Annotated in this window: 49 protein-coding genes (1 of these 49 running past the window's edge); 21 read left to right on the top strand and 28 right to left on the bottom strand. The window is 68.6% G+C overall.

The features are described 5' to 3' along the window. Window positions 1-472, bottom strand: partial view of an ABC transporter ATP-binding protein gene (locus GC106_RS35385; RefSeq protein WP_217281381.1) — the beginning only. The gene continues 506 nt to the left of window position 1, outside the view; the window shows 472 of its 978 coding nt (coding positions 1-472); the start codon lies at window positions 470-472; the stop codon falls past the left edge of the window. A 147-nt stretch (window positions 473-619) separates the two neighbouring features. On the opposite strand from GC106_RS35385, the gene GC106_RS35380 reads away from it, so the two are divergent. Next, window positions 620-1,474 carry a phytanoyl-CoA dioxygenase family protein gene (locus GC106_RS35380; RefSeq protein ID WP_173139604.1) on the top strand — a complete coding sequence of 285 codons (855 nt, stop codon included), beginning with the start codon at window positions 620-622 and terminating at the stop codon, window positions 1,472-1,474. Here GC106_RS35380 and GC106_RS35375 read toward each other — a convergent pair. The 6 genes from GC106_RS35375 to GC106_RS35350 are packed head-to-tail and all read right to left on the bottom strand — an operon-like array spanning window position 1,459 to window position 10,962. Then, window positions 1,459-2,550, bottom strand: a complete 1,092-nt coding sequence (locus GC106_RS35375) for a winged helix DNA-binding domain-containing protein (protein ID WP_173139602.1) — start codon at window positions 2,548-2,550, stop codon at window positions 1,459-1,461. The genes GC106_RS35380 and GC106_RS35375 overlap by 16 nt on opposite strands. A 20-nt stretch (window positions 2,551-2,570) precedes the next feature. Further along, window positions 2,571-3,587: a hypothetical protein gene (locus tag GC106_RS35370; protein ID WP_173139600.1), complete on the bottom strand. Its 1,017-nt coding sequence runs from the start codon at window positions 3,585-3,587 to the stop codon at window positions 2,571-2,573. Next, a complete protein-coding gene (locus tag GC106_RS35365) occupies window positions 3,584-5,005 on the bottom strand; it encodes a condensation domain-containing protein (RefSeq protein ID WP_173139598.1) in 1,422 nt (473 codons plus the stop codon). The genes GC106_RS35370 and GC106_RS35365 overlap by 4 nt, the downstream gene beginning before the upstream one ends. Further along, window positions 5,002-6,009, bottom strand: coding sequence for a biotin synthase BioB (locus GC106_RS35360; RefSeq protein ID WP_173139596.1), 1,008 nt, complete (start codon window positions 6,007-6,009; stop codon window positions 5,002-5,004). The genes GC106_RS35365 and GC106_RS35360 overlap by 4 nt, the downstream gene beginning before the upstream one ends. Next, on the bottom strand, window positions 5,999-8,851 hold the full coding sequence (locus tag GC106_RS35355) for a TrpB-like pyridoxal phosphate-dependent enzyme (protein ID WP_246367521.1): 2,853 nt from the start codon (window positions 8,849-8,851) through the stop codon (window positions 5,999-6,001). Before GC106_RS35355 ends, GC106_RS35360 begins: the two co-directional genes overlap by 11 nt. A gap of 2 nt (window positions 8,852-8,853) precedes the next feature. After that, window positions 8,854-10,962, bottom strand: coding sequence for a BTAD domain-containing putative transcriptional regulator (locus GC106_RS35350; RefSeq protein ID WP_173139592.1), 2,109 nt, complete (start codon window positions 10,960-10,962; stop codon window positions 8,854-8,856). Window positions 10,963-11,287: 325 nt separating this feature from the next. Between GC106_RS35350 and GC106_RS35345 the strand changes: the two genes are divergently transcribed. Next, window positions 11,288-11,668, top strand: coding sequence for a VOC family protein (locus tag GC106_RS35345; RefSeq protein WP_246367519.1), 381 nt, complete (start codon window positions 11,288-11,290; stop codon window positions 11,666-11,668). 7 nt (window positions 11,669-11,675) lie between these two features. Here GC106_RS35345 and GC106_RS35340 read toward each other — a convergent pair whose 3' ends face one another. The 9 genes from GC106_RS35340 to GC106_RS35300 are packed head-to-tail and all read right to left on the bottom strand — an operon-like array spanning window position 11,676 to window position 21,099. Further along, window positions 11,676-13,130, bottom strand: coding sequence for an AMP-binding protein (locus GC106_RS35340; protein WP_173139692.1), 1,455 nt, complete (start codon window positions 13,128-13,130; stop codon window positions 11,676-11,678). A gap of 2 nt (window positions 13,131-13,132) precedes the next feature. Beyond that, entirely contained in the window at window positions 13,133-14,050 is a 918-nt protein-coding gene (locus tag GC106_RS35335) for a hypothetical protein (RefSeq protein WP_173139590.1), read from the bottom strand. Beyond that, the gene (locus GC106_RS35330) at window positions 14,038-14,673 is read right to left on the bottom strand and encodes a 4'-phosphopantetheinyl transferase family protein (RefSeq protein ID WP_217281380.1); all 636 of its coding nucleotides are present in this window, start codon (window positions 14,671-14,673) and stop codon (window positions 14,038-14,040) included. The genes GC106_RS35335 and GC106_RS35330 overlap by 13 nt, the downstream gene beginning before the upstream one ends. Beyond that, entirely contained in the window at window positions 14,670-15,722 is a 1,053-nt protein-coding gene (locus tag GC106_RS35325) for an acyl-CoA dehydrogenase family protein (protein WP_173139588.1), read from the bottom strand. The genes GC106_RS35330 and GC106_RS35325 overlap by 4 nt, the downstream gene beginning before the upstream one ends. Beyond that, entirely contained in the window at window positions 15,715-16,872 is a 1,158-nt protein-coding gene (locus tag GC106_RS35320; RefSeq protein ID WP_173139586.1) for an acyl-CoA dehydrogenase family protein, read from the bottom strand. Before GC106_RS35320 ends, GC106_RS35325 begins: the two co-directional genes overlap by 8 nt. Beyond that, a complete protein-coding gene (locus tag GC106_RS35315) occupies window positions 16,869-17,102 on the bottom strand; it encodes a phosphopantetheine-binding protein (protein ID WP_173139584.1) in 234 nt (77 codons plus the stop codon). Before GC106_RS35315 ends, GC106_RS35320 begins: the two co-directional genes overlap by 4 nt. A 6-nt stretch (window positions 17,103-17,108) precedes the next feature. Next, a complete protein-coding gene (locus GC106_RS35310; RefSeq protein WP_376777799.1) occupies window positions 17,109-18,305 on the bottom strand; it encodes a type III PLP-dependent enzyme domain-containing protein in 1,197 nt (398 codons plus the stop codon). Between the two features lie 2 nt (window positions 18,306-18,307). After that, on the bottom strand, window positions 18,308-19,777 hold the full coding sequence (locus GC106_RS35305; protein WP_173139580.1) for a class I adenylate-forming enzyme family protein: 1,470 nt from the start codon (window positions 19,775-19,777) through the stop codon (window positions 18,308-18,310). Continuing rightward, window positions 19,774-21,099, bottom strand: a complete 1,326-nt coding sequence (locus GC106_RS35300; protein WP_173139578.1) for a phosphopantetheine-binding protein — start codon at window positions 21,097-21,099, stop codon at window positions 19,774-19,776. Before GC106_RS35300 ends, GC106_RS35305 begins: the two co-directional genes overlap by 4 nt. Here GC106_RS35300 and GC106_RS35295 point away from each other — a divergent pair. The 4 genes from GC106_RS35295 to GC106_RS35280 are packed head-to-tail and all read left to right on the top strand — an operon-like array spanning window position 21,098 to window position 24,925. Beyond that, window positions 21,098-22,354, top strand: coding sequence for an ATP-grasp domain-containing protein (locus GC106_RS35295; protein ID WP_173139576.1), 1,257 nt, complete (start codon window positions 21,098-21,100; stop codon window positions 22,352-22,354). The two genes, GC106_RS35300 and GC106_RS35295, sit on opposite strands and share 2 nt — an antisense overlap. 11 nt (window positions 22,355-22,365) lie before the next feature. After that, window positions 22,366-22,998: an LmbU family transcriptional regulator gene (locus tag GC106_RS35290; RefSeq protein ID WP_246367518.1), complete on the top strand. Its 633-nt coding sequence runs from the start codon at window positions 22,366-22,368 to the stop codon at window positions 22,996-22,998. Then, on the top strand, window positions 22,991-24,037 hold the full coding sequence (locus tag GC106_RS35285) for an SAM-dependent methyltransferase (RefSeq protein ID WP_312873139.1): 1,047 nt from the start codon (window positions 22,991-22,993) through the stop codon (window positions 24,035-24,037). The genes GC106_RS35290 and GC106_RS35285 overlap by 8 nt, the downstream gene beginning before the upstream one ends. A 3-nt stretch (window positions 24,038-24,040) precedes the next feature. Beyond that, window positions 24,041-24,925 carry an LLM class flavin-dependent oxidoreductase gene (locus GC106_RS35280; protein ID WP_173139572.1) on the top strand — a complete coding sequence of 295 codons (885 nt, stop codon included), beginning with the start codon at window positions 24,041-24,043 and terminating at the stop codon, window positions 24,923-24,925. 14 nt (window positions 24,926-24,939) lie between these two features. On the opposite strand, the gene GC106_RS35275 is transcribed toward GC106_RS35280, so the two are convergent. Genes GC106_RS35275 through GC106_RS35260 form a run of 4 tightly spaced genes read right to left on the bottom strand, consistent with a single transcriptional unit; the run spans window position 24,940 to window position 29,889 of the window. Further along, window positions 24,940-26,055: a glycosyltransferase gene (locus GC106_RS35275; protein ID WP_173139570.1), complete on the bottom strand. Its 1,116-nt coding sequence runs from the start codon at window positions 26,053-26,055 to the stop codon at window positions 24,940-24,942. Beyond that, window positions 26,052-27,284, bottom strand: coding sequence for a cytochrome P450 family protein (locus GC106_RS35270; protein ID WP_173139568.1), 1,233 nt, complete (start codon window positions 27,282-27,284; stop codon window positions 26,052-26,054). The genes GC106_RS35275 and GC106_RS35270 overlap by 4 nt, the downstream gene beginning before the upstream one ends. A gap of 32 nt (window positions 27,285-27,316) precedes the next feature. Beyond that, window positions 27,317-29,128: a gamma-glutamyltransferase family protein gene (locus GC106_RS35265; RefSeq protein WP_173139566.1), complete on the bottom strand. Its 1,812-nt coding sequence runs from the start codon at window positions 29,126-29,128 to the stop codon at window positions 27,317-27,319. A 14-nt stretch (window positions 29,129-29,142) separates the two neighbouring features. Beyond that, window positions 29,143-29,889 (bottom strand): class I SAM-dependent methyltransferase, encoded by a 747-nt coding sequence (locus GC106_RS35260; RefSeq protein ID WP_217281379.1) that lies wholly within the window; start codon window positions 29,887-29,889, stop codon window positions 29,143-29,145. 112 nt (window positions 29,890-30,001) lie between these two features. Between GC106_RS35260 and GC106_RS35255 the strand changes: the two genes are divergently transcribed. Further along, the gene (locus tag GC106_RS35255) at window positions 30,002-30,394 is read left to right on the top strand and encodes a RidA family protein (RefSeq protein WP_173139562.1); all 393 of its coding nucleotides are present in this window, start codon (window positions 30,002-30,004) and stop codon (window positions 30,392-30,394) included. Here GC106_RS35255 and GC106_RS35250 read toward each other — a convergent pair. From GC106_RS35250 to GC106_RS35240, 3 genes are read right to left on the bottom strand one after another with little or no spacing between them, the layout of a single operon-like run. After that, window positions 30,381-31,325: a 3-methyl-L-tyrosine peroxygenase-related protein gene (locus GC106_RS35250; protein ID WP_173139560.1), complete on the bottom strand. Its 945-nt coding sequence runs from the start codon at window positions 31,323-31,325 to the stop codon at window positions 30,381-30,383. The two genes, GC106_RS35255 and GC106_RS35250, sit on opposite strands and share 14 nt — an antisense overlap. After that, window positions 31,325-31,810: a VOC family protein gene (locus GC106_RS35245; protein WP_312873138.1), complete on the bottom strand. Its 486-nt coding sequence runs from the start codon at window positions 31,808-31,810 to the stop codon at window positions 31,325-31,327. Before GC106_RS35245 ends, GC106_RS35250 begins: the two co-directional genes overlap by 1 nt. A 2-nt stretch (window positions 31,811-31,812) precedes the next feature. Further along, window positions 31,813-32,667 (bottom strand): aspartyl/asparaginyl beta-hydroxylase domain-containing protein, encoded by an 855-nt coding sequence (locus GC106_RS35240; protein WP_173139558.1) that lies wholly within the window; start codon window positions 32,665-32,667, stop codon window positions 31,813-31,815. Window positions 32,668-32,835: 168 nt separating this feature from the next. Here GC106_RS35240 and GC106_RS35235 point away from each other — a divergent pair, with 168 nt between their 5' ends. Both GC106_RS35235 and GC106_RS35230 read left to right on the top strand, forming a co-directional pair. Continuing rightward, the gene (locus GC106_RS35235) at window positions 32,836-34,116 is read left to right on the top strand and encodes a DegT/DnrJ/EryC1/StrS family aminotransferase (RefSeq protein WP_173139556.1); all 1,281 of its coding nucleotides are present in this window, start codon (window positions 32,836-32,838) and stop codon (window positions 34,114-34,116) included. Further along, complete coding sequence (locus GC106_RS35230; RefSeq protein ID WP_173139554.1) at window positions 34,103-35,497, top strand: condensation domain-containing protein; 1,395 nt, start codon at window positions 34,103-34,105, stop codon at window positions 35,495-35,497. Before GC106_RS35235 ends, GC106_RS35230 begins: the two co-directional genes overlap by 14 nt. On the opposite strand, the gene GC106_RS35225 is transcribed toward GC106_RS35230, so the two are convergent. From GC106_RS35225 to GC106_RS35210, 4 genes are read right to left on the bottom strand one after another with little or no spacing between them, the layout of a single operon-like run. Next, window positions 35,494-36,801, bottom strand: a complete 1,308-nt coding sequence (locus GC106_RS35225; RefSeq protein WP_173139552.1) for a DegT/DnrJ/EryC1/StrS family aminotransferase — start codon at window positions 36,799-36,801, stop codon at window positions 35,494-35,496. The genes GC106_RS35230 and GC106_RS35225 overlap by 4 nt on opposite strands. 1 nt (window position 36,802) lies before the next feature. Then, a complete protein-coding gene (locus GC106_RS35220; RefSeq protein ID WP_173139550.1) occupies window positions 36,803-38,056 on the bottom strand; it encodes a sedoheptulose 7-phosphate cyclase in 1,254 nt (417 codons plus the stop codon). Continuing rightward, entirely contained in the window at window positions 38,029-38,445 is a 417-nt protein-coding gene (locus GC106_RS35215; protein ID WP_173139548.1) for a cupin domain-containing protein, read from the bottom strand. Before GC106_RS35215 ends, GC106_RS35220 begins: the two co-directional genes overlap by 28 nt. Next, window positions 38,442-39,236, bottom strand: coding sequence for a radical SAM/SPASM domain-containing protein (locus tag GC106_RS35210; RefSeq protein WP_173139684.1), 795 nt, complete (start codon window positions 39,234-39,236; stop codon window positions 38,442-38,444). The genes GC106_RS35215 and GC106_RS35210 overlap by 4 nt, the downstream gene beginning before the upstream one ends. A gap of 263 nt (window positions 39,237-39,499) precedes the next feature. Between GC106_RS35210 and GC106_RS35205 the strand changes: the two genes are divergently transcribed. Further along, window positions 39,500-41,842, top strand: a complete 2,343-nt coding sequence (locus GC106_RS35205) for a lantibiotic dehydratase (protein ID WP_173139546.1) — start codon at window positions 39,500-39,502, stop codon at window positions 41,840-41,842. On the opposite strand, the gene GC106_RS35200 is transcribed toward GC106_RS35205, so the two are convergent. After that, on the bottom strand, window positions 41,833-42,582 hold the full coding sequence (locus GC106_RS35200; protein WP_173139538.1) for a response regulator transcription factor: 750 nt from the start codon (window positions 42,580-42,582) through the stop codon (window positions 41,833-41,835). The genes GC106_RS35205 and GC106_RS35200 overlap by 10 nt on opposite strands. Before the next feature lie 674 nt (window positions 42,583-43,256). Here GC106_RS35200 and lgt point away from each other — a divergent pair. From lgt to GC106_RS35145, 11 genes are all read left to right on the top strand, one after another. Then, window positions 43,257-44,165, top strand: coding sequence for a prolipoprotein diacylglyceryl transferase (gene lgt / locus GC106_RS35195; RefSeq protein WP_173139536.1), 909 nt, complete (start codon window positions 43,257-43,259; stop codon window positions 44,163-44,165). A gap of 54 nt (window positions 44,166-44,219) precedes the next feature. Beyond that, window positions 44,220-46,370 (top strand): MMPL family transporter, encoded by a 2,151-nt coding sequence (locus tag GC106_RS35190; protein WP_173139534.1) that lies wholly within the window; start codon window positions 44,220-44,222, stop codon window positions 46,368-46,370. A gap of 357 nt (window positions 46,371-46,727) precedes the next feature. Beyond that, the gene (locus GC106_RS35185) at window positions 46,728-47,879 is read left to right on the top strand and encodes a tetratricopeptide repeat protein (protein WP_173139532.1); all 1,152 of its coding nucleotides are present in this window, start codon (window positions 46,728-46,730) and stop codon (window positions 47,877-47,879) included. Next, on the top strand, window positions 47,872-49,812 hold the full coding sequence (locus GC106_RS49020) for a CHAT domain-containing protein (protein WP_173139530.1): 1,941 nt from the start codon (window positions 47,872-47,874) through the stop codon (window positions 49,810-49,812). The genes GC106_RS35185 and GC106_RS49020 overlap by 8 nt, the downstream gene beginning before the upstream one ends. Window positions 49,813-49,816: 4 nt before the next feature. Further along, window positions 49,817-50,050: a CHAT domain-containing protein gene (locus tag GC106_RS49795; protein WP_376777801.1), complete on the top strand. Its 234-nt coding sequence runs from the start codon at window positions 49,817-49,819 to the stop codon at window positions 50,048-50,050. Next, window positions 50,047-51,171, top strand: a complete 1,125-nt coding sequence (locus GC106_RS35170; RefSeq protein ID WP_173139526.1) for a CBS domain-containing protein — start codon at window positions 50,047-50,049, stop codon at window positions 51,169-51,171. The genes GC106_RS49795 and GC106_RS35170 overlap by 4 nt, the downstream gene beginning before the upstream one ends. Further along, the gene (locus GC106_RS35165) at window positions 51,168-52,169 is read left to right on the top strand and encodes a hypothetical protein (protein WP_173139524.1); all 1,002 of its coding nucleotides are present in this window, start codon (window positions 51,168-51,170) and stop codon (window positions 52,167-52,169) included. The genes GC106_RS35170 and GC106_RS35165 overlap by 4 nt, the downstream gene beginning before the upstream one ends. Before the next feature lie 131 nt (window positions 52,170-52,300). After that, a complete protein-coding gene (locus tag GC106_RS35160; RefSeq protein WP_173139522.1) occupies window positions 52,301-52,822 on the top strand; it encodes a 2Fe-2S iron-sulfur cluster-binding protein in 522 nt (173 codons plus the stop codon). Next, window positions 52,819-53,805 (top strand): FAD binding domain-containing protein, encoded by a 987-nt coding sequence (locus tag GC106_RS35155; protein WP_173139520.1) that lies wholly within the window; start codon window positions 52,819-52,821, stop codon window positions 53,803-53,805. The genes GC106_RS35160 and GC106_RS35155 overlap by 4 nt, the downstream gene beginning before the upstream one ends. Continuing rightward, window positions 53,802-56,114 carry a xanthine dehydrogenase family protein molybdopterin-binding subunit gene (locus GC106_RS35150; protein WP_173139518.1) on the top strand — a complete coding sequence of 771 codons (2,313 nt, stop codon included), beginning with the start codon at window positions 53,802-53,804 and terminating at the stop codon, window positions 56,112-56,114. The genes GC106_RS35155 and GC106_RS35150 overlap by 4 nt, the downstream gene beginning before the upstream one ends. 155 nt (window positions 56,115-56,269) lie before the next feature. Beyond that, window positions 56,270-57,652 (top strand): IS1380 family transposase, encoded by a 1,383-nt coding sequence (locus GC106_RS35145; RefSeq protein ID WP_312872492.1) that lies wholly within the window; start codon window positions 56,270-56,272, stop codon window positions 57,650-57,652. Window positions 57,653-57,671: the final 19 nt, after the last annotated feature.

Below are 57,671 nucleotides of genomic sequence, written 5' to 3'. Positions count from 1 at the left end.
TCATCCCGCCGGACAACGGTTCCACCTTGCTGGCGGCGCGATCGTCAAGCTGCACGAACCGCAGCAGGTCATCCGCCCGCCGCCGGGCTTCGGCACGGGTGATCCGGAAGTAACGCGCGTACGTGGTCAGGTTCTGCCGCGCGGTGAGCTCCAGGTCGAGGTTGTCCTCCTGGGGACACACACCCAGTCGTGCCCGGACCGAAGCGCCTTCTCGTACAGGATCCATGCCGAGTACGGTCAGCCGGCCATCACTCGGCGGCGACACGCAGCCGATCATCCGCATCGTGGACGTCTTGCCCGCGCCGTTGCGGCCGAGGAAACCGAAGGCCTCCCCTGACCGGATCGTGAAGTCGACACCGTCCACGGCGGTGATGTCGCCGAACCGCTTGACCAGGCTCCTGGCACGGACGACCGGCTCGCCCGTGGCCAGGCCGTGTCCGTGGACGGCCGGTGTCGCCGAGATTCCGGTCATGCCACGACGATCGCGCGACGCCATACATCGGCCGTACAGGATACCTACTCTGTAGGTGGACTGTATGCCTTAGCGACATTGTCGTGGTCATGACGCACACGCGTGTCCCTCAGTGATCGGCGCACAACACAGGTTGGGAGAGCGGCCATGCGCGACGAGCTGACCGACGAACAGATCGAGTTCTACCAGGAGAACGGTTACCTCGTCATCGAGGACTTCCTCGACGGCGCCGAAGTCGACAGGTTGCACCTGAATCTCACGGCGGCGGTGGAGAACCGTGGTGAGGCGCGGATGGCGAACGAGACCACCACCGGTGGTGGTGAGAGCCTGAACGTGTCCCAGCCGGCCGATCGCAAACGGCTGCGTGACGCGTTTCTCAAGCACCGTCGATCGTGGACGCGGGTGCTGTCGCAGCACGTCAACCTCTGGCAGACCGACGAGCAGGTGCGCAAGTTCAGCCTGGACCCCCGGCTTGGCCGGATCGCGGCCGTGCTCGGCGACGTCGACGGCGTCCGGCTGTGGCACGACCAGACGATGTTCAAACCGGCATGGGGCGAGCCGACCGGCTGGCACATGGACACCCCCGCGTTCTCCTTCACCCACTCGTCCGCGTCCACGTTCTGGTTCGCACTGGTGGACTGCGACCTGAGCAACGGCTGCATGCACTACATCCCCGGCAGCCACAAGGCCCGGATGCGCACCAAGGGCGGCATGCGGATAGACAGCCTCAAGCACCTGAACCCGAAATGGGAGAACGCCGAACCGGCGGCCTGCCCGGTGCGCGCCGGTGCCATGATCGTCCACAACGGAGACACCGCGCACGCCTCGTGCGCGAACATGACGCCGCGGCCACGCCCCGCCTTCGCCATCTCGTGGATGCCGTGTGGCGCGACGTACAACGGCACGCCCAACATCCTGCCCAACGAGATCCTGGCCACGATCAAGGTCGGCGACCCGATCGACTTCGACGACTACTTCCCGGTGGTCTACAGCCGATCCTGAGCGCCCGCGAGGAAATCACGCACCTGTTCCGCTCGCGCCCGCAGTCGCCGGCCTGCCCAGGCCGGCAAGCGGCCGAACGGGCGCAGCTCCACGCTCACCCGGTCGCCGGTCCCCTCGTGCCGCCACACGCCGGCGATCCGTCCGTTGACCACCAGCACCGGCGAGATCCAGCCCTGCTTGCGGAACACCTCGTCCCGATGTCTCGGGTCCAGCAACGGCGGCCGGCGGCTCATCCCGATCACCCACGGGTCGAACGCCGGAAGCAGGCAGGCGGTGCCCGGAGCTGCCGCGGCGCGGATGTCGGCCAGATCCGAAGCGAGCACCCACGCCCGGTGACCCTCCACATCGACTTCCACCGCGTCCTTTCCCAACGCCGCGATCAACTTGTGACCGCGCGTCGGCACCGGCGGCCCCAGCCACCACCGCGTGAGGTCCTCCGGCGTCGCGGGCGCGTAGGCGGCGAGGAACTTCCGGGTGATCTCGCGGAGCGCGTCCTGCGCGGGCGGACGGCGAATCGGCTCGCGCAGCCACGTATCCGGCGCGGCGAACCTGACCTGAGTGCCGTCGCCCTTCGCGAAGCAGATCTTTCCCCGGAACGACGCGGCTTTCAGGTACGAACCCCAGCTGGACCCGATCCATTCGGCGTGCGCCGGATCGCCGCTGATCCGCTCGGCAGCCGAGGCCAGTTCGGTGCGTGTCAGCACCTTGTCGTCGAGCGCCGCACTGATCACGTCGACCAGCTTGTCGATCTTCGCATTGCCCACGTTGCCGAACTTCGTCTGCGTGCCGAGTGCGGCCAGCCACAGGCCCAATTCCGACGACGGCAGAATGTGGAGCGTGCCACGCGCGGCCCAGAGCTTCACGAGCGTGCGGCGTTCCCACAAGGCGTCGGCCAACGCGTTGCGCGGCAATGTGTCGGTTCGTGCCCACAAGCTCAGCTCGGCGGACGACATCACCTGCGCGTGCAGCCCGCAGAGCGTGCTCGCGACCGTGACCGCGTCACGCGCCGGTTCCACCAAATGGTGCCTGCGCATGCGCCAGGCAAGCGCCTGTCGCCAGGACAGTTTCTCGCTCACCACTCGAACCATACCGTTTCTCAGGAAGCGCGCACGGTGACCGACTCCGGACATCTGCCGATGCTGGAGTTGAAGTGCCACATGGACAACGCGTCCAATCGCCGCCACAACCAGGCGCTGCTGTGCGTAGTGTCGTCGTCGCCCTCACCAGGGCTGGCCGCCCGCCACATCGCTTCCAGTCGCACGGCAAGCGACTCGATGTCGCCGAGACACAAGTCGTACGGCGCGATCGGTTTGTAGCGGTGCAGCGCGAAGAGCAACAAGCTGATCTTCTTCGCGGTCGCGGCCGTCTGGTAGCCCAGCGCCGCCAGGTCCGAATGGCCATATCGCTCACACAACGCCGCGAACAGGTACACCTGCGGCTGAACGTCGCCCAGTGCGAACAAGTCGACCGCGTGCGCCAACCGACGGGTAGGACCCGCTGCCCACCACTGGGCGAGATCGGCTGTGGCCCTGGCGAGCCGGCCAAGCGGCCTGGCGGACGCCGTGATGGTTCTGCGGACGTCGACCGGCCGTAGTGGTCGACGAGGTCTTGACAGGTCCAGGTCGAGCACCCGCGTGCAGGCCCGTCTGGTCTGCTCGGTCACCGGTACCTCGCCACGGAAGCCGCCCGCTTCGTCCGCGTCGACGTCGAGAAACCGCAACGTGCCTCCGTCGATTCCGGTCGCCAGCACCGCGTGGTGGTGGATGTGCCGACGGCCTTCGTACGGGTCGCCGGGCCAGAAGTACCCGTCCGGCCAGATCAGGATCGGACGACCGGCCGCCAGCCGTGTTTCGACCACATCCCAGCGGCTGCCGCCGTTCGGCGCGCTCATCCAGCGTGCGGTGGCGGTGCGCATGCGCAGTTGTGGCCTGCCGTCGCGATGGAAGCGAGTGGTGATCGGGCCGCTCATCTCGGCGACGATCTCGTCCGCTGACATGCCGCCGCCTCGCAGAACGGCTTCGACGCCGCGGTGGTAGCAGGTCATGCCGTCCAACGGGATGTCGCGCCAGCCCACCGCGCCCTCACGGGTCATCACCGGGGCGAGGCCCGTCATGTTCCCAGCCTTCGATCACGTTCGTACTCCTCACGCAGATCGCCCACCTTGGTCTGCGGAGACCACGCGAGTGCCTCGACGATCCACAGGTAGGTGTCCACGAGTCCGCGCATCACCTCGGTCGGGTAGACCTGATCGTTGTAGAGCAACACACCACCGTTGCGAGGATTGCCCATCGCCACACTGGGACCGCACCATGCGTCCCACGCCTCGAACAAATCCGCGGGCAGCGCACCGGCCACCAGGTCCGACGACTGTTCGGCGGGCGGACGCCCCGGGATGTAGGCATGACGCAGCCGCAACCGGGAATCCTCGGACGCTGGACGGTAGGACGCGCCGGAGTAGAAGTGTCCGTCACACAGGTGGTAGTCGGCCCACGGCCGGGCCGAGTCGAACCGTGGATTCACCGCCCGGGCGATCGTCTTGTAGGACAACAGGTTCTCGACACCCTCGGACATCGACCGGTGCGCGTTGCCGACCACATCCCGCAAGGCCGCGCCATCCGGTGTGTCGACGCAGACGTACGTGTCGGTCACGAACTGCATGACCGAGCGCCTCTCCGCCTTCGTCGGCCGCGCCAACGTCCCGCTCGCGATCACCGTCCGTTCCTTGTGCCCCAACAGGGACAACAGGACGTGGTACGCGGTGAGCACCACGACGAACGGCGTTGTGGAAGCACGCCAAGCGATCCGCCGGAGTTCGGTCGCGGTCGGCGTCGGCAGTTCGAACCCGACCCGCGCACGGCCGAGCAGGTCCGCGTCCGGTGGTGCGGAACGGGTGAAGACGGGATTCTGCGGCACCGGAGCCAGGTTCGCCCGCCAATGGGCCACGCGATCGGCCCGTGCCTCGAACCGGCGCGACTGGATGGTGTGGATCTCGGCGAACGACGGGGCATCGCTTGTCCATCCTGGACCGTCCCCGGTGCGCGCCTGGTACGCCGTCAACAGGTCGTGCATGAACACGTCGCACGCCGCACCGTCGGCGATCACGTGCGAGAACGACACGTTCACCAGGCAGGTCACCTCGCTGAGCCGGACCACCCACGCGTGCCACAACGGCCCGCCGAGGTCGAACCGGCGCCGGTTCTCCTGGTACGCGAGTTCCTGTACCCGGTCGGACTGGGCGGTTTCCGTCCAGCCGGACAGGTCAAGGAACTCCACCGGCGGGTCGATCCGGTCGTTGACGACGACGGCCGGGTCCGGTGCCACCGTGGTGAAGGTGAGCCTGAGCGCGTCCTGACGAGCGATCACGTCGTCGAACGCGGCCGTCATCGCCTTGCGGTCAAGTGGGCCGTCGAGATACCGGTTGTCCACGATCAGCACCCGGGACGCGCCAGGATCTGACGGGGACAGCGCGTACATCAACTCCCACTGCATCTCCTGGGTGGGCACTATCGATGCCGGCGAGTCGACGGTCACGGAATGAACTCCTTGCGGCGCGCGGGTGTCCGGCCCGCGAAGACCGACTTGCGCGGCCTGAGGCCGGTACTGGCGATCAGGCCCGTCGCGTAGTCGCGGCGCACGACGAACCGATCCTTGCCGTAGATCAGGTAACGGTCGCGTTGCTCGGTCGGCGTGAAGTTCACCGTCATCACGTTCGCGCCCGCGGCGAAACCACGGTACTGGCCGCCTTTCTGGTTCTTGGCCAGCGCGCTGACCGACGGGATGAGCCAGTTCGGCTCGACCAGCCTGCTGGCCGCGAGCGCGTTCAACGTCACCTCGACGTCGCCGGGCGGCTGGCCGGCCAGCGGCGTGTCCGGCGCGGGGACGAACGGCGACATGCTGCACATGTGCGCCCCGATGTCCCTGGCAAGCAGGATGTCGCGGGCGATGCTGGCCAGGCTTTGCCCCGGCAGGCCGACGATCGCACCGGTTCCCACCCAGTAGCCCAGATCCAGCAGGTCCCGCATGCAGTCCAGCCGTGATTCCAGCGTCTCGAACCGCATCCGCTCGTTCAGGCCGGGGTCGCTGGTCTCGTGTTTGATGATGTAGCTCGTCGCACCCTGGTCGCGCAGGTACGCGTACTCGTCGTGGGACTTGTTGCCGAGATTCAGCAGGATCTCCACGTCGCCGTGGTACAGGTCATGGATCTTCGGCAGTGCCTCGCCGACCACGCGCGTGGTCTGCGGTATCTCGCCGCCTTGGAAGAACACCACGTTGATGTCGTTGGCGTGCACCGTCCTGCCCGCGTCGACCAGGTCGTCCACGGTCAGCCGGAAGCCTTCGTTGTGCCGGGTGTTCTCCCGCCGCATCGGGCAGAACTGGCAGTTCACCCGGCAGTGGTTGGCGATCTCGGTGACGCCTCGGACGACCACCTCGTCACCGAAGACCTCGTGCCGCTTGTCCCGCGCGGCCGCGAACAACTGCTCCTGGTCGGAACCTCTGAGTTGGAGCATCTCCACGATGTCGCGTTCATCGAGCATTGCTGCCGCTCTCCTCTCCCAGTAACCCGAGCGCGGGGTGTTCGACGGACCGGCGCAGCACGAGTTTGCGCACCTTGCCGGCTTCGTTGCGCGGCAGCCGGTCGAGCACCTCCAGCCGTTCCGGCCAGTAGTGCCTGGTCACACCGCGCGCGTCGAGGTACCGCTGGACGTCGGCGAGGGTGAGCCGGGTGCCGGGCCGCAGGACGACGAACGCGCAGGCCCGCTCGCCGAGCCGGGCGTCGCGCATCCCGGTGATGGCCACGTCCGCGACCGAAACGTGGCCGGCCAGCAGTCCTTCCACCATCGTCACCGGGACCTTCTGGCCACCGCGGTTGACGACGTCGCCCAGTCGCCCGGTGACACGCAGTCGTCCGGCCTCGTCGAGAACGCCGAGATCACCCGTCCGGTACCAGCCGTCGGCGGTGAACGCCGACCGGTCGAACGCCGGGCCGAGACCGTATCCGGCGAACAGGCATGGAGTACGGACCTCCACAATCCCTTCGGTTCCGCGTACCGGCGGTCCGCCATCCGGCCGGGCGATCCGGACATGGACACCGGCGAGCGGCTTTCCGTCCGTAGCGGACGACACATCGGCCGGATCGTCCGGATCGGACAATGTGGCCATGCACGTCTCAGTGCTGCCCCAGGCCCGGCAGACCGTCGCATCCAGTTCCCGGTTGGCTCGGGCGGCCACCCTGTCGGGTACCGGCGCGCCGGTGACCACGCAGGCACGCAGGCTCCGCGGCGGCCGTGAACCGTGATCGACCTCGGCCAGCATGTCCACCACCATCGGCGGCGCCAGCTGGGCGAACGTGCCGGCGTGCCGGTCGAGCACCGCGAACGCGCGGCGAACGTCCCACTTTCCCTGATAGAGCTGTGCACAGCCGGCGATCCACGCCAGCACCATGCCGTACAGGAATCCACTGTGGTGTGCGATGGGACACGGCACGAACACGCGGTCCGCCGCGGTGATCCCCATCCGGTCGATCACCGCCCTGGCCGCCGTGGTCAACGTACTCACCTTGTGCAGGACCGGTTTCGGTTCTCCGGTTGTGCCGGACGTGAAGGCGAGTTGCCCGATCCGATCGCCGCATGGCCGCTGCTTCGCGGTGCCCTCAGGATGTGGCACGTCGTTCTCGCCGACGACGATGACATGTTCCACCCCGGCGGCCAACGCGGCGCGACGCTGGTCGCCTGATGCCACAACGAGCACGCGGATCGACGCCTGGTCAAGCAATCGGGTGATCTCGCTGATCCCGAGCGACGGCAGCAGGAAGCAGCACGCTGCTCCGGCGCGCAGTACCGCCAGCGCGGCCACCGCCGACTCGCCTCGGTTGGGCAACCACTGCCCGACCGGTTCGTCGGGCCGGACGCCCAGTCCGACGAGGACTTCGGCGAACCGGTCGGCCTGTGTGGACAGTTCACGCCACGTCCACGTCCTGGCCGTCCCGTCAGCGTCGTCGATGACTGCGATTTCGTCCGGACGTTCTCGCACCCACCGCGCTACCCAGTCTGCGGGCGACTCGGCGGTACGTGCCGTTGTTGCGGGCTGGCGCGGCAATGCGGCCAGCGACTGCGCTATCTGCTCGTCGGACGGTGCGGTGTCCGCCATCGTCCCGTCGTGGAATGCCTGGTACGCGGCGAGATCGAGGTAGCCGTGTCCGCTCACGCCCACGACGATGCAGGCCGATTCCCCGCGTTCGTCGGCGCGTTTGGCCTCAACGGCCGCACCGTGCACCGCGTGAGCACTCTCCGGCGCGGGCAGTATCCCCTCAGTCTCGGCGAACCTCACCGCGCTGGCGAACACCGCACGCTGCCGGTAGGCGACTGCCTCGATCATCCCGTGATAGCGCAGGGCACTGACGAGTTTGCTGGTCGCGTGGTACCGGAGGCCGCCCGCGTGCATCGCCGGTGGGCTGAACGAGTGGCCGAGCGTGTACATCTTCTGCAACGGTGTTTGCCCGGAGGCGTCAGTGAAGTCGTAGGCGTACTGCCCGCGTGTGAGCTTCGGACATGCTTCCGGCTCGACGGACACACAGCGAACGGGCCGTTCGCCTCTGGCCATCGCACCGAGGAACGGCAGTGTCAGGCCGCCGAAGTTGCTGCCGCCGCCGAGCGATGCCACCACGACGTCCGCGGTATCGCCCGACTCGGCCAGCTGATCTTGTGCCTCAAGCCCGATGACGGTCTGGTGCAGCAAGGAGTATGTCTCGCCGCTCCCGGTACAGAAGGCGGAACCTTCCTGTTCGGCGTCCGCCAAAGCCTCGGCGAGCGCGACCGACAGGTTGCCGTCCCGCTCGGTGGCGGCACGCCCGACCTCGGTGGCTTCGCTGGGACTGGCGCGCACAGTCGCACCGAGCAACTCCATCATGGTCCGGCGGTACGGCTTGGCCTCGGAACTCGACCGGACCATGTAGACACCGCAGCCGAGACCGAACATGGAACACGCCGCGGCGACCGCGGTCCCCCACTGCCCCGCACCGGTTCCGGCCGTCAGTCTCCGCACACCTGCCCGGCGGTAGTAGAACGCCTGCGCCACAGCGGTGTTCAGCTTGTGGCTGCCGCTGAGGTTGCCGCCTTCGTACTTGTAGTAGATCCGGCACCGCGTCCCGATGGACCGTTCGAAGGCCAGCGCACGGCGCAGTGGCGTGGGCCGCCACTGCCGGTATCGGGACAACACCTCGTCCGGAATGGCCAGCCACCGCTGCCCGCTCATCTCCTGACGGATCAGCGTGGCGGGAACGGACAGCCGGGACCGGGCGCCGGGCGCCGTGCCCACGTCTGGTGGCAGGTCGAAATCCAGGTCGGGCAGGACGTTGTACCACGCCTCCGGCAGGGTCATGCTCATCCCGCCCGGCCGGTCGGCGTCCGCGAGGCGCCGACCAGCGCGAGGATGTCCCCGACGTTGTCGAAGCTGGCGTTCATGATCGCCACGTCGTCCAGCTCGACGTCCATCCGTTCCTCCAGGCTCACCAACAGCCGGACCAGCTCGAGTGACGTGAGGGCAAGGCCGTCGTCGGCCAGCGAGGTCTGCGGCGTCACCACCAGGTGCTCGTCCGCCCTGCCCTGGCTTGCCAGCAGGTTTTCGATGAGGTGGCAGATCTCCTGCTCGGCGTTCATGCGTCCTCTTCTCTCCGTGTCGATCAGTCGTCGGTCGATCCGCGGCTTCGCCGACGTGCGGGCCCGGCCGCGACCGCGGTTGATGCCGGTCACCGACCGCAGCACGGTGCCCTCGGCGGTGAACCGTTCGTGGGCGAACGTGTGCAGCACGACCGGCATGTGGTAGTTCGGGACTCCGTCGTCGGTCGATCCCGGGCTCAGCAGTCCCTCGTGCAGCAGGCGTTCCAGTTCCCGATCCGCCTCGTGCACCGGCACGTGCAACAGCTCACCGAGACCGCCCGCGGTGACGTGCTGGGGATCGAACTGGCTGAGCATGCGGAAGCAGGCGCGGGTGCGCGGTGCCAGAGTCTGGTAGCTGACCTCGAACAACCGCCGGATGGACAGACCGTCCACAGTCAACTCGTCCAGCACTTGGTCCGGTACGGACAACCGCTCGGCGAGCACCCGCAGCGAGTGCCGCGGCCGTGCGGCCAGCCGCGCCGCGATGATCCGGATCGCGGCGGGCAGCCTGCCGCACGCCTCGACGATCTGCGCCGCGTACGCCGGTTCGTCGTCCACCCGCCGCTGCCCGATCACACCGGCCAACATGGCCAGCGCATCCTCGTGGCGCAACGGTTCCAGGTGCAGGTGCGCCGCCGCTTCGACACCGGCGAGCCATCTGCGGCTCGTCATCATGACCAGGCTGTTGCCAGGGCCGGGCAGCAACGGCATCACCTGTGCGGTGTCCGCGGCGTCGTCGAGCAGGACCAGCATCCGGCGTTCGGCCAGCAGCGTCCGGTACAGAGTGGTGCGCCGTTCCGCGTTGTCCGGCATGGCTTCCGGGGTGACCCCCAGGCCGCCGAGCAAGGTGCCGACGGCATCGGCGGGGTCCAACGGCATCCCGCTGGATCCGCGGAGGTCCACATAGAGCTGTCCGTCGGGGAAGCCGTCGGCGATCTGCGTCGACACCGCGATCGCGCTGGCGGTCTTCCCGACCCCGGGCGGTCCGGAGAACAGGATCACCTGATGCTGGTGGTTCTCCACCAGTTCACGCACCCGGTCCCGTTCCTCCCCGCGGCCCACGAACCCTGTCCCGCCCGCGGGCAGCTGGTGAGGTGTCCCGCTCGTGCCGGGCGCGGCGCCCAGCTTCGGACTGCCCTGGATCTCCTCACCACCGAGCACCGCGGCCTGCACCCGGCGCAGTTCCGGCCCAGGCTCGATCCCCAGTTCGGTGACGAAGACCTGTCGTGCTTCGGCGACCGCGGACAAGGCCTCGCCGGTACGGCCCATGCCGTACAACGCGGTCACGAGGCAACACCACAGCCGTTCGTCCAGCGACCGTTCTCCGATCAGTTCACGGAGCACAGCGACGACTTCGGCGTGCTCACCGAGGGCGAGCCGCGCGGTGATCCAGTCGACCTGGACCTGCCAGCGCTGCTCCTCGAGCGCCACGGTCTTCGCGCGGATCGTCGGCCCGAGTTCGAGCTCCGGCAACGGCGCGCCGCGCCACAGGTCGATCGCCTCACCGAGCAGCACCGCCGCGCCGGAGTGGTCACCGGCGTGCAGTGCCTGCCTGCCATCCGCGGCCAGTGTGGTGAACCGGAGCAGGTCGAGCTCTTCCGGATCGGCCAGCAAACGGTAGCCGCCCGGGTGGCTCTGCAGCCGTTCCCGGTCGTTGGCCAGGCACAGCAGGTGTCTCAGCTGCGAGACGTAGGTCCGGACGTTCTCCAGCGCCGAACGCGGCGGCTGGTCGGGCCAGATCCCCTCGATGATCCGGTCGATCGGAACCACCTGGGACGTGTTCAGCAACAGAATGGCGAGCAGCGCGCGTAACCGTTTCGCACGGATGGCCACGGGTCCACGGCTCGTGACAATTTCAAGCTGCCCCAGGACATAGAACCTCATAGGCTGCACCCGAACGTCCGAGGTATATGGTCGGCGGGACTCGCCCGATCACCCGTCGGCCCATCCCGGCAGGAATGGGGAAACGCTGGGAGAATCCCCGATATTCGAGCACGTTACCGCGTAGTGACCTGCCTGTCTTCCTCCTGTGGTTTGACTCGTGCACCGGAGTTCATACCAGCGATTGAATCACCGGTTCTCGTTCTGCGGCGGCGGAGAAGGGGCGTTACAGTCGGATGGCGACACGCCCTGCCCGCTCGGTCGATCTGGAGGCGCCATGGCGGCCCCGACTCCGATGAGAGTCTCCGGAGTGGTGTTCAGCGCACCCGATCCGCGGTCCTTGGCGGCGTTCTACCAGCGACTGCTCGGCTGGCCGGTGCAGAAGGACGAGCCGGGGTGGGTGAAGCTGGCCGCGCCGGACGGCGGACCGGGACTGTCCTTTCACGAAGATCCGGACTACGTACCGCCGGTGTGGCCGAGCACGGCGGGCGAACAGCAGATGATGGTGCATCTCGATATCGGCGTCGACGATATCGAGAAAGCCGGACAATACGCGGTCGAACTGGGCGCGAAGCCGGCGGACTTCCAGCCCCAGGAGCACGTCAGGGTCTATTTCGATCCCATCGGCCACCCTTTCTGCCTTTTCCTCGACCGGTGAGGGCGAATCAACTCGGTGTCACCATCCGGCGCAGCGTCGCGCGGTCGATTTTGCCGTTCGTGGTGACCGGGAAACTCGGTACGTGCCGGATTTCGGCGGGCACGAGATAACCGGGGAGCCGGTCACGCAGCCGCTCCGGCACATCCGGCCGCGACTCGCCCGTGTACAGCGCGCACAGCGTGGTCCGTCCGTGGTCGTCGACCGGGATCACCACGACCTCGTCGACGCCGTCGAGGGCGCGCAGCCCGGCTTCGACTTCAGCGGGCTCGACCCGGTGACCGTCGATCTTCACCTGGTCGTCGATCCGGCCGACGTGGACGAGTTCACCCCCTTCCCAGCGAACCCGATCCCCCGTGCGGTACCAGTGCGTCTGCGCGGGTGGTCCGGACACGGGACTCGCCACACCGTTTTCGATCCGGACGAACCGCCCGGCGTTGTCCGCCGGATCGAGATAACCGTCGAACCGTTGCGATCCACGCACGCACAGCTCACCGTCGCGCCCCACGGTCGCCTCAAGGTGCGGGTACGGCTGTCCAATGGGGACGGTCCCGTTACCGGTCAACGGCCAGGCGTCCTGGTCAGGCGGCAACCGGTATCCAGTACAGGTGATGGTCAACTCCGTTGGCCCGTACAGGTTCTCGACAGTCGCGCCCGGTGCCGCCGAGGCGAACGCGGCGGCCTGGGCGCGAGTCAACTGTTCACCCGCGAACAGTGCCCAGCGCAGGTGCGGCATGCTGCCCGGGCGCAGCCCACGCAGCCGCCGGGCCAGCGAGATCACCGACGGCACGGAGAACCAGTGGCTGATCCCGTGCCCAGCCACGAATCCGGCCGGCGTCAGCACCTCGTCCGGTTGGGGCACGACCAAGGTCGCACCCGAGGTCCACGCCACGAACATGTCGAAGACGGACGGATCGAAGGTGAGGTCGAACGCCTGGGACAGCCGGCATCCCGGGCCGACCTGGTAGCGGTCGACGCAGTACGGAAGATACTCGGCCAGCTGGTGCTGCCGGATCGGAACGCCTTTGGGCCGACCGGTCGACCCCGACGTGAACAGCACGTACGCCACATCGTCGGCCGCCGACGAACACGCGACCGACGCTCCGGTCACTGTCGCACCGGTCATGTGCACGAAACGCCCTGACGGCACCAAACCCGCGGCCGCCGGATCTTCCGACACCACGACGTCCACGCTTGCGGCACGGCAGATGGCCTGGTTGCGGGCGAACGGTGCACCAGGACTCAGCGGGACCACAGTCGCGCCTGCGCACAACGCCGCCAGATACCCCACGTACGCGCTCACATTGCGCGAGCAGTGCAAGCCGACACGGCGTCCACCGACCACACTGGCGGCCCGCTCGGCAAGGCCTCTCAGTTGCGCGTACGTGAGGTGATGGCCGCCGACCTCCAGCGCCGTCGTGTCGGGGAACCGGCGTGCGGTGTCCGTGAACCACGTGTAGAGCATGCTCACCGGATTCCTTCTTCGGCACGGGAAAGTACTTCGATGGCCGCTCGGGCAAGCACCGGGCGGGGCCGGCCACGCTGGGCGGACTCAGCCGCGATCCGGAGCATCCGCGGCAGGTTCTCCCACTTGGTCAGCGCGGCACGCAGTGCCCCGCGCTCATGTCCGGTGATCCCGCCGGCAAGCCGTCTGCGGTAGGCGAAACCACGATGGCCGACCGCGGCCCACAGGTCGTCCAGGTGCCGGGTGATTCCCGAGCTGTGGTCGAGCAGGTAGTTCATCAGGAACGGCAGCACCTGGTCATCGCCGCACAGCCAGCGGCCGGCCAGCGAAGCACAGCGACCGAGGTCGTCGGGGCGACGCCGCAACCACAACGTGCGTGTGGCGGGAACCGGGACGGGTGCGCCGAACGCCAACGCGTTGCGCTGCTCCTGCTCCGGTTCCCAGCGTGGCGGCAACGACATGGCGTCCCGGAGTTCCCAGTCGGACAGCCATCCCTCGTGCGGCAATTGCTCTCCGGCGGGCATCAGCGCGGTGAAGCGGTCCACAACATGCCATTGACCACCGTGTCGGCCACTGCGCCGTCCGTCGATCAGCAGCCAATGCGGTGTCGGTGCCCGGCCACGGATGACCGACCAGGGCAACCGGGACGCGTCCACGACGACGAGGACCCGGCCGTACGTGGCCAGCTCGCCGATCACGCCGGGAAGGGCCTGCTGCACCGCGTCCGCACCGGCGTAACAGAGCCGTGTTCCGTCCGGCAGCCGGTCCAGTGGCGGATCGTGGTGGGAGAACGCGAGTTGCCCGTCCGGCAGGTCGACACGGACCGCGAGCCGGACGGACTGGCCGAGCATCGCATCCGCGTCCCACTCCCCTGCCAGATACGCATGCAGGTTCGCGGTGTAACAGCTCAGTCCTTGCACGCGCCACCTCCAGCCGTCGGCGTACCGTGAGCGCAGCTGACCGGCACCGGCCACTCACCACGCAGTTCGATCCACTCGACCGCTCGCCATCGCCCGGTGTGCTGGCCGACCTCGACCGGGATCGTCCACGGCCGGTCGGCGACACCGGCACCGGTCGATTTGACGCACGCTTCCTGGACCGACCAGATCCACGCGAGTTCCACAGCGCGGTCCCGCTCCGGCAGCCGAGCCAGACGCGCACGCGCCGTGCGCGTGCAGCATCGGCGCACCATCCGGTCGTCGGCCCGCACGGGTTCGTGGGTGTCCACCCCGACTGTTCCCGTCAGGTGGACGGCCGCCGCCACCCATTCACCGGTGTGCGACAGGCTGACACCGACCTCTGGTCGCCGAACGAGATACGGGCCGCCGTGGGCCCGCGCCGCGATCGGCGATCCCGCCGCCATGTCCGCGACCTCGGCGAGCAGCCGACGGAGCAGGATTCGCGCGTTCAGGTACTCCCGGACACGCCACCGTGGAATCCTTCTGGCGGACCACGAGTCCGCCGGGTGCGGTGCCGCGTCCGCGAGATCCGTCATCGAGCCGGCAATCGCGTAGACGCCGGCAGCCACTCGCACCGGTTTCATGGCGAACTCTCCAACAGTTCTTCCGCGTGGTCGGCGATCCCGGCGAGCATGGTGCCGGTGGCTCCGCCGGCGATGCCGAACATCGCCGCCTGGTCCCGCACGGAGGCCACACCACCGTCGCGGAACGCCGCAGCGCCCTGCAGGCCCACACATTCGCCGAGAATCCGGTCTACGCTCTGGCCACATGCCGCCTTCAGCACCATGCCGTCCGCGGTCGTCGCCGGACGCCGGCACAACACGGCCAAGCGGCGCCACTCAAGCACGCCGCGGGCGAACCGGTCACGCACCGCCGCGTTGTCCCACACCACACCGTCCCCTGTGGACCTCGTGGTCAAGAAGGCATACGTACCCACCAGCACACGACGAGTGAGCGCACGGGCCCACAACGCACCCGCGAGCCGCTCGGTTCCGATCTGCCTTGCGAACTCCGCCAGTGCCCGGCCCGGCCTGCCGACCAGGTGTTCACCGCCGAGTGGCACGTTGTCGAACCGAAGATGGCCGACCGCGGGGAACGCCGAACCGCTCGGTCTGCTCGACACACCTGGCCGGTCCATGGGCACCAGCGCCCAGCGGAAGCTGGTGACGTGGCGCGCCTGCCTGTGCCTCGCCAGCACCAGTGCGTAGTCGGCGTCGAGCGCGTTGGTGATCCATTCCTTGCCGCCATCGAGCACCGCGCTGTCCTGTGTGGACTTCACGGTCGTCCGGATGTCCATCAGCGCGGAGCCGGACACCTCAGCGTCCGTGGCCGCCAACGCGACGATCGCCTTGCCGTTGAGCATGTCCGCGAGGAGGGCACGGACCAGGCCGCTGTCGTCCGCCATACCGTGCAGCAACGGGATGACAGTCGCGACCTGGACACACACCGCCAGGACGTCACTCATGGCCGCCCTTGCGTCCAGTTCCGCCAGGAGCGTGCCGAGCAACCGTTCGTCCACTTCGGATCGGCCACAGACTTGCCTGAGCACACCGGACTCGCCGAGGTTCCGCCACAGCGAGCGGCGGTCCGTCGCCGTCGCGGCGGCCGTGACGAGTTCCCGGAAGTCAGGCAAGGCGGACCCCGGTGTCCATCAACGCGAGCGATCCGTTCGCCAGGCGCAACCGGTCGTTACCGTAGTTCAGCGAGGCCGACCGCAGGTCGCGGAAGGTACGTTCCAGGCGCAGCGGCGAGCCGGTGAGATAACCGTGCCGCAACCCGGTCAGCTCGACCAACATGTCCGCCACCGCGAAACACCCGGTCGCGGCCTCGGTCTTGAGCGCGTTGACCAGCAGTTGCACCGACGGTGTGGTGAGCTCCGCCGCGGACTCCACCACCGACACCGTGTGCCTGAGCAGGGCATGGACCACGTCCAGCCGGGCACGGGCATCGGCCAGCCGGGTCAGCAACAGCTCGGACGACGGATCGAACTGCTTGCGGCCATTGGCGCTGCGGATGTACCCGAGCACCCGGCTGTACGCGCCTGCCGCCGCACCGAGCCACGCGGCCGCCCAGCCGATGTGGCCGACTGGCGCGAAGAACCCGGCGGCGACCGCACGGAAACCACCGTGCTCGCCGATCACTTGCCACTCCGGCACCGCGCCGACCAGCCGCATCGGCAGGCTTTCGGTCGCGCGTGCGCCGAGGGGCTGCCAGTCGCCGAGTATCTCAAGAGTGACCTGGTCGCGTGCGGCGTAGAGCAGGTCGACCTGAGCTGGCGAGGTGGCGCCGGGCATCGCCATGGTGATCAGGAAGCCGTCAGCGTGCGCCCCACCGGTGACGATCGGTGCGCGCCGGTCGATCCGGAGCACGTCACCGGCCTGGTCCACGGGCGACTCGGAGGTCAGCAGGTGGCCGCCCTTGCCGGCCTCGGTGGTGACCGACGCCAGGTACATCTTGCCTTCGGCCACCGCGGGCAGTACCTCGGACCGCAGCCGCCCGCCGCCGTACCTGGCCAGCGTCGCCACCTGCTGGCAGTGCATCGCGAAGATCATCGCGACGGACATGTCCGCCTTGCCCAGCTCGATCGTGGTGGTCACCAGGTCGGTGAGCGTCCCGTCGCCGCCACCGAACTCGGCGGGCGCCATCAGGCCCAGCAAACCGGTCTGCCGCATGGCGGTGAGCGCTTCGTCCGGGAACCTCGCCTCGGCGTCCGTGCTGTCCGCGTGCTGCCCGGCCACGGAACACGTCAGCTCGACCGGGCCGGCTTCGACGGTGTCGCTCATGTCCGCAGTTCCTCCACCACCGACCACAGGCTGCGGCCGGTCTCGAACGTCTCGTCGGTCAGCCGTTCGTCCGGGATGGACACGCCGAAGGTGTCCTCGATCGCGAACAGCAACTCGATCGCCCGCATCGAGTCGAGGCCGAGGTCACGCAGGCGCGCGTCAGCGGTGATCTCCCGGTCGCCCGCGTACTTCAGGTACGGCCGCAGCACCGCGACGAATTCGGTGTCCATTCCTGCTCACGTCCTTTCCGTGACGGGCCGCCGGACGACCGCCAGCCGGGACACGTCGGCGATCCGGCCGCCGGACACCACCACCTCGCTGGGTGCCGGATGTCCGAGAAACGCCAGAAGGCTCGCGGTCAGGCCGTACGCCCCGACGTTCGGCACACGCACGATGTCGCCGGGGCGCACGGCGGGAACGTCCGCCGATCTCGCCCAGGTGTCCAAGGTGGTGCAGAGCGGACCGGCGACGATCGCACCGGGTGTCCGGGCGCCACCGGCCTCGATGTCCGGAACGATCGGCGGCAGCCTGCGCAGGCCGGACATGCCGCCCAGGTGGTTGATGCCGGATTCGAGGACGACCACTGGCCGGCCGTGGGACTGTTTCGTGTCGGCGACTCGCGTGACCAACGAGCCGCACGTACCGACGAGGTAGCGGCCGGATTCGAAGGCGATCACCGGATCGCCGTGCCGCCACCGCGGAAACGCGTCGTCCAGCGACGAGGCCACTCGGCCGGCGAGTCCCGGGAACCGCGGCAGACCACCCGCACGGGCGAAAGGCGCGCCGAAACCGCCACCGAGATCCAGCACACGCACCGGGACAGCGAGGATGTCGGCGAGCCGGCGTGCGGTGCCGATCGCCGTGGCGAACTGCGTCACCAGATCGTCCTCTTCGGTCAGGTTGCTGCCCATGTAGAGGTGGAAACCGGCGATCGGCCCGGTGAACTCGGCCGGTCGCGCCGCCACCCAGCCGGCATCCGCGCCGAACTGGGAGGACACACCGGTCATCGTCAGGCTCTGACCGGTGACCGGTGTGTCGTCGTTGACCCGCAACAGGCATTCGACATCCGCGCCCGCGGCCGCGGCGGCCTTCTCGACCTGCGCGATGCCCTGCGGTGAATCGACGGAGAACCACCGGACACCGGCGGTGACCGCGTCGGCCACCTCGGCGTCCCGCTTCCCCGGTCCGGTGTAGAGAATCCGGGACGGCGCCACACCGGCGTGCACCGCCGCTGCGAGCTCGCCCGGTGAGCAGACCTCCGCCCAGCATCCCCGCTCGGCGAGGGCACGCACAACCGCCGGATGCGGATTGGCCTTGAGGGAGTAGTAAAGCCGGGACGGTCGCGGCAGCGCGGCCGTCAGCATGGCGTGTGACCGGCCGACTTCGTCGAGGTCGTAGACGTAGGCCGGTGGTTCGACGGGCACATCCCGCACGCTCATCCCTCCCCCGCCAGTCCCGCCAGGGCCGCGCGCACGACTTTTCCGTTGGCGTTCACCGGGATCTCAGGAACCATCACGCATCGGGCAGGCACCTTCACCTCGTCGAGATGGTCACGCAACGCGCGCAGCACGGCGTCGGCGCTCAGTTTTCCCTGTGCCAGCAATGTCGCGCCGTCTCGCCCGTCAGCCGGTGGCAGCACGACGGCCGCCTCCACACCGGGAATGCGATACGCGGCCGCCTCGACCTCGATCGTGCTGACACGGAAACCGCGCTCCTTGTAGAGGTCGTCACGGCGACCTGCGAAATACAGGTAACCATCCGCGTCCAACCAGCCGTAGTCACCGGTCCGCAACTGTGCGAACAAGCCGTCGGCGCGGGGGAACCGGCGAGCGGTCAGCTCGGGCCTGCGCCAGTACCCGGCCATCACGTTCGGGCCGCGGACGACCACTTCACCGATCTCACCGGCGGCAAGCCGCGTCCCGTCCGCGTCGACGACGAAGACCTCGGTCCCTGGCAGGGCACGGCCACACGCGCCCGGCCGGTTCACGTCTTCGTCCTTCGGCATGATGGTGGCCCGTTTGCACTCGGTCAGACCGTACATCAGCTGCACGCGCAGCCCGGGAAGATGCTCACGCAGCACACCGAGCACGTCGGCGGGCATGGCGGCGCCGGTGTTGGTCAGCAACCGCAGCCGCGGCAAGGGCTGTGGCCGCCGGGAGAGCAACTTGGCGAGGTTGGCGGCCAAGGGAGGCACCGCGGGGAGGATCGTGGCGCCCGTGTCACGCAGGTCGATTCCGAGCCGGTGCCCGCCGGTCACCGCGAGGTGCAGCAGTGATCCGGCCACTGTGGACAGGAAGACCTGGTAGAGGCCGTAGTCGAAGGACAGGGGAAGCGCGCAGTACACCACATCGCCGACCCGGTATTCCAGCTGGGACTGGATCGCCTGGGCGGCGAAGGTGACCTGCTGGTGAGTGGAGACCACGGCTTTTGGCATCGCCGTTGTGCCCGACGTGTAGATGAAGCACACCGGATCGACCGGGATCGGCCCTCCGGCGAGCGGATGTCCGGTGTCAGCGGTCCGTACTGTATCCAGGCCGTGGCAAGCGATCCCGCGTTGTGCGGCGAGCTCGGTGAATGTCGACGAGTCCGTAAGCACGACTACCGGTTCAGCGTCGTCGAGAACGTGCGCGGCGACGACGGATGGTGTGTCTTCGCGCAGGACGGCGAACACGGCACCGACCCGTGAGCATGCGTACAACACAGCGGGAACGAGCACATCCACCGATAACGCGACAATCACTCGATCCTGGCGGCGCACACCGACGGACGCGAGCCAGGCCGCGATTCGTTCGCTGTGTGCCGTCAATGAACGGTAAGTCAGCTCAGTGCCCCCATGGCGGACCGCCGGCCGGTCCGGATGACACTCGGCCGCGGTGTCCAGGAACTCGTGCAGCAGGGTCGTCATCCCGTGCTCACCGCCTTGGCCTGATGCTTGGCCGAGCGGAACAACCGGCACAGACCGGCGACGTCCCGCAGGTCGTCCACGGCCAGATCGTCCGGCAGCGCGGTGTCGAGCCGCTGTTCGATCCGGTCGATGGCGTCCACCAGACGGAACGAATCGAATCCCGGCAACGACCGCAGCGTGTCCGTGGCGCGCACGACCGCCTCGTCAAGACCGAGGGTCGCGCACAGCTCGGCCAACACGACCGCGTCCACTGCATCATCCACTGTGGACGGTTCGGCGAGCTCGATCGCGAGCGCCATGTCCTCGTGCAGCAGCCGTGCCAGGTCGTCGATCAGAACCGGGTTCGGCCGCCCGCCGCGGCGCATCCGCCGTGCCACGAGGTAGCTCTGCGTGGACAGCCGCTGCCACGCTTCCGCGCGGGCCGACACCTGGCGCGCGGCCGGGTGATCGGCCAGCCAGGCGGCGTGCAGGGACCGTTCCCGGCTCAACAGCCAGATGTCCAGCACGACATCGTCGATCACGCCCGGCTCGGCCAGTCGTTCACGCAGCCGCTCGGTGTACGCGTCGGTGGCGGGCTTGGCCGCCCGCGCGAGCGTCGCGTTGTCCGCCAGCACCTTCGACCGGTCCAGCCACAGTGGACCTGTGGCCGGCCGGACGTCCATCGTCGTGACGTCACCGGCGATGACCTGGTCCACCGCAGTCGGTGACAACGTCCACGCGCCCGGCCGGGCGGGCCCCCACTGTGTGTCGTTGTGGTACGCGTCCACCACCAGGAACCGCTCACCGAACGGCTCGATGAGAAAACTGTGGGACATGTGCGCGTGACCGGCGTAGGGCAGCCAGGGCAACAGGAACGCGTCCGCGATCACGTACAACGGCTGGCCGCCGGCCAGCTGATCGCGAACAGCGGGCCCGTCGGACGCTTCGATCCGCTCGGCACGTAGGCCGAGCAACCGCATCGCCTCAGCGAACCGGTCCTGTACCGGCATCTGGATTCGGGCGGCGCCATTCGCGTCCGCCTCGGGGAACCGCCACCGGCAGCCAAGCGCCAGATGTGTTCCCGGGCCGTGGGCATGGTCGGCCACCAGGGCCACAGTGGTCTGCAGACAGTCGAGCGCGTCCGCGCGCAGCCCCGACAACGTGGTGTCCCAAGGGTGCCGCGCGGCTGCCTGCCAGTCCGGTGCCTGCAACGGTTTCTCCTTCGACGTCCTGGCCTCACAGCGTGCCCCCGGCACATACACCGGCCATACATCGGTGATGTGCCGGCGCACGTATCCGCCATGTACGGCCGGTGTATCGACCGTGGCGAGCATCGGTGCCATGACCGGCCAACCGAGCCATGCCGGCCGCCGGCTGCTGGTCGTCGGGACCAGCCCGATGCGGGAGTCGGCGTTCGCCCTGTGGCGACAGATGGGGATCGAGATCGTCCTGGTGGACGGCTACACCACCGGACGCTACGAGCACATGGTGTACGAGTTCGTGCCGTGGGACCCGCGGGACGGTTCGGCCGACATCACAAGGATCGCCGAACTGGCCCGGACATGCGACGGCGTCACGACACTCGCGGACAACTCGCAGATCACGGCGGCCACGGTCGCCGAGGAGACCGGCCTGCCAGGAATAGGCCGTGCCGCGGCGAAAGTAGCGCGTTCGAAGCTCGAACAACGCGACCTGTGCGCCAGGGCGGGCATGGATGTGCCGCGCTGGCGGCACATCCGCGACCGTGCTGACCTGGACCGGTTCTTCGCCGACGGAACACGCCCGGTGGTGCTGAAACCGGTGGACTGCGCGGGCAGTGCAGGCGTGCTGCGCGTGGACGATCTGGCCGCCGCGCGGCAGCAGTGGCCCGTGGTCCGTATGTTGTCACCGTCCCGCACCGTCCTCGCCGAGGACTTCGTCGACGGCCGGGAGGTCTGTGTCGAGGCCGTGGTCAGCGGCGGACAGCCGGTGTTCGTGTCGGTCTGCCAGGCGGACTACGCCGGGACGGAGGGCTTCCTCGCCGTGTCGGCCGCCTACGCCGCCGTGCAACCGGATCAGGCCGCGGCGTGGCCGGCGATGGCCCAGGTGGTGACCGCGCTGCACCTCGGCGAGGGCATCATGCAGGCCGAGTTCAAGATCAACGGTGACCGGTGGACGCTGCTGGAGGCCACATTCCGGCCGGGCGGTGCTCTGGTTCCCGACCTGACCGCACGCGTCACCGGCGTCCACCTCTACGAGGTCCAGGCCAGGATCGCGTTCGGCCTCGACCCCTTGCCCCAGCGACCAGCCGGACCGGTGACACCGTACGCCCAGGTCCGGTTCCTGGTCGGCGGCGGTCAGGTCCGCAAGTTCGTACCGCCGGCCACCGTGCTCGCGGACCTGCCGGACGTCAAGGTCGCGAACCAGCTCGCCGCGCCAGGACAACACGTCAGGCTGCCGCTGAGCGAAGACGGCCGGGCGGGGTACGCGGTCGGTTGGGGCACGGACGCCGAACGGCTCGACGCCCAGCTGCGCACCGCCATCGACCGGCTCGGCACACACATGGGCCTGACGCACCACCAACAAACGCCGCGACCGATCGACGTCGTGGCCGGATGAGGGAGGGGCAGATGCCGTCGAACAGCACGACACCTCGCGTTCTGGGCACGCGAATGCCCCGCAACGTCCAAACCACACGCACCAGCCTGCTGTTGCCCGACGACATGGCCATCGACACATGGCGGGCACTCGGTGAGGAAATCCTCGCGGTGTCCGAGTCGTCGGTCTGGTGGCTGGGCGACTGGCTCGTGTTCGGCGAACGGAAGTACCCCGACCGGTACAAGCGGGCGATGCGCCAGACATCGCTGGACTACCAGACGCTGCGCAACTACGCGTGGGCGGCGCGCCGGTTCCCGCCCGCCCGGCGACGTCCCAAACTCAGTCTCCAGCACCACATCGAGGTCGCCGCGCTGCCGCAACGGGACCAGGACCACTGGCTCGGTTTCGCCGAACGAATGCGTTGGGGGCGTGACGAACTGCGGCGCCAGATGCGCGCCAGCGCCGCGCCGGACACCGACGCTCAGCCCGTGGCCACCTCGTTGAAGCTGACGTTCGGCGCCGACCAGATGCGGCGGTGGTCGGCCGCGGCGGACGACGCGGGTACGGACCTCACCGCGTGGATCACCTCAGTCCTCGACGACGCCGCGCGTGACGTGCGACTGAAGCCCACCACCACGATGTCACCGAGGAGGCGCAGTGCCTGAGACCGAGGTCGTCGACCTGTGGCACGACGAACGGATCGACGCCTGGCAGAAGTACCACCTCTCCGGGATGCCGGACCTGATCAGCTCGATGAACCTGTGCCACGCGTTGCTCGCGCTGGCCGACTCCGGCCTGCTCGACCGGCTGCGTGGTGACGAACCGAGGAAAGCCGGTGACCTGCTGGACGGCATGGACGAGCGGGTCGGCACCGGCCTGCTCCGCTATCTCCACGTCTGCGGTGTGCTGGACGAATGGCACAGCACGTACCGGCTGAGCCTGCGTGGGCGCCTGTTGACCGAACCAGTCGCGTTGGCGCGCCTCGGTTTCTACCTGGAGGCCTACGCTCCGGTGACGCGCAACATCACCGGTCTGCTCACGGGCACTTTGAAGTACGGCGTGGACGTCACCCGCGCGGACGGCTCGCTGAGCAAACACACCGGGACCGTGACAACGACGTCGTACACGGCTGTCGTCCGTACCGCCATGCGCGGGACGTCCGCCACACGCTTGTTGGATCTGGGCTGCGGCAGCGGTGCGCTACTGGTCGGAATGTGCGCGGAGCAGCCGGAGCTGACCGGCGCCGGGATCGACATCGCGCCCGCCGCGATCGACGCCGCCAGGCAACGGGCGGCGGCCAGCGGGCTCGCCGATCGGGTGGATTTTGTCGTGGCGGACGCCTTCCAGCCGGACACCTGGCCGCGGGCGTGCCGCAGCGCGGACGTGATCTGCGGTGTCGGCGTGCTGCACGAACAGTTCCGCGACGGGGAGCAGGCCGTCGTGGACATCCTGAACAGATACGCCGATGTGCTCACCGGCGAGAAGATCCTGCTGCTCGGCGAACCGGAACTGCGCTACGACAACCGGGAGAACGATTCGGACTTCTTCCTCGTGCATGTGCTGACCGCGCAGGGAATCCCCCGTGACCGGGCCGGATGGCTCGACGTGTTCGGCAAGACCTCGCTGACCTGCCGCCGGATCTACACCAACGCCGTCGCTGGTCCCCGGACGTGTTTTTACGAACTGACGCCGCGGCAGGGCTGAGGCGTGCGGCTGGGTGTGCTGATCCTGCCGGAGACGTCATGGCCGGACAACGCACGACGATGGCGCACCGTGGAGGATCTCGGCTACGACTCGGCTTGGACCTACGACCATCTGTGGTGGCGAAGCCTCAGTGACGGCGCGTGGTTCTCCTCGGTGCCGGTTCTTTCGGCTGCCGCGGCGGTGACGCGGCGGATGGCCATCGGTGTCATGGTGGCCTCCCCCAACCTGCGGCATCCCGTGGTCATGGCCAAGGACGCGATCAGCATCAACGACATCGCCGGCGGCCGGTTCGTCCTCGGTGTCGGCGCGGGATCGTCCGGCGCCGGGGACGCACTGGTCGTGGACCGCGTGCCCTTGAGCGCCAAGGAGCGCGCGGACCGGTTCGCCGAGTTCGTGGCGTTGACCGACCAACTCCTGCACGCGCCGGTCTCCAGCCACTCAGGCCGGTTCTACGCGGTGGACAGCGCGCACATGCTCCCTCGATACCCGCCACCGCTCGCCGTCGCCGCATCGGGACAACGCGGCATGGCGTTGGTGGCGCGTTACGCCAACGCGTGGATAACGATGGGACCGACGGACTTCTCGCGCGACTACCGGCCGGACGAGTGCCTGGCCATCGTGACCGCGCAAACCGAGGCGCTGCGGCGGGCATGCGATCGAGCCGGCCGCGCCATGACGGACCTCGACCGGATCTTCGTGACCACCGGATGGGCCGGCGATCCGCTGCGATCCGCCTCCGACTGCCTGGCGTTGGCTGAGAGGTACGCGAAGGCCGGTATCACGCATTTGGTTGTGCACTGGCCACGGGAATCAGGCGTGTACGCCGGTGATCCGGCCGTGTTGCACGACATCGCCGCCACGGCGCTGCCTGCCGTTCACGAGCTGTGAACGGCAGGCATTGACTACCTCGTCCACTTGGGCTGCGCCGCGCGGTGGTCGTCGGCCATCTGCGACACCAGGTGTCCGCCGAGTACTGTCTCGTACACACGAACGTAGTCCTGTGTCATGCGCTGCTGGGAGAACCGCTGCAACGCCCAGGTCCGGCAGGTGCTCCGGCTGATCCGGCCCAGCGCGCGGCACGCCGCTTCCCGTTCGCCGTCGGTGGTCGCCAGGTAGCCGTGGATACCGTCGTGCACCTTCTCCGGTGGGACACCGACATGCCTGCCGATCACCGGCGTGCCGTACGCGAGGGACTCGATGATCGCGAGCGAACCTGGTTCCGGACCAGGTGTCGTGCACACGGTGCCCACCGCGTCGCCGAGGAACGCGCCACGTTCCGAGTCGCCGATCTCGCCGATCCAGTCGATCAGCGGATGAGCGAGCAACGGATTCAGCACCTCCCGCATGTACTCCCCTTCGTACCACGGTGCCGGTCCGGCCACCCGCATGGGCATGTCGGCGGCGATGGCCGCACGCATCGCGCCGGCCGGATCCTTCGTCGGCGAGAGCATGCCGAGGAACGCCAGGTAGCCGCCTTCGCCCGAGCCGAGCCAGGTCGTCTCGTGCAGTGGGAGTCCATTATAGACGGTTGCGACCCATGGCAGGTCGAGATCCCGGACGCCTTGCCGCTGGGCGTCGCTCACCGAGACCAGCGGACCCGCGTCCCACTTGCCCAGTGTGTTGCGGTTGTCCGGACTGTCCAGTTGCATGTGGAGCGTGGTCACCGACGGGATCGGCAGTGACGGCTGCAGCGCCTCGGCCATCCACGCCGAGTGGAAGTGCACGATGTCCAGCTCGTCGACGTGCCGCAGCAACACGTTGCGGATGTGCCGGACGACACGCATCCGGTCGACCAGGCTGTGTGTGCTCTCACCGACGCGGTTGAAAGCCCATGGCGTGCCTGGGACCTCGTGCAGACGCGCGGACGACGTGCTGCCCTGTGCGGCGATCAGCAGGACTTCGTGGCCCTCGCCGACCAACGTCTCGGTCAACGCGTGCACGACCTTCTCCACGCTGCCGTACCCCCTGGGCGGCACCGGGAAACCCATGGTCGCGACCTGAGCGATTCGAAGGCTCATAACGAATCCGATCCCTTCGGCGCGGCGGTGTGGACACGCAGCGCGGTGACACCGCGGACGAACAAGCTCCGTGGGCCGCGCGGCACCTGATCGACCCGTCCGGCCATGGTGATGCCGGGGAACCGGGTGAACAACGTGCCGAGCACGACCTCGGTCTCCAGGCGCGCCAGCTGCGCGCCCAAGCAGTAATGCGGGCCGTGGCCGAACGCGAGGTGGTCCGGTGATCCACGGCGGATGTCCAGCCGGTCCGGCTCGGGATGGCGTACGCGATCCCGGTTGGCCGCGCCGAGAACGACCACCACGGCAGCGCCCTGGGGAATGGTCACCCCGCCGACCGTGACGTCCTCCAGCGCTATCTGCAGATCGCAGCGCTGGACCGGTGGGTCGTAGCGCAGCAGCTCCTCGACGGCGTTCGGCAACAGCGCCGGTTGCTCCCGCAGCAGCCGCAGCTGGCCGGGATGGCTCAGCAGCGCCAGCACGGCGTTGCCCAGCATGCTGGACATCGTCTCCTGCCCGGCCACCACCAGCAGGTTCAACATGGCCAACAGCTCAGGCTCGCTCAGCCGGACCTCGCCTCGCGCGGTCAGCAACGCCGACAGCAGGTCCGGCTGGTCGTCGACAGCCAGGCTGGTGTCCATCGTCGCCGACCGGGCGTGGACCAGCTGCTGCCAGTACTGCCGCTGCGCCAGCACCGCGTCGCGGCGGGCGGCACGCTCTTGTCCCGTGGTGGCCGTGGTCACGAGCGCCCGAGTCCATTGGCCGAACCGCGGCCGGTCGGCTTCCGGCACACCGATGAGGTCGCACATCACGATGCCGGGCAGTCGCGCGGTGAGCGCCTCGACCAGGTCGACCTCGTCGGCGTCCGCGACCCCGTCGAGCAGCCTGTCCACTGTAGACTGGATACGTGGCCGCATCCGCGCGATCCGCCGTGGGGTGAAGGCCCAGCTGATCAGCTTGCGTAACCGGGTGTGCTGTGGCGGATCGCTGGTGAGCATGCTGGCGCCGACGCCGAAGTCCATCCCGAGGATGCCGGCGCGTTGCAGCGCCCGCAGCGCTCTGGTGAACCGCCGGTCGGCCAACACACTCCTGGCCGCCTCGGCGTCGGTGACCTGCCAGACCACGAGGCCGCTGGGAAACGTGACCGGGCCCACGGCCGCTTCCGACCGCCATTGGCGGTACAGCGGATAGGGATCGGACAGGATGTCCTCGTCCAGGACGTTCGAGACCATGTCCTACCTCCCTGTTGCTTCGATGTGTCGCCTCAGCGGCAACTCGCGTACGCCTGCCGGCCGCGTGGGCCGGCGGCGGCGCGGACGAATCCCCGGCCGGAGTCCACTCCCGCGATACAGACCTTGCTGCCCAACGAGAACGCCGGGACCACGTCGACCTCGTGACCACGCCGGCGCAGATCCTCGGCCGCGTCCGGATCTCCGCCGTCCTCGAGCACCACCACACCCGGCCGGCACGCCCTCGGCGTGAACGACGACGGGAAGTGGTCGGTGTGGAACATGGTCACCTCGGTGGCCTCTTGCAGGTCGTATCCGAACTCCGTGATCGCGAGGAACGTCTCCAGCGTCCATTGGTCCTGCCGGTCACCGCCCGGCGTGCCGAACGCGAGAAACGGGTCGCCGTCCCGCAGCACGACCGTCGGGCTGAGTGTGGTCCTCGGCCGCTTGCCCGGGCCCAGCGAGTTCGGATGGCCGTCCACGAGCCACATCGTCTGGCCGCGTGTGCCCAACGGGAACCCGAGTCCCGGGATCACCGGCGAGCTCTTCAGCCAGCCACCGCTGGGCACCGCCGCGGCGAGGTTGCCGTATCGGTCGGCGACCACGACCGTGCACGTGTCCCCGGCCTTCACGGTCGCCTTCAGCACGATGGTCGGCATGCCGCTCTGCAACTGCCGCATCCACTCCGCGTCCAACGCGGCCGGATCCACCAGGTCGGGTTCCGGCCGCGGCACCCATGACCGCAGACCTCCTGGCGTACCCGGTTGCGGTGACGTGGCGGCGCTTTGACCGAGCAGCTCGCGCCGGGTGTCCGCGTAGCCGCTGCTGAGCAGCTCCTCGATCGGCACGGGCGCGCGGTCCGGATCGCCGTACCAGCCCTCCCGATCGGCCATCGCGAGTTTGGCCACCTCGGTCACGGTGTGCAGATACTCACCGCCGCCGAACGGCATCGCGCTCAAGTCCATACCGTCCAGGATCGCCAACTGTTGCAGGAACACCGGTCCCTGCGACCAGGGGCCCGGCTTGTACACCGAGTAGTCCCGGTACCTCATGGCGGCTGGTTGCTCCACGGGTGCCCGCCAGGCCGCGAGGTCGTCCGCGGTGAGCAGCCCGCGGTGACGGCGTCCGGTGGCGTCCAGTACGTCGGTACGCCGGACGTACGCGTCGATGGTCTCGGCGACGAAGCCCTCGTAGAACGCGGCGCGCGCGGTCTCGATCTGCGTTTCGCGGTCCGACGAGGCCGCCTCGGCCTCGTGCAGGATTCGCTGCATCGTCTCGGCGAGCGGCAGGTTGCGCATCTTCGTACCGGCCTCGGGCGCCTGGCCGTCGACCAGGTAGGTCCGGCCGGACTCGGGCCACTCGGCCGCGAACAACGGCGCCAGTACGGCGATCGCCCGTGCCGCGTCCGGAACCAGTGGATAACCGCCTGCGGCGTACCCGATCGACGCGTCCATGACCGGCGCGAGCGGCAACGTGCCGAACTCCGCGAGCAGCCGCAGCCATGCGCCGAACGCGCCCGGGACACACGCGGGAAGCATGCCGGAGCCCGGGATCTGGTTCAGGCCGTACGACCGGAAAGCGTCCAATGTCGCCGCTCGCGGCGTTGGTCCCTGGCCGCACACGACCTTGGTGACACCACTCGCGCCTTCATGCACCACTATGGACACATCGCCGCCGAGGCCGTTCGAGTGCGGTTCGACCACCTGCAGGACAAATCCGGCGGCTGCCGCGGCGTCGAAGGCGTTGCCGCCCTGTTCGAGGACAGCCATCCCGGCGCTGGACGCCAACCAGTGCGTCGACGACACCGCGCCGACCTGTCCGACCAACTCCGGCTTGCTGACCACCATGTCCACGAGGCTAGTCACTCGTCGCCGGCAAAAGGCTTGCTGTAGACCGAAACATGGTCCGAGCTGGCGGCCATGAACGGTTCGCCGCACCAACCGCCGTACCGGCCGGTCGGCCGCAGGCCGGCGACTCGCGCCATGAGGTCCAGCTCGGCCGGCCACACGTAGCGCATGTGCACCGGCAACATCCTCATCCCGTCGCCGGTGTGCAGCACCTGCCGAGCGAAAACCTGCTGCCGCACCGGATCGTGCCGCGCCACTTCCAGTCGCCCCGAGTCGGCGCCGTTGGCCGTGACCGGTCCTTTGCCGTCGAACCGCGCGTGGTTCGGCACGAACGCCTCGACGACAAACGCGCCACCCGGCCGCAGCCTGGCCGCGACCCGGCGGAAGCATTCCACTTGGGCATCCTGTGTGGACAGACCGTAGAACGTGTTGAACACGACGTAGACCAGGTCGAACATGCCCGACACGGCCACATCACCGAAGTCGCCGACGCTCGTGGTGACCGGCGTTGCGCCGGCCTTCCGGCGCAACCGGTCCACCATCTTCACCGAAGCGTCGATCCCGTGCACGGCGATTCCCCGGGCGGCCAGCGGCAACGCGACCCGCCCGGTGCCGACCCCCAGCTCCAGTGCCCGGCCACCGCGGGCCAGGCCGGCGAGGAAATCGACCGTCGCCCGGGTCTGCGCGGACATCGGCTCGACGAGCTCGTCGTAGACGTCGGCCATCGCATCGCCGTAGATACCGGCTGAGTAGGAACGCATGCCTAACATTGTGACAGCGGCACGAGAGCCACACCGGCACGCGACAAGATGTCCAGTGTGGACATGTTATGTCTCGCCCGCGAGACGGACCCACCACGACAGGAGGCGGCGAATGCCGGTCCGGACACTGATCTCCAGCGGCAGCCAGACCGAGAAGACGTTCGGGTACTCCCGCGCGGTCCGCGTCGGCGGGCACGTCAGCGTGGCCGGAACGACCGCGATGAGCCCGGACGGCCCGGTCGGCGGCGCCGACGTCGCCGCGCAGACAAGGGAGATCCTTCGGCGTGCCGCGGACGCCCTGGCACAGGCGGGCGTCGGGCTGGGCGACGTGGTGCGCACTCGGGTCTTCGTCACCGACATCGACACGTGGCGCGAGGTCGGCGCGGTCCACCGGGAGTTCTTCGGGCACGTCCTGCCCGCGAGCACGATCGTGGAGGTGTCCCGGTTGTTCGATCCGCGGCTGCTGGTCGAGATCGAAATGGACGCGATCGCTACGAGCGGCTGAGGCTCACCGACCGCACCCCGGGCCGTGACCGCGGTGCTGATCCGGCAGCGTGGTGCGCGGCCTGGGCCAGGATCTCGGTGATCCCGTTCTCGCACGCCACCACCTCGTCGGCCCGTTGGCCGGAGCCGGCGGCCCCGCCGGGGTGCAGCGAGTTCACCGCCACGTCCTGCGCGATCGCCACCATGCGCCTGATCAGCTGGGCCACCACCGTGGTACGGGAGACCGGCGCTCGCATGGTGAGGAAGTAGTTGTCGTAGAACAGGTGCAGCAGCCGCATGTCCTGACGGCGGACCGAGGACTGCCGCAACAGGGACTTGCCGTCCGGCACCAGATTCGCCGCGACGTGGTCGTGCACCACCTGGTGCAGCCGGATCTCCTCGGCCAGCTCGGGGAACCGGCTGAACGGCGAAGGCCGGGCGCGCAGCAGGTTGCGCACCGGCCAGTAGTCCGGTGCCCAACTACCGCTGAAGCTCCTGTGCTGTAAGCGCATGCTCGGCCGGATCACCTCACGGTACACATCGATTGGGCACGAGCCGGCGTACAGCAACATGGCGCAGTACGTCCGGACGTAACTGCACAACGGCCGCGTGGCGGTGGCGGCGTCCGTCCGCCCCTCGGTGACGTCGTCGAGCAGTTGGCTCATCAGCCGCCAGACTGCGAAGCTGATCTGGTGTCCGGTGATCCACCGGAACCAGTACAGCTCCCCCTCGTCCTGGCACCGCTCGATCAGGCCCTCCGGCACACCGGACTCCCCGATCGCCCTGATCTGCTCGCAGGCGGCCCGCAGGTCCGCGGACGGCTCCGTCTCCGGCCGGTCCGGCGCACCGGGCATGGGCAGCGTGAGCGGCTCCACGCCGTAGCAGTAGCCGCCGAAGTCCCAGTCAACACCGGACGGCGGCCTGGTCAGCACCAGACCAACCTCGCGGGTCATCACACCTCACTACTCGGCACATGCGTGAACTCGAACTCGAGGCCGTTGACGTCCAACGCGTAGAAGCTGCGCACCCCGTCGTCGTCGACGACGATCTCGGTCGGCCGCTCGTCACGGGCGAACGTGAAGCGGCCCGAGTCGTACAGCTCGATCCACCGCAGCCGCAACGTTTCGAGGTCGGCAGGGTCCACTACGGACAAGCAGACGTGCTGGAACCGGGTCAGGCTCTCGCCCGGTTCGTCCGCCGCCCGGCCGTCCCGCTCGAACAGGTGCACGCGGACGTCGCCGGCGACCATCTCGACCAGCCGCCGGATTCCCGGCAGCCGGCGCAGTGTCAGTGGCGAGAACGTGCTCAGCGACCACGCGGGGCGGCAGCCGAAGAACTCCTCGTACCACCGCACCGAATTGGCCAGATCGCCGGTCTGCACGCCCACGTGGTGGAAACTCGGTGCCCGCACCAGCGTCCCGGCCATGTCGGTGCTCACCTTCACTCCGCCCTGGCAAGGGCACAATGCCGGTACAGCTCCTCCACCCGCGCCCGCACAGCTGGATCACCGCTGTCCCTGGCGATCTCGCGGATGGCGTCCCACGCGTAGTTCTCGCCGCCGTCCTTGCGGTACTGCTTGCGGATGACGATGCCGAACACCTCGGTCAGGTTCTCCAGGTCCACGACACCGGCAAGACCGCGGATCGCGTCCCGCTCGCGCGCGGACAGCCTGGGGCGGTCGACTTTCCGGTCCTCCGGCACACCCGGCCGCGGGTTGACGTCGAACTTCAGCAGTGTGGTGCCGTCCGGCACGTCCGCGAAGTCCATGATCAGATGGAACCGGCGCATGTCGGACAGCACCGCGGCGCTGTGCATCCGTGTCACGTCCAGGGACCACACGTCACCGAACGGCATCCGGTAGATGGTGTTGTCCTCCATGAACAGGCAGTCCGGGCTGGTCGCCAGCGGCACGTGCAGCCGGTGCCCGCAACGGTCCTCAGTGGACCTCTCGGAGAACTCGATGAAGTCCCGGTGTGGCACGAGGACGTTGTCGGACATCAGGACCAGTCGCGCGAACAGCAGGTGGTCGACGTCGAACGAGTCCTCGACGATGTGCCGCAGATACGGCAGCCGCTCGCCGAACTCGGTCGGCTGCGCCGGCTTGCTGGTGTCGTAATGGGCGATCACGCCGTCGCCGACCTGGCCACCGCACGACCACAACATGCATGTCTTCCACGGGCGACCACTCTGGAATTCCGGGTACTGCTCCGCGTAGTGGAACTGGGCACCGGACGCGAGCTCTTCGGATATCTTGAGCTCGTCCATGTCCAGATGCCCCAGCATATGCGTCCGCATGGGCCGTTCTCCTGTCATGAACGTACCGGGAAACCGATCTGTGCCACCGAGTGTTCAGCCGGCCCATATGGAACGGATACACGCACCATACAGTCGGCGAATCCGCCGAGCGGAACGCCGGTAGCCCTGCTGTAGCGCCTTTGTATGGCACGGAACGACAATCGGTTCATGACCGGAATCGCCTCCGCCCGTACCGCGCTCGCATGCAATGGCGGGCCACCGGTGCGCGATCCCGCACGGCCGTGGCCGCGCTGGCCCGCGCCGTCGCAGGAGGCGGAGCGAAACCTGCTCCACGTGCTGCACGGCGACCGCTGGACGCTGACCGCACCGCTCGGCCGGGCGGAGTCGTTCGAACGCCGCTTCGCGCGAATGTTCGCACGGTACACCGGAACGCGGCACTGCGTGCCCGTCGATCACGGCTCGAGCGCACTCGTGATCGCGCTCGAATCCCTCGGCCTGCGTCCGGCGGACCGGGTGCTGGTGCCCGCGCTCACCTGGACCGCCTCGGCGAGCGCGGCCTTGCGCGCGGGACTCGTGCCGGTTCTGGTCGACGTGGACCCGGTCACCGGCTGCGTCGGGCCGGACGACCTCGACCTGGACGTGGACGCCCGAGCGGTCGTCGCCGTGCACTGGTCCTGTGCGATGGCCGACATCCCGGCGATCGCCGACGTGGCCGACCGGCACGGCATGGTGGTGGTCGAGGACTGCGCCCAGGCTCATGGCGCCGAGTGGCAGGGCCGCCGGGCCGGATCGATGGGCCGGATCGGCTGTTTCAGCATGCAGCAGGGAAAGGTGCTGACGTGCGGGGAAGGCGGGGCGGTCGTCACCGACGACGACGCGCTGGCCCCCCGGCTGGAGGAGTTGCGTGCCGACTCCCGTCGCCACCGGTCCGATTCCGGTCGTCCGGGCGAGCAGGAGCTGGTCGAGACCGGCAGCATCATGGGCGTGAACTTCTGTCTCGGCGAGTTCCAGGCCGCCGTGCTCTGTGCCCAGCTGGAGATCCTTGACCGGCAGCACGAGGTGCGCGCCCGCAATTTCGCCGTCCTCGCGGCACTGGTCGACGAGATCCCCGGCGTCCGGCTGCTGCGGCCCGCACCGGCCCAGACCAGGATGTCGATCTACGAGGTGCCGTTCGTCTTCGACAGGCTGCCCGAGGGCATGACGAACGCGGACATCGCCAGGGCGTTGACGGCCGAGTTGCACACGAGCTTCTACATCACCGACACGCCGTTGCACGTGACGCCGTTGCTGCGGCCGTGGACGAAGTCCACTCTGGCGCCGCTGGCGGACCAGTTCGTGGCGCTGCACCGGGACCGCACGTTTCCGAACGCGAGCCGGTTCTACGAGCACTCCGTGGTGACACACCACAGCACTCTGCTGGGCAGCGAGCCGGACATGGCCGACATCGCGGCCGCGGTGGCGAAGGTGGCCGCTCTTGTCCAAGACTGACACCGGAGCTGCGGTGCCCCTCGCGCCGAGCCAGGAAAGCCAGTGGGAGTTCATGTCGGCGCTGTCGCCGGAGGATCCGGGCCGTTCGCGGATCGTCGTGGTCGACAACCTCCACTTACGAGGGTCGCTGGACCAGACGGCACTGACCAGGGCATTCGTCGACGTGCTGCGCAGGCATGACACCTTGCGACTGGCGTTCCGAAACCTGGGTCCCGATCCCCTGGTGCGGATTCGGGACACCTGGGACCCACCGGTCGAGTTCGTCGATCTGACCACAATGGACGTCCGTGGCCGGCGCGAACGAATCGATCGGCTCGTGTACGCCGAAAACCGGCGCACCTTCGATCTCGTCAACGGTCCTCTGTGGCACGCGACCGTCTCCCGGCTCGGCGGCGACAGGCATCTGTTGACGCTGTGCTTCTCCCACATGGTCGCCGACGGGTACGCGCCCAAGGTTTTCGTCACCGACCTGCTCACCGCATACGGGGCGCGCATCGGGGTGTCCCCACCCCTTCCCGACGACGCTCCCTCGTTCGACGAGGTGCGCGACATGCAGGCCAGGCGGCTCAGGATCACCGACGAACGGCTGGCGTACTGGCGAAGCAAGCTCATCCCGTTCCCGACGAGCACGCACATCGAGCCACGTTACGAGCCGGGAGCCAACCTTCTCACCCGCGACAGGCTTCCCTTCGATTTCTCCGCCGAGGTCGCGACAGCGCTCAAGCGGGTCGCATGGCGAGCGCGGACCACGCCGTTCGTCGCCATGATGGCGGCGTACCACGCGGTTCTCTCGGTGGAGACCGGCAGTGACCGGACGGTGGTGAGCACGGCGACACTCGGCCGGACCACGGAACGGTCATGGAAAGCGGTGGCCCAGTTCGCCAGTGATCCCTACGTGGCAACGGATCTGCCGGACGATCTCACTCTCGGTGATGCCGTGCGCGTCACGCACGACACGCTGGCGGAGGCGACAGCCAACCTGGTGCCGTACACCGCGATCGCCCGGGCGGTGAACCCGGACTTCGACCGGAGCAGGCCATGGCCGGACATCGAGCTGTGCGACGGCAACATCTACTCGCAGGCCTATCGGCACATGACGACCGAGATCGCCGGGCTGCGGGTGAACCAGGTCTTCATCGCCGGCCGTGTGCCCGAGCCCGAGCACTTCGCGCCGCGGACGATTTCCCGTGCCTGGCTGGCTCGCTGTGGTCCCAGCATCGAGATCGGCATGCGGCGTGACGGTGGCGCGTTGCTCTACAACGCCGACGTCTATCCGACCGACGTGATGCGTCGGATCGTCGAGCGGTACACCGAGGCAGTGACGCTCCTGGCGACACGGCCGGACCTGACGGTCAAGGCGCTGCGGAAGACCCTGGCCTAGATGGCCTGTGTGGACGGCTCCTGCGGCGCTCGCAGCAAGCCTGCTGACTGGCCGTGGACTTTCCGGATGGCCGCGACGATGTCGTCCACACCGTCCTTGCCGGCCAGCAGCACCGGATGCGTGAACGTCATGCAGGTGCGGCGTGCTTCCTCGCACACAGCAAGCTCGTACTGGGCCGGATCGAGCCGTTTGATGTCCTTTTCGGACATTTCACCACGTGGCAGCCGGTCAGGGCGGTAGAGCCGGTGGCGGTTCAACGGCGGATAGACCGGGTTCACCGACGTGCCCAGTTCGGCCGACAGCGCACGGGCGACTGCGTCCACCGTGTTCCCCGCGAACGCCTCCGGCCGCAACCGCAGCACGAAGTTGTAGTAGGTCCGGGTGGTCACGCGTGGATCGGCGGGAAGCGCGGACACGCCTTCGCAGTCTCTGAGCGCCTCGGTGAGCTGGCATGCACGCTCGTGCCGCCGTTCGTTGTCGGCCGCCAACCTCCGCAGCCCGGTCAGCAGAACGGCGGCCTGCAGTTCCGAAAGGCACAGGTTGCGACCGAGCACGCCACCGACCTCGCGCAGTTCCAACTGTCCCACCTGTGGCCCGGCCATGAAAAGGCGGCCGTCCGACCGCAACTGCTCCAACCGTTGGTGGACGCTTTCATCGGCGGTGACGACCGCCCCGCCTTCCCCGGAGGTCAACAACTTGGCCTGCTGCATGCTGAAGCACCCGGCCGCACCGAACGTGCCCACCGGCCGGTTCCGCCATCGTGCGCCGTGAGCCTGTGCGCAGTCCTCGACCAGCGGTACGCCCGCCTGCTCCGCCAACGCGACGAACGCGTCCAAGTCCGCGACACTGCAGTACGGGTGGACCACCATGATCGCCGCAGTCCTCGGCGTCAGCGCTTCCCGCGCACGGTCCACGCTCATCGCCAACGTGTGCGGATCGCAGTCCACCAGCACCGGTACCGCGCCGAGGTGGACCACGGCCGACGCGCATGCCACCCACGTCAAGCCAGGCACGAGTACCTCGTCTCCGCGCCCCACGCCGAGGGCTTGCAGCGCGATGGTGAGCGAGGCTGTGCCCGATGTGGTCGGCGTGCAGTACGGCACCTCGTGGAAAGCAGCGAAGGCATGAGCGAACTGTCGCTCGTAGCAGACGCGGCCGTCGTACGGTCCGCTCACGGCCCAGCGGGTGGAGCCGAGCACGTCCGCGACCGCGTCGTAGGTGTCCTGCGTCGGTTGCGGCCATCTGGGCCACGGCTGCGTACGGATGGGCTGTCCGCCGAAGAGGGCTAGCGTCTCGTCGGTCATCTCACTGTCCTCCGGAGGCCGCCAGAGTCCGCCGCTGGACGGTCTGGATGTCGTCACGGCAGGTGCGCCGCACCAACTCGGCCATACTCGCGCGCAGCAGGGCCGGGTTGATGTCGGCGGCACCAAGGAACTCGCATGTGCCGATGCCGGTCGGCACCACGAGATGCAGGTCCCCGTTCCGGTGTTCCACAATGGACGGCAGCGTGGCGCACAGCGCGTCGACCGACAGCCCGGGCCACACCAGCGCCAGGCCGGTCGTCTCCAGCATGGTGAGAATCCGCTCGAGATCGGCTTCGGTGAGCAGGCCGAGAGCATGGGCCAGTTGCGCCGAGAGCGCGATGTCCATCGCGACCGCCTCGCCGTGCAACACCGAGTGCCCTGAGGCGACTTCGATGTACGGGCTGAAGGTGTGCCCGAAGTCGACCTTGCGCCGGAAGTCCCCGATCTCGAACTGGTTGCGCGCCAGCTCCGCCAGCATGCCCGCGGCCGCGCGCCAGACGATCTCGTCGGCGGCGCGTACCGGCCTGCGGAATCCACAGTCCAGCAACCTCATGCCGTACCGGTCGAGCAGTTCGAACAGCGGCCGATCCTTCACCACCGCCAGCTTGATGATCTCGGCCAGGCCGTTGGCCAGCTGCCTGCGTGGCAGGGTGGCGAGGAAGTCGATGTCCAGCACGGTGTGCTCGGGCGGGTAGAACGTGCCGAGCGCGCTCTTGCGGCGGCCGTGGTTGACCGCGTTCTTGGTGCCGATGCCCGCGTCGACAAGGCCCACGAGCGTCGTCGGCACGTTGAAGTGCGGTACGCCACGGCGATGCAATGCGGCAGCCAACCCGCTGATGTCGGTGCACACGCCGCCGCCGATCGCGACAATGGGCGACGTGCGGCGCAGTCCCACCGCGGCGGCGCGTTCGGTCACCTCGACCACGGCGTCCAGGGATTTCGACGCCTCGGTCCTGTGCAGCACCATGAAATGGACGTCGGTGACCTCCTCGAAGTACGCCCGGATGCGCGGTCCGTAGAGGCGGTGCACCGACGGGCTCATCACGACCAGTGCGTCCCGTCCGGCCAGGCAGTTCCGCACGAGTGCGTTGTCCGGCGCGAACGCGTTCCTGGTCATGGCGACGTGGTGCGCCCGGTCCAGCCTTGACTGCAGTCCCATCAGGCGCCCGGAGTCCTCCAGCGTCGACGACGCCGAGATCTGGCCGCCGGAACACCGCGCGCCCGGTGTCACCTCGATGTCCCGCGAGTTCCACACGTCGAGTTCTCCTGACCTGCCGCCAACTGGAAGATGAACAGGCGCACCGGATCCGGTCCGGCGTTGACGAGTCCGTGCAGTCCGCCCGGTGGGTTGCGGACCAGGTCGCCCGCGGTCACCGGGAAAGTCCTGTCCTCCAGCCGCATGGTGCCGATGCCGCTGAGCACGAGGTAGAACTCCTCCTCGTCGAGCCTGTGCCGGTGGTCGCCGATGGACGTGCCCGCGGGCACGACGGCGTAGTCGATGAAGTCGCACCCGCCGTCCACCGTCTCGCCGGTGGCGATCCGGACCGCCTCGATGACGCCGGTGCCCCCGTGTGCGACCTCGGGCCGCAACGGCAGCCGGAAGATGTTGCACCGGTGGAATTCCTGTGTCGCCTGCCGGGTCATGACCGGCCGGTCCGTGCTTCGGTGGACCGGCGTTTGAGAACAGCGACCGCGGCCGGTGACCGACGAGTCAGGCCGCTCGCGTCGAGCACGGTGTCTTCCAGCGCGGACAGTCCCGGCCGCGAGTGGGACACGTTGGAACACTTCATGCACATGCCGTCCACCGAGCGCTCGCCGTGCCGCAGCCGTTCGCGGATCGCGCGGAATCGCTCGGAGTTCCAGATGTCCGGCAGTTCGCTGCGCATGATGTTGCCCATCACGTGTTCCCGGTCCGCGTCCTCGTAGCACAGCAGGACGTCGCCGGTCACCGTCACGATGAGCATCTCCGACGGCGCCCAGCACGGTGTCCGCGTGGTCCTCGGCTTGGGCATCGGCAGGTGCGTCAGTGTGCCGCCGCGGTTGGTCAACGTCAGGTCCTGCCACGTCTGCAGCACCTGGAACGGCCGCTCCGGGTAGTCACCAGGCGAGTGGCGCGTGACGTAGAAGTAGTCGATCCCCGCCTGCCGCAGGTCGGTGAACCGGCGCTCGTTGAGCAGATCACCGTTGGTGTTCAGGATCTGCAGCGCGTTCGGCAACCGCTCGGCCACGATCGCGACCAGGCGGGCCAAGTCGGTCCGCAGCAGTGGCTCGTTGTACAGGTGGTACGAGATCCGGCCGGCGAACGACACCCGCTCCAACTGCTCGACAGTGCGCAGGAACACCTCGTCGGACATCCGCGCAGGCACTGGCGGCATCGGGTCCAACGACACCGGGCAGTACGAACACCGCCGGTTGCACCTCGAACAGACTTCCATCTCGACCACGGACAGCCCGGGGACCTCCTCCGGCCCGGACCGGCCCGGTGCGGACTCCACCGTAGCCCCGGGCGCGCCGGTACGGCTCCTCCCCGACATGGCACTCCTCCCGTAAACCGACCGGCGATCCGTCCGGCCGGGCGATCACCAACCGGCGTTCTCAGCGTGTCGGCGCTGGATACAGGTGCCATACAGGCGCGATATTCATGTCCCTGTATGGCACCTGTATGCGCGGCTGTACCAGCCGCCACCACGCTGGCACCATGACGACGACCTTCTCGCCGTCGGCCGTTCGCGCCGGCGAGTCGCCCGCACACCGGTTCACGCTCGGCGACACCGGCTGGTCGATCTGGCGGGACGCGTTGCTGCGCACGACGGGTTTCCCGGCAGCCTGGGTGGATCGGCTGGCCGCGCCGGAGTGCGCCGCGATCGCCGACGCCTGTCTGGCCGGCGAGGCCGGGACGGCGGAGTTCGAGGCGCGGTTCGCCGAGACACTGACCGAGTCGTCCGGTCAGGTCGACGTGATCGCCGGAGACGTCCGCCTGCGTGAGGCGATCACCTGGCAGAATCCCGCGGTTGCCGGGCTGCTGGACTCGCTGCGCCGCAGCGGGCCGCCGAAACCGCGCAACAGCAAGCGCCGCTACCGCGAAGTCGTGCTGGCCCGGTTCTGGCAGCGGTACTGCACCAAGACCGAGACGATCGGTTTTTTCGGTCCGGGCTGCTGGATCAAGCTCGATCCGCGCGAGCAGGACGTGCGGGCGACACCGGGCGATGATCTGCTGGCGCGACGCGAGGTGTTCCTCGAGCCATGGGCGCTCACCACCTACGCGGCGACGCTCGCGGAAGATCCGCGCACGAAACTGTGGCTCCCGCCGTCGCCGATGCCACACCACCTTCTCGACGGCGAACAGCTGCACCGGCCCGGATCGCCGCCGCTGGAGCTGACGTCCGACGAAGCCGCCGTGGTCGCGTTGTGCGACGGCACCCGAACGGCCGCGGACATCCTGCGCACACTCGGCATGTCCGAAAGGGATGGTTCGGGGCTGCTGGACGATCTGGTGCGCCGCAAAGTCCTGCGCTGGGACCCGAACCTCCCGGTCAGTCCGCACACCGAAACACTGCTGGCGCAACGGATCGCCGCGATCGAGCCGGCGGATCCGCGGTTCGCCGCGCAAGCCGGGCTCGACCGGCTGCGCGCGGCCCGCGACCAGGTCGCCAAGGCCGCGGGCGACCCGGACGCACTGGCGAGCGCCATGTCGCTGCTGGAGAACACTTTCAGCGAACTGACCGGCAAGCCCGCGCGACGCCGCTCCGGCCAGATGTACGCCGGACGCGGGATCTGCTACGAGGACACCAGCCGTGACCTGCGGATGGTCATCGGGCGGCGGTTGCTCGACGACCTGGCGCCGGCACTGGGCATCGTGCTCCAGGCGGCCCGCTGGCTCACCAGTGAACTGGGCCGGACCTACGAACAGGGCCTGCGACGGCTGTTCGGGAAGGTGGCGCAAGACGTCCCGCACCCGACACTCGCCGACCTGTGGCATCCGGCGATCGACCTGTTCTGGGGCGACGACGTCAAACCGGTGGACCGGATCGCGCGGGCACTGGCCGGCCGGTGGGCCGAACTGTTCCCCGCCGGTCCGGGTGACAAGCGTGTCCGGCGGGACGCCACCGCGTTGTCCGGCCAGGTGGACCGGTTGTTCGCGGCCGAGCGGCCGGGCTGGTCGTGGGCACGGGTGCACAGTCCGGACCTGATCGTCTGCGCGAAGTCCGTGGCGGACATCAACTCCGGTGACTTCACCGCCGTGCTGGGCGAGTTGCACCTGGCGTACGCGCCGATGACCGACCGGTGGTGCACGTGGTCCCGGGACGAGCCGGACCTGCTGCTGCGGCAGACCATCGAGGACTTCGGCCGGACGCGGATGGTGCCGCTGTTCCCGGCGATGTGGTCGCGGGACGCCGGCCGCAACGTCCAGATCGAGGACGCGCCTACCGATCGGCACATCGGCTTCGCCAAGGCGACCGGCGTGGACGCCCGGCGCGTGGTGCCGACCGTCTCAGTCCGCCTGCACATGACGGGCGACCGGTTGATGGGCAGGCTGCCTGACGGCGAGGACGTGCCGGTGCTCGAGTTCTTCGCCCACTTCCTGTCGACCACGGCCGTGAACATGTTCCGTGGCCTGTCCACGGCCGCCCACACGCCGCGCGTGACGATCGACCGGCTCGTGCTGTTCCGGGAGACATGGCGCACGCGCGTAGCCGAACTCGCGGATTTGTTGACGCTCAAGGGAGACGCCGCACGGTATCTCGCGGGCCGGCGACTGGTCGCCCGGCTCGGGCTGCCGGACCGGTGCTTCGTCAAGATCGCCACCGAGCGCAAACCCGTGTATGTGGACTTCACCAGCCCGCTCTACGTGGCGTCACTGTGCACGATGCTCCGCGCCACCCGTGACGAGCACGGTGACCGCGTCGACGTGGTGATCTCGGAGATGCTGCCGACGCCGGACCAGACGTGGATCCCCGACGCGGCAGGCAACCACTACTTCGGAGAGATCCGGCTGCAGATCACCGATCCGGCGCCTGCCGCCACCGTCGGTCAGCGCTGACCTTGGAGAGGCTGCCGGACCCCGTTCGGCTTCGGACTACGCCGGACGCCGTTCGGCCGGATCACGCCCGTCTCGTAGGCCAGGATCACCGCCTGCACACGGTCCCGGACGTCGAGCTTGCGGGCCACGCTGTGCACGTGGGACTTGACGGTCGCGACCGTGAGCGACATGGCTTCGGCGATCTCCCGATTGCTCAGCCCCTGCGCGACGTACCGATAGACTTCTCGCTCACGCTCGGACAACAAACGATCCAACTGGCCGGTGCGAACGGGGTGTTGCTCCAGCTGGTCGACCAACCGTCCGGCTTCGGGCGGTGCGATGACCACGCCGCCGGAGGACACCGCGCGCACGGTGGCAGGCAGCATCACCGGCGCCAACTCCTTGTCGAGCACGGCTCTGGCACCGGCACGCAGAAACCGTGTCACCGAATCGGCGATCGGCGGCACATCCAGCAGCAGGATCGGCCGTACCGCACCGTCCAGCCGGCCGAGTTGCCCGGTCAGCTCGAAGCCGTCGAGATCAGGCGGATCGTGGCTGATGACCGCGACGGACGGATGCCGCGTCCGTGCGGCCGTGACGGCCTCGTCGTGGGATCTGGCCGCGCCGGCGACCGAGATGCCCGGCTCCCGGCCGAGTATGGCGGCCAAGCCCTCCCGCATCACTGGCTGGCGGTCGCACACCAGTGTCCGGATACCGGGTCCGGCGAAATCGGCGATGCGGTCGGGATCCCTGCCACCCACCGCGGCACCCCCATTCCCTGAAAACACTGTCCCAGATATCCCGTATTCCCGCCGAACCACGCCGACGGGAACTGTCAAATCCGACATCTCCACCGGCCAACGGCGGACACAGCACCCGAAATCGATCATTGCGCGCCGATAACGACCACATCATAACAACCACATCGCGGAGCCGCTGGATCGTCCCATGATTCATTTCGGCACACCCGCGGAGAATTGATCGGCGTCCACATTCCACTGTCGTACTAAGGCAACAGAAACGGAGAGTCATTGACAAAACCGGCGGTAGTGATCAATCCGTGCAAGCCGATCAAGACACCTGCCATGGCGCCGGTCCGCACCTTCCGCGGCGCGTGTCCCGGCGGCAAGCGCGTAGCGCGCGCCGCCGACCGCGCTCGCGGCATACCTCAGCACCGGACCTTCGCAGAATGGTGCGCCGCAACATCCACCTGTTCCGTCAGGTGGCTCACCACCCGGACAAGCAGTGATCAGGTCCGGTGACTCGTTGTCACCTGTACTCGGTGCTCTCGCGACATACGCATGATCAAGCTCCGGCAGATGGTGTCCGGAGCCCACCTCTTCGAAGTCCTCGTCATGCCGCCGGGCGACGATTCACTGATCACTACTTGGTCACCTGACCCGTTGTCCCTGGGGTCCGTGGCTATGCTGTCGCGATGATTCTGGGGGAAGGGCCGGCCGTGGTCCGTGCCGTCATTCCGAGCCCGGTCCAGGGTGTCTGGTACCTCGGGCCGGTACCGGTGCGGGCCTACGCCATCTGCATCATCATCGGCATTGTCGTCGCCGTGTGGCTCACCGAACGCCGGTGGGTGCGGCGTGGAGGCAAGCCCGGTGTCATCGTGGACATCGCGACCTGGGCGGTCCCCTTCGGGCTTGTCGGCGGCAGGCTGTACCACGTCGCCACCTCCTGGCAGCCGTATTTCGGTCCCGACGGCAATCCGATCCACGCGCTGTACATCTGGGAAGGCGGCATGGGCGTCTGGGGCGCCGTCGCGCTCGGCGCGCTCGGGGCCTGGATCGGCGCCAGACGTGCCGGTGTGCGGCTGCCGCCGATGGCCGACGCGGCCGCTCCGGGCATCGCGCTGGCACAGGGGATCGGCCGCCTGGGCAACTGGTTCAACAACGAGGTGTACGGCGGCCCTACCGACCTGCCCTGGGGGCTGCGGATCCACCAGTGGGACCAGTCCGCGGGCCGAGCCGTCCTCGGCCCGGACGGTCAGCCCGTCGTCCTCGGGACCTTCCACCCCGCGTTCCTCTACGAGTTGCTGTGGACCTTCGGGGTGGCCGCCGTGGTGATCTGGGCGGACCGCCGGTACCAGCTCGGCCACGGCCGCGCCTTCGGACTGTATGTGGCGCTCTACACGGCGGGCCGGGTGTGGATCGAGGCGCTCCGGGTCGATCCGGCGAACCTGATTCTCGGTCTGCGCCTGAACATCTGGACTTCCCTGGTCTTGGGCGTGGCGGCCACGGCGCTGACCGTGCTGTCGGCGCGGCGGCATCCCGGCCGCGAACAGTCGATGCTCCGGGCCGACGCGGGCACGCCGTCGCCGACGCCGGCCAGCTGACGACTTCCAGCGGCGGGAAGCCCACGTCAACCGCGGTGAGGGCTGGAGGATCGATTGCGTGCTGCGGTACATGACGGCCAGGCCGCCCGGGCCGTCGCGGTGGTGGGCCGGGTGTGCGTCCGGCACCGGTTCGTCGTGATCGTCGCGTGGGTGCTGCTGGTGCTGGCGCTCGTGACGGGTGCGCGAATGATCGGCACACCAACGGACAACGACGTGAGCCTGCCGGGTACCGACGCCCAACTCGTGCGGGATCTGACGGCGTCATCGGCGACGCCGCTCACCGGCGGGACCGTGATCCTGGTGGCCCCGGACGGGCGGCTGGACGACGGGGCCCGCTCCGGCGTGCTGGCGGCGACGGCGGCCTCCCTACAGGCAGCCGAGCACGTGACGACGGTGAAACCACCCTCGCCGCGGGACCGGTCGCTGTCCGCGGACGGACGCACCGGCTGGTTCACGGTGGGCTTGGACGTCCGCCGTGCGGAGCTCACCAAGGCCATGGCGCACAAGGTGACCGACGCCGCCCGGCCCGCCGCCGACGCCGGCCTGCGGGTCCTTCCCGGCGGGGCATTCGCCCAGGTCATCGACGGCTCGGGCAGCACAGGCAACGAGTACTTCGGCCTGATCCTGGCCGCCCTCGTGCTCTTCCTCGCGCTCGGCAGCCTCGCCGGTGCGGCACTGGCGCTGCTGACCGCGGCGCTCTCGGTGCTCGCGACGCTGGAGATCGTGGGGCTGGCCGGGAACCTGACCTCGATGCCGGCCCAGGCGTCGACCCTGGCTCTCATGGTCGGCCTCGGCGTCGGCATCGACTACTCCCTGTTCCTGCTCAACCGGTTCCGCACGCTGACGCGGTCGGGCCTCGCGGTGCCAGCGGCCATCGAACGCGCGGTCGCCGACTCCGGCACGGCCGTGGTCGTCGCCGGTGTGACGGTCGCGGTCGCGCTCGCGGGACTGAGCCTGACCGAGGTGCCGCTGCTGCAAACGCTTGCCTGGACCTGTGGGATCGCGGTCCTGTTCGCCGTTCTCGCCGCGCTCACCCTGCTCCCCGCACTGACCTCGCTCGCCGGACGACGGCTCGCCCGCGGCGGGATGCTGTACAACCGGCTGGCTCGCCGCGCCGGCTCCGGTGGTTTCTGGGCACGCCAGGCCGACCGGGTGACTCGACGGCCCTGGCTGGCCGGTGGTTTCGCGATCGTGCTGCTGGCCCTGCTCGCGGCACCGGCGACCGACCTGCGACTCGGCCAGCTGGACGCCGGGTCCTCGCCGTCGTCCACCGCCGTCCGCCAAGCGAACGACGCCATCTCAGCGGCATTCGGTCCCGGCGCGGGCACACCGGTGACCGTGCTCGGCCGGCTGCCCACGCCGGTCACCGATGCCCAAGATCCCCGCATGTCCCAACTCGTGGCGATGGTGCGCACCCAGCCAGGGGTCGCCGACGTCGGGCCACCGACGCCGTCCGACGACAGGCGGGTCGTCACGGTCCACGTGGTCGCATCGACCTCGGGCGGTGACCCGGCGACGGCGGACCTCGTCCATCGCCTGCGGAGCCAGTCCGTGCCGGGCATGACCGTGCACGTCGGCGGCAACACCGCCGCCCGGGTAGACCTCGCCGACCGGGTCACCGACAAGCTGCCGCTCGTCATCGCGGTCGTGCTGCTGCTGTCGGTCGCGGTCCTGCTGCTGGCCTTCCGGGCACCGCTGCTCGCCCTCAAGGCGGCCGTGATGGACTTCATCTCCGTCGGAGCGGCCTACGGCGTCCTGACCGCCGTGTTCACCTGGGGCTGGGGCGTGACGTGGATCGGGCTCTCCGGTCCGGTACCCATTCCGAGCTTCGTGCCGCTCATGCTCTTCGCCCTGCTGTTCGGCCTGTCGATGGACTACGAGGTGTTCCTGCTCAGCGACGTCCAGCGCCGCTGGAACATGACCGGGGACAACCTGCGATCGGTCCGCGAAGGCCTGCTCGGCACCGGCCGCGTGATCACCGCGGCGGCGGCGATCATGGTCGGGGTCTTCCTCGCGTTCCTGCCCAACAACGACCCGACGATCAAGATGTTCGGTGTCGGCCTGGCGGTCGCGATCGCCGTGGACGCGACCGTCGTCCGCTGCCTGCTCGTCCCCGCCACAATGGCGATGCTCGGCGACCTCACCTGGTGGACGCCAGGCCGTAAGCGGGTGCGCACAACCCTGCCGTCTGACCAGCACGGATGACATCCGGACAGCCACCGGCCATCTTTTCAAGATCGAGAAAAGGGTCCGCACAGGCGCCGACCTGTGCGGACCCTCTCGACCGCCGGGACAACAGGACTTGAACCTGCGATCCCTTTGACCCGCAGGCATTTTGCAGTGTCGACCATCCTGAGTGGACAGAACTGCCGTCGGCACCGTCGGCATGATCGTGAGGTGTGGCGTTACGACTGCTGTGCCGGACCTTCGTCCGTCTCCTTCCCTGGCGGAGTCGTGCGGGCACATCCGTGTCGCGGTGGTGCCCAGAGCCCGCCACAGATACTTTGTCACCTAGGGGATCGATACAGGCGTTACTGGGCAGGCACAGGGGAAGGTTGGTCGGTGGGGACGCTGTCTGACGTGGTTTTCCTGCTGTACGACGTCGAAGCGGAGTCGTTGGCTGACGCGGTGGTCACGCCGGACGAGACGTTCGCCCAGTTGGATGCGGCGCTTGAGAACGGTGACACGGGTGCCGCGACCGTGGTTCTCAATGCCGAGATCGCGCGGCTGCAGGCGATTCGGCGGCTTCTGGAGTCCGGTGCGGCGGGGGCGGTGCGGAAGGAGCCCGGCCGGGCCTTGGATCTCTCGCTGTACCTGTCGGATCTGCACGGTCGGCGGGCGCGGCTGCGTTTGGCGGCCGGGGACGTCGACGGCGCACGTCAAGACCTCGTGGCCGCGAGGGTGCTGCCACGTCCTCATCCCTACGCGGCGCCCCTGTTGGTCGAGGCCTACGAGCACGCCGGGCGCCTCGGCTACGCGATGTCCCTGTTGTCGAGAATTCACCGCGACGATCCGCCTTCGCTGGCGAAAGGTCTGCATCGCCTGATCCTCGTGGCCCGTTCCACCAGCGCGGACCCGAGCACGGTCGAACTGGGAGTCGATCTGCTCGCCCAAGCCGACAAGAACGGCCTCTACGCGGGCATTGTCGACGTGCACCGTGGCTGGCGGGGACCGCCACCGAAGCCCGAGGACCTGGAAGCACTGCACGAGGAGGTCATCTCGGCGGTCGGTGCCCAGGACACCACGACAGCCAAGGCGAAGCTGCAACAACTGCTGGCGTGGGCACCGGAGTTCGCCCCGGGGTGGTGGCTGCTGGGCAGGATGCCGATCGACGCGGGACTCGTGCCGGAGGCCGGGTCGGCGGACGGGCTCGTCTCCGTCGGCCTGGACGATCCGGGCCTTCTGCACGCCACAGTCGAGGCGTTCGAACTGGCCGTGCACTTCGATCACAGCCAGCACTATTTCTGGGCGGACCTGGCCGGAGCGAGACTGGCGCTTGGCGACAACCGCGGCGCGCTCAGCGCGGCCGAGTACGCGGTGCGCCTGCGGCCGGAAGCGGAAACCTTCTGGTTCAAGGCGTTGGCGCTGATGCGACTCGGTGAGCGCGCCGAAGGGCTGAGCCTGTTGTCCCGGATCGTGCGGATGGATCCGACGACCGACATCGCGGTCAGGGCACGGACGATCCTCGCCGCGGGAGGGGATCGCGATGACTGATCCGCTCACCGCGGTGATCGCCGAGGAGCAGCAGTTCTTCGAAGACGAGGTGCGGCGGGCCGGAATCGACGGCAGACTGGCCCTCGTCAAGATGAAGGACGGCGCTGTCAGTGGGTACGGCGGCGCGGCCGTGCCGGTCCTGCCTGTCCCGATCGCCCTTCTTCCCCGGCTACTGCAGGCCGACGCCACAGACCGGGAGACACTCGCCGCGGCGGTGGCCGAGTCGATCAAGCTTCTGCGCCCCTACGGAAAGACGGCGCTGCTCGGCGCCGCTTTGTCCGTCCGGGTGGAGCAGCTGCGGCTGCGCGCCCATCCGGAAGAGCTCCTCGCGATCGCCATCGAGGCCGTGCAGTGCTTCGCTGGTCCCCCAGTGGCCCGGCTGCGGGGCCGTTGCCTGATTGACCTCGGCACGGTCATGCGTGACGCCGGCGCCCCCTACGACGCCTTGATCGCCTACGACAAGGCGGAGGTGCTTCTCTCACAAGCAGCTGACGAGGCGGGGCTCGCCGCGTTGGCCTACCACCGTGCGGTGATCGCGCGGTCGGCCGGGCTGTACGAGGAAGGCCTGCTTCACCTGGATGTCGCGGGTGACGTCGTGCCGGACGTGGTCGTCTCGGAGAAGGCGATCTGCCTGTTCGAATCCGGTGACGTCACCGCGGCGGCCGGGCTGGTGGACACCTGGGTCGCCGAAGTCCGCGGTCACGCGCCCACGTTCAACCATGTGCTGCCCTATTCGATGCGGGCACGCATCCGGCTGCGGCGCAACGAACTCGATTCCGCGTTGGAGGACCTGACGGTCGCTGTCGAGACCGCGGGCGACACGGTCCGCAGGCACCTGACCCGCAGGTTCCGGTCCAGTGACCGTGCCCAGCTGCAGCCGGTGTTCGACCAGGCCCTCCATGTGGCGCTCACGCAGGGCCGGGCTGATGTCGCCCTGGGTGTGCTTTTCCACGAGAAAAGCGTCATGCCGGGCCGGTTACGGCCAGGGCCGTCCGCATTGGACAGTGAGATCGCGGCAGCCACCAAGGACCTGGCCCGAGCGGCCACGAACGCGACGATCATGCGTGATCTGGACGCGGCCCGACAGCTCTCGCACCGGGCGGGCGACCTGGTCGACCACGCTGATCTCCTGGCCGGCAACCGGGAACAAGCCTCTGCTGTCGACATGACGTCGGCTGTTCGGCGGCTGCAGCAGGGGCTTCGGCCGGGCGAGACCGTCATCGAGTACGTGGCCGCGGCGGGAACAATCTGGGCCATCGCCGTGCGAGCGGACGGCGTGAGCAGCCATCGCATCAGGTTGCACGAGATCGAAGCCGCGTTGCTCGCGCAGAGCACAGCGCTCGAACGCCTCGCATTGCAGTCGCCGCATGCACTGGAACGCCTCGGGCGCGCCCTCCTCGACCCGGTACGTGAGTACATTGTGGACGCTGGTCGCCTGTATGTTGTTCTACCCCAGCTTTTCCAGTCGTTCCCGCTGCACGCTGTCATGGTGGATGGCGTTCCGTTGGTGACGCGAACGGAGGTCGTCTACCTGCCATCCGTCGATTTTCTGGAGCCCGCGGCGGCGCGTCCGCAGCGTGGCGGCAGTCGTGTCATGGCTGTCGACGAGCCGTGCTACGAGGTCCTTCCGCGACTGACCGCCGCCGCGAACGAGGTCGAGCGCGTCGCGGCCCGGCTGGGAACCACCGATATCCTGCGGGGCGAGGACGCGACCGCGGCCGCGTTCCTCACTGGACTCGCCGAGTCCAGCTTGCTGCATGTCACGTCGCACGCGGCGTTCGAACCGCAGGCGCCCTTGTTGGCGCGGCTGTTGCTCGCCGACCGGCCCGTGTTCGCGTTCGAGATCGCGCTGGCGACGGCGAGCGCCACGGCGGTCAACCTCAGTGGCTGCAGCACGGCGGCGCAGTTGACCGCCCCCCGGCGGGGAAGGTGACGGGCTGGCCGCGGCATTGCTCGCCGCGGGCGCGCAGGCCGTCGTCGCGTCATGGTGGCCAGTACGCGATGACGTTGCGGCGGCGTTCAATGACGCGTTCTACAGTCATGGGACCGGTGACGTGTGGGCCGCTGTCAATGCCGCGCAACGTGCCGTGCTCAACGAACCGGGCTGGGACCATCCCGCTGTGTGGGCGCCGTTTGTGGTGTTGGGAACGCCTGTAAGGCGGCCGATATGACTGTCATTGTCCCCGCGACGCCCGTGCCCTTCCTGCGTTCCGCGGAGGAGACCGCGGGTTCGCTCGCCGAAGAACAGGAGTTCTGGAGCGGCTTGTCATGCGCGTTGCTCGACAGCACGTTCAAGCCGGCGGACGACCAGGGCCGGTGGCTCGTGACGGCCGGGATCGCGTTACGCGCGCCTGCCCACGTGGAATGCCTCTGGTTGCGGGCCGAAATCCGGCTGGGCGGCGAATGCCGTCCCGTGGGCCTCTTCCCCGAGCTGGTCACGGAACCGAGCGGCGTCACACCCGCCGTCCGGGTCATGCCCAGCGGGGTGGTCGAACGCGAACTCGTACCGGGCGGCGGTCACCTTCCCGCGTACACGTCCGGGTGGCTCGCCCCGGACGGCACGCTTGTCTGGGACGTCAACCCGACCACGCCAGCCGTACCGGAACGACTCGCCGAGCTGACGATCCTGTGCGCCAGCCCGCTCCCCGCCAGGTCACCCGTGGTCGACTTCCGCATCGTGACGGTCCTGCACAGTCCCGGCCTCGGCCGACGTGTCGCGGCGTTCACCGGCTCAACGACAAGTGAAGAGAGCACCACAATGGACACGGACCCGATCGGCGCCTTCATCGAGCCGGTCACGATTTTCGGCCTCGCGGACGACGCGGAAGCGGTCCTGGAGCGGATGACCAGCCAGGGCAGGAGATTCGGCGTACTCACGTCCGAGGGCGGGATCTCGGGCGTTGTCGACGTCGATCGCCTGCGGTCGGCGCCCGCGGGCGCGACCGCGGCATCCGTCACAGGCTGGCCCGTGCCCGTCGTCGACGTCGAAACGCCGCTCGACGACATCGCGTCAGTGGTTCGCGCCGCGGACTCGCCGGCAGACCTCGACGGAGCGGTGGTGACAGGGCGGGGCGTCCCGATCGGTTACCTGACCGCCGAACGAGTCGAGACCATCGTCGCCGGGGAAGTCGTTCGCAGCGGCCACATCGGTGGCTTGGCCGGTTCCCCGGTCAGCCAGCTGGTGTTCGAGTGCGCCACACACCAGGAAAGCATGAGTATCCCCTACTACGATCCGGAGAACCGGCCGCGGTGCAGCCACGGTGACCTCATGGTCCGCAGGCGGCCGGCATGATCGACGCCGGGATCGCACGGCTGCAGAGCACCTTCAGCCGACGATTTGTCGTCGGGACGTTCTACCCCGTACTCCTGGTCTTCATCGCCGCGGCTGTGCTGTACCTCGCCGCGACAGGACGAGCGGGACCGGTGTTCACGAGTTTCGCCAGGCTGCCGGGCGTGACCCAGGCCCTGATGCTCGCCGGGGTCCTGCTGGTCCTGGCGACCACAGCGCACATCCTGTCGAGCTTCCACCCGGCGCTGACCCGGTTCTACGAGGGTTACTGGCCCCGCCGGCTCAGCCGCCTGCGTACCAGAATGATCGCCCGCCACCGGAGACGTTGGCGCGCGATGGCGGACGCCGAAGCGCAGGCCCGCGCCGAGGGCCGTCACCAGGACGCCAACGACCTCCAACTCACCCTCGCACGATCCTATCCGCCCAGCACGCGCCCAGACGCTTTCCTGCCCACGCGGCTGGGCAACGTGCTGCGCACCGCGGAGATCTACCCCCACGAGCGCTACGGCATCGACGCCGTGATCATCTGGCCCCGGCTACGCCACATCCTGCCTACCCCAACCGTCGACGAGCTGGTGGAAACCCGGACCGCGATGGCAAGCCTCCTGCTCCTCCGGACGCTCTGCACAGCCTTCGGCATCGTCGCGCCCATCACCATCATCGCCACCACCCAGTCCTGGTGGCTCGCCGCCGCCAGCCTCACCGCCTGGCTCGTCGCCTCCATCAGCCACCGCGCCGCCGTCCAATTAGGACGGACCTACGCCGACCACGTCCGCACAGTCTTCGACCTGCACCGCCTCGAGCTCATCAAGCACCTCGGCCTCGAAACCCCCACCACCCTGTCGGCCGAACGCCTCCTCTGGGACGACCTGACCCAGTTCTACTTCCGGAACCTTCCGCACTCACTCCCCCAAAGACAACCGACCGACGACACCACAGAACCCACCGCACCCCCGGAGCCCCGCCCCAAACCGGCCCCGTCGACGGACGAACGCCCCTGAGCTGGTCGCTGTCGTCCTGCCCCACCCCTGTGGTGATCCTTCGATCGACGGCAAAGCATGCCGAACTATCAAGCAAAAAATACGAACTGCCGACCATTCACGGTGCGATCCGGCCGGGGCATCGTGGAGGCATGGTCACCAAGGACTTCTCGATTCGGATCAACGGAACGGCGGTCGGCCCGCCGGCCGATCCGCGTGTCTCGTTGCTCGACCTGCTCCGGGAAACGCTCCAGCTCCACGGCACGAAGAAGGGCTGCGACCAGGGCGCGTGCGGTGCCTGCACGGTCCTGGCCGACGGTGAGCGGATCGTGTCCTGCCTCGCGTTGGCCGTGCAGTACGTGGGTCGGAACGTCGTCACCATCGAGGGGTTGGCGGGTGATGACGAGCTGCATCCGCTGCAGCGGGCGTTCATCGAGCACGACGGCTTCCAGTGCGGATACTGCACGCCCGGCCAGATCTGTTCGGCGGTGGGCATGGCCGCGGAGGCGCGTCGCGGCGTCCCGAGCCACGTCACGCCGGACCTGACGGTCGGCGAGGTCGAGCTCACCCATGACGAACTGCGCGAACGGATGAGCGGCAACCTGTGCCGATGCGGCGCGCACAACGGCATCGTCGCCGCGATCGCCGAGACCTGTGCGGGGGAACGGAAATGATCCCCTTCACCTACACCCGCGCCGGCGACGCGGCGGAAGCCGTCCGGTTGGCCGGACGGGGTGACGTCAAGTACATCGGCGGCGGCACGAATCTTGTCGATCTTCTGCGGGAGACGATCGAGCGGCCCGCCGCGCTGGTCGATGTGACGGGGCTGTCCTCGGCAATCGAGCCGCGCGGGAACGGCGGCCTGCTGATCGGGGCGGCCGTGCGGAACACGGCGCTGGCCGAGCATCGCGACGTGCGCACCCGCTACCCGGTGCTGGCCCGCGCGGTCCTGGCGGGCGCGTCGGGGCAGATCCGCAACATGGCGACCGTCGGCGGCAACATCCTCCAGCGGACGCGGTGTGCCTACTTCTACGACACCGAAGGGTCACGCTGCAACAAGCGGTCCCCGGGCCAGGGCTGTGACGCGATCGACGGGTTCAACCGCACGCACGCGATCCTCGGCGCGTCGTCCTCGTGCGTCGCCACCCACCCGTCGGACATGTGCGTGGCGCTCGCCGCGCTCGGCGCGACCGTCCATCTCGAAGGAGCCGATGGCGCCCGCACAGTGCCGCTGACAGACCTGCACCGGCTGCCCGCTGACCACCCCGAGATCGAGACGGTGCTCGAACCCGGCGAACTGATCACGGCGGTCGAACTGCCACCGCTGGCCGCGGCGGCGCGCTCGACATACCGGAAGGTACGCGACCGGGCCAGTTACGCCTTCGCGCTGGTATCGGTCGCCGCCGCGCTCGAAGTGGACAACGGCAGGGTCAAGGAAGTCCGGCTGGCGCTCGGCGGTGTCGCACACAAACCGTGGCGCGCCTGGGCAGCGGAGACTGCGTTGAGGGACGGCCCGGCAACCACACGGGCCTTCCGCGCCGCGGCGCAAGCCGAACTCGCCGCCGCCAATCCCTTGCCCGACAACGGATTCAAAATCGAGCTCGCGATCCGCACGATCACCGCCGTGCTCGGCGAGCTGGCAGGAAGTGACGCATGAGCAACGTGGAAGACGCCAAGCAGTCCGCCATGAACAGCCCTCTGGAGCTGGCTCCGGACAGCTGGGCGCCCGGAAACGGGCCCGACCCGTTGATCCAGCACAACGGCGGGCGGATCGGCGCTTCGGTGTCACGCGTCGACGGAGGGCCGAAGGTGCGGGGCGCGGCGCCGTTCGCGGCCGAGTTCGCGCTCGACGACATGGTCTACGCCGCGCTCGTGTTCAGCACGATCGCCAAGGGCCGCATCGCGACGCTCGACACCACCGTGGCGGAGGCCGCGCCTGGCGTGGTGCTCGTGATGACCCACCGCAACGCACCGCGGATGCGGCCGATGCCGCTGTTCGGAACCAGCGAGAAGGCAGCCGGTGCCGACAGCCTGCCGATCATGCAGGACGACCGTGTCCGCTGGAACGGCCAGGCGGTCGCGGTGGTGCTGGCAGAGACGCGAGAGCAGGCCGACCACGCCGCCTCGATGATCCGAGTCACCTATGAAACAGAGCCCGCCACCACGTCCTTCGAGCAGGCGAAGGCCAACGGCACCGAGACCGCTCACTTGTTCGGCCACGACGTGCACATCGAGATCGGCGACGCGGAAGCCGCGCTGGCCGCGGCGCACGTGTCGGTGGACGCCACATACCGCACGCCGTACCAGAACCACAACGCCATCGAGCCGCACGCGACCACGGTGGCATGGCACAGCGACGAACTGGTGATGCACGACGCGTCGCAGTTGGTCGGGCACCAGGCCTGGTCACTTGCCCACATCTTCGGTATCGAGGAAGAGCAGGTCCGGGTCACCGCTCCCTACGTGGGCGGGGCCTTCGGCGGGAAAGGTCTGTGGAGCCATCAGGTGCTGGCCGCGGCGGCGGCGAAGCTCGCCGACCGCCCGGTGCGGCTGGCGCTCTCCCGCGAAGGCGTGTACCGGCTGGTCGGCGGTCGCGCTCGCACCGAACAGCGGGTGGCCATCGGGGCAGGCGCCGACGGCCGCTTCGACGCGATCATCCACACCGGGACCGCCGTGTCCGGCAGGGACAAGGCGGCTCCCGAGGCGTTCGCGTTCCCGACCCAGAGCAGCTACGCCGCCGGCAGCTTCCAGATCGACGTTCAGCTGGCGTACCAGGACATGGTCACCAACACCACCATGCGCGCACCGGGAGAGGCGGTCGGCAGCTTCGCCATCGAGTCCGCTGTGGACGAAGTGGCGGTCGCGCTGGGCATGGACCCGATCGAGCTGCGCATCCGCAACGAGCCCGACAACGATCCGATCACTGGCAGACCGTTCTCCTCCCGGCACCTCGTCGAGGCCTGGCGTGCTGGCGCCGAACGGTTCGGGTGGGCGAAACGCAACCCGACGCCCGGCACGGTGCGCGACGGCGAGTGGCTGGTGGGCATGGGCTGCGCCGCCGCTACGCACCTGTACGTTCGGCAGCCGGGTGGCGCGGCACGGATCACACTGACCAGCGACGGCAACGTCACGGTCGACGTCGCCGCGCACGACGCGGGCATGGGCACCGCCACCGCACAGGGCCAGGTCATCGCCGAGCGCCTGGGACTTGAGCCGGAACAGGTGTCGTTCCGGTTCGCTGATTCGAGGATGCCTGGCCTGGTGGCAGCCCTCGGGTCGAGTCAGACCGTCACGGTCGGAGCCGCTGTGGCCGCGGCTCAGCGCGTGCTGGTGGCCGAGCTGCTCAAGCTCGTCGGTCACGATTCACCGCTCGCCGGTCTCACAACGGAACAGGTCGGCGTGCTCGACGGTGGCCTCGCCAAACTCGATGAGCCCGCGCGGCACGAGAGCTACACGTCCATCCTCGCCGGAGCCGGGCGCGACGAGATCGCGGTCGAGGCGAGCGCCCCGCCGCCGGTGGAGATGATGAACTGGTCGATGCACTCCTACGGCGCGATGTTCTGCGAGGTTCGCGTGAACGGCGTCACCGGCGAGACCCGGGTCAGCCGGTTCCTCGGCTCGATGGACTGCGGGCGCGTTCTCAACCCCAAAACCGCCACCAGTCAGTTCCGCGGCGGCATCATCATGGGCCTGGGCCTCGCCCTGACCGAGCAGACCCACTTCGACGAGCGCAAGGGCCGCATCATGAATCCCAGCCTCGCCGAGTACCACCTCCCTGTGCACATGGACGTGCCGGAGATCGACGTGATCTGGACCGGCATCCCCGACCCGCACACACCCATGGGCGCACGCGGTATTGGTGAGCTCAGCATCACCGGTACCGGAGCCGCCATCGCGAACGCCATCTTCAATGCCACCGGCAAGCGAATCCGCGACCTGCCCATCACGCCCGACAAGCTGATGTGACTGCCCCACCTCGTGAGTGTTTATCCGTGTTCTAACCCTGATCCACCGGTGAATGTGTTGGTGGTGGGTATGTCGTAGACGGGCAGGTGCCCTCTGAGCTGGGATGATTGTTCTTGTCTAGGGAACAAGCCATCACAGAAGAGGGCACCTGTTAAGTGAAAGCATCGCATACCCGTGGTGGGATTGACGCGAGGTTCGACCATCCGACGTTGGTGTCGCAGGCCGGGCTGGTGCCGGCGATGCGATTAGCGCAGGATGCGGGCCTGTCTGAGCTGGCCGATAGGCATGTCCGGCTGGGTGGCTCGATCGGCGCCAACGCCGGCGCGAAGATCGCGTCGATCGTGGCGGGCATGGTCTGTGGCGCGGACTCGATCGACGATCTGGACGTGATCCGCCATGGCGGGCTGCCGCTGCTGTTCGACGGTATCAGGGCACCGTCCACGCTGGGCAGCTTCCTGCGGTATTTCGGCATCGGTCACCTGACCCAGTTGCAGCACGTGGCTCACGGGGTGCTGGTCAGGCTGGCCGCCCAGACCCCGCTGCTGCCCGGCGTCGATCAGCTGGCCTTTGTGGACATGGATTCCAAAACCCAGCAGGTGCACAGCAAGAAACAAGGTGCCGCGTACGGGCACAAGAACCTGTTCGGCCTGGACTACCAACTCATCACGCTGGGCACCCCGCTGGCCGCTCCGGTGATCCTCGACAGCCGGCTACGCGGCGGCAACGCCCACTCCGCCCGCAACGCCGCCAGCCTGCTGCGCCGCTCGCTGACCACCGCCCGAGCCTGCGGCGCGACCGGCCCCATCCTGGTACGCATGGACTCGGCGTTCTTCAACGGCGAGGTCATCACCGAGGTGATCACGGCCGGCGCATGGTTTTCCATCACCGCACGCCACAGCGGCAACGTCACCGCCGCCATCCACGACATCCCCGAACCACACTGGCAACCGGTCACCTTCGCCACCCCCATCCGCGACCAGGACACCGGGCAGCTGATCACCCACGCCGAGATCGCCGAGACCAGCCTGACCGTTCTCACCAACATCACCCGGCACCCCACCGGACCAGCCACCCTCCGGCTGATCGTGCGCCGCGTGCCCATCACCACCCCGCACACCGACCAACAACCACTATTCCCCGCTTACCGCTACCACGCCATCCTCACCAACTCCCCACTCGAAAAGACCCAAGCCGAGGCCTGCCACCGCCAACGAGCCGGCAGCATCGAACACGTCCTGGGCCAACTCGCCACCAGCACCCTGACCCACTTCCCGTCACACGCCTTCATCGCCAACGCCGCCTGGCTGATCCTGGCCACCATCACCCACAACCTCCTGCGCGCCACCGGCTGCCTGGCCACCGGACGCTTCGCCCGCGCCCACACCACCACCCTGCGCCGCACCCTGATCACCGTGGCCGCCCAACTCACCCGCCAAGCACGCCGCACCACCCTGCGCCTGCCCACCCACTGGCCCCACCGCAACGCCTGGCTACTGCTGTTCGACCGGGCACACTCCCCACCCCCACTCCAGCATTGACCACCCACCAAGGCACCCC

Origin of the sequence: Kibdelosporangium persicum, from assembly GCF_013280595.1 — a bacterium.
GTDB lineage: Bacteria > Actinomycetota > Actinomycetes > Mycobacteriales > Pseudonocardiaceae > Kibdelosporangium > Kibdelosporangium persicum.
This window is presented reverse-complemented; position numbering and strand designations above follow the sequence as displayed.

Coding starts and splice junctions, on each gene's coding strand:
- GC106_RS35380 (WP_173139604.1), top strand. CDS start 620: ATGCGCGACGAGCTGACCGACGAACAGATCGAGTTCTACCAGGAGAAC.
- GC106_RS35370 (WP_173139600.1), bottom strand. CDS start 3,587: ATGACGGGCCTCGCCCCGGTGATGACCCGTGAGGGCGCGGTGGGCTGG.
- GC106_RS35360 (WP_173139596.1), bottom strand. CDS start 6,009: ATGCTCGATGAACGCGACATCGTGGAGATGCTCCAACTCAGAGGTTCC.
- GC106_RS35355 (WP_246367521.1), bottom strand. CDS start 8,851: ATGACCCTGCCGGAGGCGTGGTACAACGTCCTGCCCGACCTGGATTTC.
- GC106_RS35345 (WP_246367519.1), top strand. CDS start 11,288: ATGGCGGCCCCGACTCCGATGAGAGTCTCCGGAGTGGTGTTCAGCGCA.
- GC106_RS35340 (WP_173139692.1), bottom strand. CDS start 13,130: ATGCTCTACACGTGGTTCACGGACACCGCACGCCGGTTCCCCGACACG.
- GC106_RS35330 (WP_217281380.1), bottom strand. CDS start 14,673: ATGAAACCGGTGCGAGTGGCTGCCGGCGTCTACGCGATTGCCGGCTCG.
- GC106_RS35320 (WP_173139586.1), bottom strand. CDS start 16,872: ATGAGCGACACCGTCGAAGCCGGCCCGGTCGAGCTGACGTGTTCCGTG.
- GC106_RS35315 (WP_173139584.1), bottom strand. CDS start 17,102: ATGGACACCGAATTCGTCGCGGTGCTGCGGCCGTACCTGAAGTACGCG.
- GC106_RS35305 (WP_173139580.1), bottom strand. CDS start 19,777: ATGACGACCCTGCTGCACGAGTTCCTGGACACCGCGGCCGAGTGTCAT.
- GC106_RS35295 (WP_173139576.1), top strand. CDS start 21,098: ATGACCGGCCAACCGAGCCATGCCGGCCGCCGGCTGCTGGTCGTCGGG.
- GC106_RS35300 (WP_173139578.1), bottom strand. CDS start 21,099: ATGGCACCGATGCTCGCCACGGTCGATACACCGGCCGTACATGGCGGA.
- GC106_RS35290 (WP_246367518.1), top strand. CDS start 22,366: ATGCCGTCGAACAGCACGACACCTCGCGTTCTGGGCACGCGAATGCCC.
- GC106_RS35275 (WP_173139570.1), bottom strand. CDS start 26,055: ATGAGCCTTCGAATCGCTCAGGTCGCGACCATGGGTTTCCCGGTGCCG.
- GC106_RS35270 (WP_173139568.1), bottom strand. CDS start 27,284: ATGGTCTCGAACGTCCTGGACGAGGACATCCTGTCCGATCCCTATCCG.
- GC106_RS35265 (WP_173139566.1), bottom strand. CDS start 29,128: ATGGTGGTCAGCAAGCCGGAGTTGGTCGGACAGGTCGGCGCGGTGTCG.
- GC106_RS35260 (WP_217281379.1), bottom strand. CDS start 29,889: ATGCGTTCCTACTCAGCCGGTATCTACGGCGATGCGATGGCCGACGTC.
- GC106_RS35255 (WP_173139562.1), top strand. CDS start 30,002: ATGCCGGTCCGGACACTGATCTCCAGCGGCAGCCAGACCGAGAAGACG.
- GC106_RS35250 (WP_173139560.1), bottom strand. CDS start 31,325: ATGACCCGCGAGGTTGGTCTGGTGCTGACCAGGCCGCCGTCCGGTGTT.
- GC106_RS35240 (WP_173139558.1), bottom strand. CDS start 32,667: ATGCGGACGCATATGCTGGGGCATCTGGACATGGACGAGCTCAAGATA.
- GC106_RS35235 (WP_173139556.1), top strand. CDS start 32,836: ATGACCGGAATCGCCTCCGCCCGTACCGCGCTCGCATGCAATGGCGGG.
- GC106_RS35225 (WP_173139552.1), bottom strand. CDS start 36,801: ATGACCGACGAGACGCTAGCCCTCTTCGGCGGACAGCCCATCCGTACG.
- GC106_RS35215 (WP_173139548.1), bottom strand. CDS start 38,445: ATGACCCGGCAGGCGACACAGGAATTCCACCGGTGCAACATCTTCCGG.
- GC106_RS35210 (WP_173139684.1), bottom strand. CDS start 39,236: ATGGAAGTCTGTTCGAGGTGCAACCGGCGGTGTTCGTACTGCCCGGTG.
- GC106_RS35205 (WP_173139546.1), top strand. CDS start 39,500: ATGACGACGACCTTCTCGCCGTCGGCCGTTCGCGCCGGCGAGTCGCCC.
- lgt (WP_173139536.1), top strand. CDS start 43,257: ATGATTCTGGGGGAAGGGCCGGCCGTGGTCCGTGCCGTCATTCCGAGC.
- GC106_RS49020 (WP_173139530.1), top strand. CDS start 47,872: ATGACTGATCCGCTCACCGCGGTGATCGCCGAGGAGCAGCAGTTCTTC.
- GC106_RS35170 (WP_173139526.1), top strand. CDS start 50,047: ATGACTGTCATTGTCCCCGCGACGCCCGTGCCCTTCCTGCGTTCCGCG.
- GC106_RS35165 (WP_173139524.1), top strand. CDS start 51,168: ATGATCGACGCCGGGATCGCACGGCTGCAGAGCACCTTCAGCCGACGA.
- GC106_RS35160 (WP_173139522.1), top strand. CDS start 52,301: ATGGTCACCAAGGACTTCTCGATTCGGATCAACGGAACGGCGGTCGGC.
- GC106_RS35155 (WP_173139520.1), top strand. CDS start 52,819: ATGATCCCCTTCACCTACACCCGCGCCGGCGACGCGGCGGAAGCCGTC.
- GC106_RS35150 (WP_173139518.1), top strand. CDS start 53,802: ATGAGCAACGTGGAAGACGCCAAGCAGTCCGCCATGAACAGCCCTCTG.